At 65.8% G+C, this 57671-nt stretch carries 53 protein-coding genes and 1 pseudogene (2 of these 54 running past the window's edge); 38 read left to right on the forward strand and 16 right to left on the reverse strand.

Annotated elements, in window-relative coordinates; translation table 11 throughout:
* The 6 genes from uvrC to AC5Y39_RS10820 all read left to right on the forward strand — a co-directional run.
* Nucleotides 1–134 carry the 3' portion of an excinuclease ABC subunit UvrC gene (uvrC, locus tag AC5Y39_RS10795; protein ID WP_500017222.1) on the forward strand. Its footprint begins 1864 nt before the window's first position, so 134 of the gene's 1998 nt are visible here — the last part of the coding sequence; its start codon lies off the left edge, out of view; it ends in the stop codon at nt 132–134.
* The gene (gene rapZ / locus AC5Y39_RS10800) at nt 131–1057 is read left to right on the forward strand and encodes an RNase adapter RapZ (protein ID WP_500017221.1); all 927 of its coding nucleotides are present in this window, start codon (nt 131–133) and stop codon (nt 1055–1057) included. Before uvrC ends, rapZ begins: the two co-directional genes overlap by 4 nt.
* Nucleotides 1054–2079 (forward strand): gluconeogenesis factor YvcK family protein, encoded by a 1026-nt coding sequence (locus AC5Y39_RS10805; protein WP_499911876.1) that lies wholly within the window; start codon nt 1054–1056, stop codon nt 2077–2079. Before rapZ ends, AC5Y39_RS10805 begins: the two co-directional genes overlap by 4 nt.
* Nucleotides 2076–3053, forward strand: coding sequence for a DNA-binding protein WhiA (whiA, locus tag AC5Y39_RS10810; protein WP_499912000.1), 978 nt, complete (start codon nt 2076–2078; stop codon nt 3051–3053). Before AC5Y39_RS10805 ends, whiA begins: the two co-directional genes overlap by 4 nt.
* A complete protein-coding gene (locus tag AC5Y39_RS10815; RefSeq protein WP_500017219.1) occupies nt 3053–3898 on the forward strand; it encodes an alpha/beta fold hydrolase in 846 nt (281 codons plus the stop codon). The genes whiA and AC5Y39_RS10815 overlap by 1 nt, the downstream gene beginning before the upstream one ends.
* A gap of 212 nt (nt 3899–4110) precedes the next feature.
* Nucleotides 4111–4815: an 8-oxoguanine DNA glycosylase OGG fold protein gene (locus tag AC5Y39_RS10820; protein WP_500017501.1), complete on the forward strand. Its 705-nt coding sequence runs from the start codon at nt 4111–4113 to the stop codon at nt 4813–4815.
* 147 nt (nt 4816–4962) lie between these two features.
* Here the strand turns inward: AC5Y39_RS10820 and AC5Y39_RS10825 are convergent, their stop codons facing one another.
* Nucleotides 4963–5310 carry a thioesterase family protein gene (locus tag AC5Y39_RS10825; protein ID WP_500017217.1) on the reverse strand — a complete coding sequence of 116 codons (348 nt, stop codon included), beginning with the start codon at nt 5308–5310 and terminating at the stop codon, nt 4963–4965.
* A gap of 103 nt (nt 5311–5413) precedes the next feature.
* Between AC5Y39_RS10825 and gap the strand changes: the two genes are divergently transcribed.
* The 7 genes from gap to AC5Y39_RS10860 are packed head-to-tail and all read left to right on the forward strand — an operon-like array spanning nt 5414 to nt 12862.
* Nucleotides 5414–6436 carry a type I glyceraldehyde-3-phosphate dehydrogenase gene (gene gap / locus AC5Y39_RS10830; RefSeq protein ID WP_500017215.1) on the forward strand — a complete coding sequence of 341 codons (1023 nt, stop codon included), beginning with the start codon at nt 5414–5416 and terminating at the stop codon, nt 6434–6436.
* 2 nt (nt 6437–6438) lie between these two features.
* Complete coding sequence (locus AC5Y39_RS10835; RefSeq protein ID WP_500017213.1) at nt 6439–7656, forward strand: phosphoglycerate kinase; 1218 nt, start codon at nt 6439–6441, stop codon at nt 7654–7656.
* A 13-nt stretch (nt 7657–7669) separates the two neighbouring features.
* Nucleotides 7670–8476 carry a triose-phosphate isomerase gene (tpiA, locus tag AC5Y39_RS10840; protein WP_500017211.1) on the forward strand — a complete coding sequence of 269 codons (807 nt, stop codon included), beginning with the start codon at nt 7670–7672 and terminating at the stop codon, nt 8474–8476.
* Between the two features lie 10 nt (nt 8477–8486).
* Complete coding sequence (gene secG, locus AC5Y39_RS10845; protein WP_500017209.1) at nt 8487–8720, forward strand: preprotein translocase subunit SecG; 234 nt, start codon at nt 8487–8489, stop codon at nt 8718–8720.
* A gap of 48 nt (nt 8721–8768) precedes the next feature.
* Nucleotides 8769–11561, forward strand: coding sequence for a phosphoenolpyruvate carboxylase (gene ppc, locus AC5Y39_RS10850; protein ID WP_500017207.1), 2793 nt, complete (start codon nt 8769–8771; stop codon nt 11559–11561).
* 36 nt (nt 11562–11597) lie between these two features.
* A complete protein-coding gene (locus tag AC5Y39_RS10855; RefSeq protein WP_500017205.1) occupies nt 11598–11915 on the forward strand; it encodes a hypothetical protein in 318 nt (105 codons plus the stop codon).
* Nucleotides 11906–12862, forward strand: coding sequence for a WXG100 family type VII secretion target (locus AC5Y39_RS10860; protein WP_500017203.1), 957 nt, complete (start codon nt 11906–11908; stop codon nt 12860–12862). Before AC5Y39_RS10855 ends, AC5Y39_RS10860 begins: the two co-directional genes overlap by 10 nt.
* A 4-nt stretch (nt 12863–12866) precedes the next feature.
* On the opposite strand, the gene AC5Y39_RS10865 is transcribed toward AC5Y39_RS10860, so the two are convergent.
* The 6 genes from AC5Y39_RS10865 to tkt are packed head-to-tail and all read right to left on the reverse strand — an operon-like array spanning nt 12867 to nt 19658.
* Nucleotides 12867–13211, reverse strand: a complete 345-nt coding sequence (locus AC5Y39_RS10865; protein ID WP_500017201.1) for an ATPase — start codon at nt 13209–13211, stop codon at nt 12867–12869.
* 8 nt (nt 13212–13219) lie between these two features.
* Nucleotides 13220–13969: a 6-phosphogluconolactonase gene (gene pgl / locus AC5Y39_RS10870; RefSeq protein WP_500017199.1), complete on the reverse strand. Its 750-nt coding sequence runs from the start codon at nt 13967–13969 to the stop codon at nt 13220–13222.
* Complete coding sequence (gene opcA, locus AC5Y39_RS10875; protein ID WP_500017499.1) at nt 13966–14877, reverse strand: glucose-6-phosphate dehydrogenase assembly protein OpcA; 912 nt, start codon at nt 14875–14877, stop codon at nt 13966–13968. Before opcA ends, pgl begins: the two co-directional genes overlap by 4 nt.
* A complete protein-coding gene (zwf, locus tag AC5Y39_RS10880) occupies nt 14874–16433 on the reverse strand; it encodes a glucose-6-phosphate dehydrogenase (protein WP_500017197.1) in 1560 nt (519 codons plus the stop codon). Before zwf ends, opcA begins: the two co-directional genes overlap by 4 nt.
* On the reverse strand, nt 16430–17548 hold the full coding sequence (gene tal / locus AC5Y39_RS10885) for a transaldolase (protein ID WP_500017195.1): 1119 nt from the start codon (nt 17546–17548) through the stop codon (nt 16430–16432). The genes zwf and tal overlap by 4 nt, the downstream gene beginning before the upstream one ends.
* A gap of 16 nt (nt 17549–17564) precedes the next feature.
* Nucleotides 17565–19658: a transketolase gene (gene tkt / locus AC5Y39_RS10890; protein WP_500017193.1), complete on the reverse strand. Its 2094-nt coding sequence runs from the start codon at nt 19656–19658 to the stop codon at nt 17565–17567.
* Nucleotides 19659–19831: 173 nt separating this feature from the next.
* Between tkt and AC5Y39_RS10895 the strand changes: the two genes are divergently transcribed.
* The gene (locus AC5Y39_RS10895) at nt 19832–20755 is read left to right on the forward strand and encodes a heme o synthase (RefSeq protein WP_500017191.1); all 924 of its coding nucleotides are present in this window, start codon (nt 19832–19834) and stop codon (nt 20753–20755) included.
* 10 nt (nt 20756–20765) lie between these two features.
* On the opposite strand, the gene AC5Y39_RS10900 is transcribed toward AC5Y39_RS10895, so the two are convergent.
* A complete protein-coding gene (locus tag AC5Y39_RS10900; RefSeq protein ID WP_500017189.1) occupies nt 20766–21740 on the reverse strand; it encodes a quinone oxidoreductase family protein in 975 nt (324 codons plus the stop codon).
* A gap of 19 nt (nt 21741–21759) precedes the next feature.
* On the opposite strand from AC5Y39_RS10900, the gene AC5Y39_RS10905 reads away from it, so the two are divergent.
* Entirely contained in the window at nt 21760–22704 is a 945-nt protein-coding gene (locus AC5Y39_RS10905; protein ID WP_500017187.1) for an ATP-grasp domain-containing protein, read from the forward strand.
* On the opposite strand, the gene AC5Y39_RS10910 is transcribed toward AC5Y39_RS10905, so the two are convergent.
* The 4 genes from AC5Y39_RS10910 to mptB all read right to left on the reverse strand — a co-directional run bounded on the left by AC5Y39_RS10910 (nt 22654) and on the right by mptB (nt 27096).
* Nucleotides 22654–23565 (reverse strand): COX15/CtaA family protein, encoded by a 912-nt coding sequence (locus AC5Y39_RS10910; RefSeq protein WP_500017497.1) that lies wholly within the window; start codon nt 23563–23565, stop codon nt 22654–22656. The genes AC5Y39_RS10905 and AC5Y39_RS10910 overlap by 51 nt on opposite strands.
* 104 nt (nt 23566–23669) lie before the next feature.
* Nucleotides 23670–24446 (reverse strand): ABC transporter permease, encoded by a 777-nt coding sequence (locus AC5Y39_RS10915; protein WP_500017185.1) that lies wholly within the window; start codon nt 24444–24446, stop codon nt 23670–23672.
* Nucleotides 24443–25345, reverse strand: a complete 903-nt coding sequence (locus AC5Y39_RS10920; RefSeq protein ID WP_500017495.1) for an ABC transporter ATP-binding protein — start codon at nt 25343–25345, stop codon at nt 24443–24445. The genes AC5Y39_RS10915 and AC5Y39_RS10920 overlap by 4 nt, the downstream gene beginning before the upstream one ends.
* A gap of 26 nt (nt 25346–25371) precedes the next feature.
* On the reverse strand, nt 25372–27096 hold the full coding sequence (gene mptB, locus AC5Y39_RS10925; protein WP_500017183.1) for a polyprenol phosphomannose-dependent alpha 1,6 mannosyltransferase MptB: 1725 nt from the start codon (nt 27094–27096) through the stop codon (nt 25372–25374).
* Between the two features lie 97 nt (nt 27097–27193).
* Between mptB and AC5Y39_RS10930 the strand changes: the two genes are divergently transcribed.
* Genes AC5Y39_RS10930 through AC5Y39_RS10960 form a run of 7 tightly spaced genes read left to right on the forward strand, consistent with a single transcriptional unit; the run spans nt 27194 to nt 35632 of the window.
* Nucleotides 27194–27898 (forward strand): helix-turn-helix transcriptional regulator, encoded by a 705-nt coding sequence (locus AC5Y39_RS10930; protein ID WP_500017181.1) that lies wholly within the window; start codon nt 27194–27196, stop codon nt 27896–27898.
* Nucleotides 27895–31557: a Fe-S cluster assembly protein SufB gene (gene sufB / locus AC5Y39_RS10935; protein ID WP_500017179.1), complete on the forward strand. Its 3663-nt coding sequence runs from the start codon at nt 27895–27897 to the stop codon at nt 31555–31557. Before AC5Y39_RS10930 ends, sufB begins: the two co-directional genes overlap by 4 nt.
* Nucleotides 31558–32799, forward strand: a complete 1242-nt coding sequence (sufD, locus tag AC5Y39_RS10940; RefSeq protein WP_500017177.1) for a Fe-S cluster assembly protein SufD — start codon at nt 31558–31560, stop codon at nt 32797–32799.
* Nucleotides 32796–33566, forward strand: coding sequence for a Fe-S cluster assembly ATPase SufC (gene sufC / locus AC5Y39_RS10945; RefSeq protein WP_500017175.1), 771 nt, complete (start codon nt 32796–32798; stop codon nt 33564–33566). Before sufD ends, sufC begins: the two co-directional genes overlap by 4 nt.
* Nucleotides 33567–33568: 2 nt before the next feature.
* A complete protein-coding gene (locus tag AC5Y39_RS10950) occupies nt 33569–34807 on the forward strand; it encodes a cysteine desulfurase (protein WP_500017173.1) in 1239 nt (412 codons plus the stop codon).
* Nucleotides 34807–35307 (forward strand): Fe-S cluster assembly sulfur transfer protein SufU, encoded by a 501-nt coding sequence (gene sufU, locus AC5Y39_RS10955; protein ID WP_500017171.1) that lies wholly within the window; start codon nt 34807–34809, stop codon nt 35305–35307. Before AC5Y39_RS10950 ends, sufU begins: the two co-directional genes overlap by 1 nt.
* Nucleotides 35285–35632, forward strand: a complete 348-nt coding sequence (locus AC5Y39_RS10960; protein WP_500017169.1) for a metal-sulfur cluster assembly factor — start codon at nt 35285–35287, stop codon at nt 35630–35632. The genes sufU and AC5Y39_RS10960 overlap by 23 nt, the downstream gene beginning before the upstream one ends.
* 142 nt (nt 35633–35774) lie before the next feature.
* Here AC5Y39_RS10960 and AC5Y39_RS10965 read toward each other — a convergent pair whose 3' ends face one another.
* Nucleotides 35775–36134 carry a hypothetical protein gene (locus AC5Y39_RS10965; protein WP_500017167.1) on the reverse strand — a complete coding sequence of 120 codons (360 nt, stop codon included), beginning with the start codon at nt 36132–36134 and terminating at the stop codon, nt 35775–35777.
* Nucleotides 36085–36408, reverse strand: coding sequence for a transposase (locus tag AC5Y39_RS10970; protein ID WP_500017165.1), 324 nt, complete (start codon nt 36406–36408; stop codon nt 36085–36087). Before AC5Y39_RS10970 ends, AC5Y39_RS10965 begins: the two co-directional genes overlap by 50 nt.
* Nucleotides 36409–37145: 737 nt before the next feature.
* On the opposite strand from AC5Y39_RS10970, the pseudogene AC5Y39_RS10975 reads away from it, so the two are divergent.
* From AC5Y39_RS10975 to AC5Y39_RS11015, 9 genes and pseudogenes are all read left to right on the forward strand, one after another.
* Nucleotides 37146–41998 (forward strand): annotated as a pseudogene (locus tag AC5Y39_RS10975) (DEAD/DEAH box helicase).
* A gap of 319 nt (nt 41999–42317) precedes the next feature.
* Nucleotides 42318–42641, forward strand: a complete 324-nt coding sequence (locus AC5Y39_RS10980) for a DNA-binding protein (RefSeq protein WP_500017163.1) — start codon at nt 42318–42320, stop codon at nt 42639–42641.
* Nucleotides 42642–43043: 402 nt separating this feature from the next.
* Nucleotides 43044–43271 (forward strand): type II toxin-antitoxin system VapB family antitoxin, encoded by a 228-nt coding sequence (locus tag AC5Y39_RS10985; protein WP_500017161.1) that lies wholly within the window; start codon nt 43044–43046, stop codon nt 43269–43271.
* Complete coding sequence (gene vapC, locus AC5Y39_RS10990; RefSeq protein WP_500017160.1) at nt 43272–43670, forward strand: type II toxin-antitoxin system VapC family toxin; 399 nt, start codon at nt 43272–43274, stop codon at nt 43668–43670.
* Between the two features lie 81 nt (nt 43671–43751).
* Nucleotides 43752–43883 carry a hypothetical protein gene (locus tag AC5Y39_RS10995; protein ID WP_500017158.1) on the forward strand — a complete coding sequence of 44 codons (132 nt, stop codon included), beginning with the start codon at nt 43752–43754 and terminating at the stop codon, nt 43881–43883.
* A 39-nt stretch (nt 43884–43922) separates the two neighbouring features.
* Nucleotides 43923–44297, forward strand: a complete 375-nt coding sequence (trxA, locus tag AC5Y39_RS11000; protein ID WP_500017156.1) for a thioredoxin — start codon at nt 43923–43925, stop codon at nt 44295–44297.
* A gap of 18 nt (nt 44298–44315) precedes the next feature.
* Nucleotides 44316–45140 carry an enoyl-CoA hydratase gene (locus tag AC5Y39_RS11005; RefSeq protein ID WP_500017154.1) on the forward strand — a complete coding sequence of 275 codons (825 nt, stop codon included), beginning with the start codon at nt 44316–44318 and terminating at the stop codon, nt 45138–45140.
* A gap of 12 nt (nt 45141–45152) precedes the next feature.
* The gene (locus AC5Y39_RS11010; protein WP_500017152.1) at nt 45153–46790 is read left to right on the forward strand and encodes an ABC-F family ATP-binding cassette domain-containing protein; all 1638 of its coding nucleotides are present in this window, start codon (nt 45153–45155) and stop codon (nt 46788–46790) included.
* A gap of 90 nt (nt 46791–46880) precedes the next feature.
* A complete protein-coding gene (locus AC5Y39_RS11015; RefSeq protein ID WP_500017150.1) occupies nt 46881–47075 on the forward strand; it encodes a helix-turn-helix domain-containing protein in 195 nt (64 codons plus the stop codon).
* On the opposite strand, the gene AC5Y39_RS11020 is transcribed toward AC5Y39_RS11015, so the two are convergent.
* Together AC5Y39_RS11020 and AC5Y39_RS11025 are read right to left on the reverse strand one after the other, a co-directional pair.
* Nucleotides 47072–47635, reverse strand: coding sequence for a TetR/AcrR family transcriptional regulator (locus tag AC5Y39_RS11020; RefSeq protein WP_499911954.1), 564 nt, complete (start codon nt 47633–47635; stop codon nt 47072–47074). The two genes, AC5Y39_RS11015 and AC5Y39_RS11020, sit on opposite strands and share 4 nt — an antisense overlap.
* Before the next feature lie 11 nt (nt 47636–47646).
* On the reverse strand, nt 47647–50457 hold the full coding sequence (locus AC5Y39_RS11025; protein ID WP_500017148.1) for an aconitate hydratase: 2811 nt from the start codon (nt 50455–50457) through the stop codon (nt 47647–47649).
* 214 nt (nt 50458–50671) lie between these two features.
* Here AC5Y39_RS11025 and AC5Y39_RS11030 point away from each other — a divergent pair, with 214 nt between their 5' ends.
* The 7 genes from AC5Y39_RS11030 to fabG1 all read left to right on the forward strand — a co-directional run.
* On the forward strand, nt 50672–51235 hold the full coding sequence (locus tag AC5Y39_RS11030) for an Rv1476 family membrane protein (protein ID WP_500017493.1): 564 nt from the start codon (nt 50672–50674) through the stop codon (nt 51233–51235).
* 223 nt (nt 51236–51458) lie between these two features.
* Nucleotides 51459–52889, forward strand: a complete 1431-nt coding sequence (gene ripA / locus AC5Y39_RS11035) for an NlpC/P60 family peptidoglycan endopeptidase RipA (protein ID WP_500017146.1) — start codon at nt 51459–51461, stop codon at nt 52887–52889.
* Nucleotides 52890–52924: 35 nt separating this feature from the next.
* Nucleotides 52925–53596, forward strand: a complete 672-nt coding sequence (gene ripB, locus AC5Y39_RS11040; protein ID WP_500017491.1) for an NlpC/P60 family peptidoglycan endopeptidase RipB — start codon at nt 52925–52927, stop codon at nt 53594–53596.
* 105 nt (nt 53597–53701) lie between these two features.
* A complete protein-coding gene (moxR1, locus tag AC5Y39_RS11045; protein WP_500017144.1) occupies nt 53702–54859 on the forward strand; it encodes a chaperone MoxR1 in 1158 nt (385 codons plus the stop codon).
* Nucleotides 54856–55806, forward strand: coding sequence for a DUF58 domain-containing protein (locus AC5Y39_RS11050; protein WP_500017142.1), 951 nt, complete (start codon nt 54856–54858; stop codon nt 55804–55806). Before moxR1 ends, AC5Y39_RS11050 begins: the two co-directional genes overlap by 4 nt.
* Before the next feature lie 113 nt (nt 55807–55919).
* Entirely contained in the window at nt 55920–56927 is a 1008-nt protein-coding gene (locus AC5Y39_RS11055) for a VWA domain-containing protein (protein ID WP_500017140.1), read from the forward strand.
* Nucleotides 56928–57084: 157 nt separating this feature from the next.
* A protein-coding gene (gene fabG1 / locus AC5Y39_RS11060) for a 3-oxoacyl-ACP reductase FabG1 (RefSeq protein ID WP_500017138.1) crosses the window boundary here: on the forward strand, nt 57085–57671 show its 5' portion. Its footprint extends 181 nt past the window's final position; 587 of the gene's 768 nt are visible here — the first part of the coding sequence; its start codon is at nt 57085–57087; its stop codon lies off the right edge, out of view.

Below are 57671 nucleotides of genomic sequence, written 5' to 3' on the forward strand. Positions count from 1 at the left end.
TGGCGACGGCACGTGCCGTCCTCGAGGCGCTCGGCGCCGACGACGCGAGGAACGAGACGGCAATCGCAGATTCGCCGGGAACCGACGCGGAGCCCGCCACGATGGGCGATGATCGAACCAGGGCATCCGGATGACAGACCAGGGCACAGGCGAAGAGCTGCGAGACACCTCCCGCGACGAGGCTGCGGCGAAGTCAGGGATCGACGTCGTCCTGGTCACCGGGCTCTCGGGTGCAGGGCGTGGCACGGCCGCCAAGGTGCTCGAGGATCTGGGGTGGTACGTCGCGGACAACCTGCCGCCGGAGCTGATCGCGCAGATGGTCGATCTCGGGCTGGCAGCCGGGTCGCGGATCACCCAGCTCGCGGTGGTGCTCGACGTGCGTTCGCGGGGATTCACCGGCGACTTGGAGTGGGTGCGAAAGGATTTGGCGACCCGAGGCATCTGGCCCCAGGTGTTGTTCTTGGAGGCGTCCGACGACATCCTGGTCCGCCGCTACGAGCAGGTGCGGCGCAGCCATCCGCTGCAGGGCGACCAGACGCTGGCCGAGGGCATCGCCGCCGAACGCAGGATGCTGGCCCCACTGCGGGAAGGAGCCGACCTGATCATCGACACCTCTACGCTGTCGGTGCGCGGGCTGCGTGAGAGCATCGAGCGGGCGTTCGGTGGGGAGGCCGTTGCGCACACCAGCGTCACGGTTGAGTCGTTCGGGTTCAAGTACGGGCTGCCGATGGACGCCGACATGGTGATGGACGTCCGTTTCCTGCCGAATCCGCACTGGGTCGACGAACTGCGCCCCCAAACCGGGCAAGCCCCGGCGGTGCGCGAATACGTGTTGGCTCAACCCGGTGCCGAAGAGTTTCTCGACACCTACGATCGACTGCTATCCCTCGTCGTCGAGGGATACCGACGGGAGGGGAAGCGTTACATGACCGTCGCCATCGGCTGCACTGGCGGCAAACACCGGAGTGTCGCGATGGCTGAGGCGCTGGCCGAACGGTTGCAACCGCACGACGAACTGTCGGTGCGCGTGCTGCACCGGGATCTGGGCCGCGAATGAGTCACCGCATCGTCGCGCTCGGTGGCGGGCACGGGTTGTATGCGACGCTGTCCGCCGCGCGCCGGCTGACCCCGCATGTCACCGCTGTGGTCACTGTCGCCGACGACGGCGGTTCGTCGGGCCGGCTGCGCAGTGAGCTGGACGTCGTACCGCCGGGTGACCTCCGAATGGCGTTGGCGGCCCTGGCTTCCGACAGCCGGTACGGGCGGCTGTGGGCCACGATCCTGCAGCACCGGTTCGGTGGCAGCGGCGCGCTCGCCGGTCATCCGATCGGCAATCTGTTGCTTGCTGGGCTCAACGAGGTGCTGGCCGACCCGGTGGCCGCGCTCGACGAACTCGGGCGCATCTTGGGTGTCAAGGGCCGGGTGCTGCCGATGTGCCCGATCGCCCTGCAGATCGAGGCCGACGTCGCCGGGCTGGAGTCCGACCCGAGGATGAGCCGGGTGATCCGCGGCCAGGTCGCCGTGGCGACGACTCCGGGAAAGGTCCGACGCGTTCGGCTGCTGCCCGGCGATCCGCCGGCCACCCGCCAGGCGGTGGATGCGATCCTGGCCGCGGATCTCGTTGTGCTAGGCCCGGGTTCGTGGTTTACCAGCGTGATTCCGCATGTGCTGGTCCCTGGTCTCGCGGCGGCGTTGCAAGCCACCTCGGCGCGTCGGGCGCTGGTGCTGAACCTGGCCGCCGAGCCGGGTGAGACGGCCGGGTTTTCTGCGGAACGGCATCTTCACGTGCTGTCACAGCATGCGCCCGGCTTCCGCGTCGACGAGATCATCGTCGACGCGGAACGCGTCCCCAGCGACCGCGAGCGGGACCAATTGCGGCGCACGGCCACGCTGCTCAACGCGGAAGTAAAGTTTGCTGACGTGGCGCGGCCGGGTACGTCCCTGCACGATCCGGCGAAGTTGGCTGCGGTGTTGGACAGCGTGCGAGTCCGCGCATCAGCGATGCCGATGGCACCCACGGTGCCGACCCCTGCGGCCGGCCGGTTAGAGGGACCGGGAGGTGACGACGCGTGGCGATGACCGCCGAGGTCAAAGACGAGTTGAGCAGGTTGGTCGTCAATTCGGTGAGCGCGCGGAAGGCGGAAGTTGCGGCGCTGCTGCGCTTTGCCGGCGGCCTGCACATCGTGGGCGGCCGGGTGATCGTCGAGGCCGAGGTCGATCTCGGCATCATCGCGCGGCGGCTCCGGAAGGACATCTTCGACCTGTACGGCTACAACGCCGTCGTACATGTGTTGTCCGCCAGCGGAATTCGTAAGAACACCCGTTACGTGGTGCGAGTGGCCAAAGACGGTGAGGCGCTGGCACGCCAGACCGGACTGCTGGATCTGCGCGGCCGGCCGGTGCGGGGGCTGCCGGCGCATGTGGTCGGCGGCAGTGTCGCCGACGCGGAGGCCGCCTGGCGCGGTGCCTTCTTGGCGCACGGCTCGTTGACCGAGCCGGGACGCTCGTCGGCCTTGGAGGTGAGCTGCCCGGGTCCGGAGGCGGCGCTGGCACTCGTCGGTGCGGCGCGGCGGCTGGGAATCAGCGCCAAGGCGCGCGAGGTGCGGGGCAGTGACCGCGTCGTGGTGCGCGACGGCGAGGCGATCGGGGCGTTGCTGACGCGGATGGGTGCGCAGGACAGCAGGCTCACGTGGGAGGAGCGGCGCATGCGCCGCGAAGTCCGGGCGACCGCCAATCGGCTGGCCAACTTCGACGACGCGAACCTGCGGCGGTCGGCACGCGCGGCGGTGGCGGCGGCGGCACGGGTAGAACGGGCGCTGGAGATTCTGGGCGACACGGTGCCGGACCATCTGGCTGCGGCGGGCAAGCTGCGAGTGGAGCATCGACAGGCGTCGTTGGAAGAGCTCGGCCGGCTCGCCGATCCGCCGATGACGAAAGACGCTGTCGCAGGCCGTATTCGGCGGTTGTTGTCGATGGCCGACAGAAAGGCCAAACAGGACGGCATCCCCGACACCGAGTCGGCGGTGACCCCGGATCTTCTCGAGGACGCATAGTGAAGCAATACCGCCGCGGCGAGCTGACGTTCGACTACCTCGACGAAGGGCCGGCCGACGGTCCGGTGGTGGTGTTGCTGCACGGCTTCCCCCAGTTCAACAGCAGCTGGAACGGGGTGATCGAGCGGCTGACACCGCGCGGCTACCGGTGCATCGCGCCGAACCAGCGTGGCTATTCGCCCGGCGCTCGGCCGCCGCGGCGGCGGGACTATCGCACACCGGAACTGGTCGAGGACGTTCGCGCGCTGATCGACACCGTGGGCGCTAGCCGGGTCCACCTCGTCGGCCACGACTGGGGTGCTCTCGCAGCGTGGGCGACAGCCGCGGAGCACCCTGACCGCCTGGCGTCGCTGTCGATTTTCTCCGTTCCTCATCCGGCCGCCTTCCTGAAGGCATTCGTGACGAGTCGCCAGGGTCTGGCGTCGTGGTACATGTACGTGTTCCAGCTGCCGTGGGCGCCGGAGCGATTGCTGCTCGGCCGCAAGCGTCAGGCCGCCGTGCTGGCGCGGTTCTTGCGACAGGCCGGGCAGACACCCGAAGCAGCTGAGCGGGACGCCAAGGCCATGGCCGAACCCGGCGTGCTTACGGCGGCGCTGAACTGGTATCGGGCGATACCGCTTAACGATTTCCGTGCGACCAATCAGAAGATCTCGGTGCCGACCCTGTACGTCTGGAGCGACGGCGACATCGCTCTCACCGAAAAGCCCGCGCGCGACACCGCCCGATATGTCAGCGGTGATTACCGCTTCGAAGTGCTGAGTGGTGTCTCACATTGGATCCCTGACCAGGAACCGGACAAGGCGGCCGAACTCCTGCTGGAGTGGTTCGAGGCGCATCCCGTCTAGACCGGGGGCTCATTTGGTGATAGTCGGGGCGGCTGCCAATCGGGTGGAGGCGACCGAACCCGGATTGCTTGGACAACTGGTAGCCCGAGGGCTTCCGCACGGATTGCTTATGAGCGCCATTGCCAGGACCTCCGATGCCGGTCACGGGGCGGTACGCGTCGCAATATTGCTCCGAGATGTCGGACGAATCGGGTAGACGTAGTGGCGTGAATATGAACGATCCGACATTGGGAATCGCGTTTCCGCCGGCGAAGCTGCGTTCAGCTGAAACCCAAGCACCGGCGACCGTCAATCCGGGCGTGTGGTCTAAGTACCCCTCAATGTCCGATGTGCGGCTACCCGCAGCAATCCGCCGGTCAGACCTTGCCAAGCTTGCAGCGAAAACGGACTGGCAAAGCGACGATGAGGTTCGACATTTGTTCGTGATGACAATGGCCTGGGGATCGGGCACTACAAACGGTCGGGGTCCGCGATACACCGAAGCGGCCCTCAGTAGTGCGGAAAAACCAGCCCTCGCGGCCCTGCGTGAAGCGCGAATTCGGCTACAGTCCGGCGAGATTGGAGCCGCATACGACTCTGTAGACCGGCTGGAAGGCATCGGGCCAGCATTCCTTACGAAGTGGCTATGGGTTGTCGGCACGACGGTGAAGACTGATCGACACGATGATGTCGTGCCGAAACACAATGGTCGGTATGACTGCACCCCTCTCATTCTCGACAGTCGCGTATGGCGCGGACTTCGTGGCCTCAACTGGGACAGTCGGCGTGCCGCTAACTCAAACCGGTGGAGCGACCGATACGTGGCGTACCTCAAAGCATGTGCAGCATGGGCGTTGCAGCTTAGAGACCAGCTTGGAGGCGAAACGAAGCCCGAAGACATCGAGTACTCACTGTTCATGTGGAACGAATCGAACTGAATCAGGCTGAGCTAGAGCCGTTTTCGAGATCATAACCGGGTGAGTGACTCGTCGAGCTCTGCCGCTACGTCGTCAGGCACGAGCTCCGTTTGATCGATTTGAGGCAACATGCCGACAGCTGCGGTCAGTGCGGCGGCTGCAGGTGCTTCAGCGCGCCAGGAACTTCTCCCGGTCGACGATCGCCCGGTCGATTTCGCCGACAGCAACCTCCTGACCCGAATCGTCGACGGCCCGAACCCGGAAGGTCAGACTCCGGCCGTCAGGCGCGGCAGGCGGCTCGGCGGAGACCTCGATGATCCCGCCCACCTTGGTCGCGCGCCGGTGCTCGACTCGTACCGCGGTCCCGACCGTCGTCTGGGTGGCCGCCGTGAACGGCGCGGACGCCAGGACCGTGGCCGCTTCCAGCCATGCGATCAACCGCGGCGTCGCGAGCACCGGAACGTCGCCGCTACCGACCCGCTCGGCGGTGTCGTCGTCGGTCACTTCGTAGCGCACGTCGACCACGTTAACCAGATCACTGCGGTCACCACCGGCCGCACGGCGAAAAGGCCCTCCCACTAGGCTGGCCGGGAGAAATCATCAGATCAAGGAGACAGACGTGACGGTCCGGATAGGTATCAACGGCTTCGGTCGCATCGGACGCAACTTCTACCGGGCCCTCGAAGCGCAGAAGGCCGAAGGCAAGAGCACCGACCTCGAGGTCGTGGCGGTCAACGACCTCACCGACAACGCCACCTTGGCGCATCTGCTGAAATTCGACTCGATTCTCGGCCGGTTGCCGCAGGACGTCAGCCTCGAAGGCGACGACACGATCGTCGTCGGCTCCAACAAGATCAAGGCCCTCGAGCTCAAGGAAGGCCCGTCCGCGCTGCCGTGGGGTGACCTCGGCGTCGACGTCGTCGTCGAATCCACCGGCTTGTTCACCGACGCCGCCAAGGCCAAGGGTCACCTCGAGGCAGGCGCGAAGAAGGTCATCATCTCCGCGCCCGCCAAGGGCGAAGACCTCACCGTCGTGCTCGGCGTCAACGACGACAAGTACGACGGCAGCCAGAACATCATCAGCAACGCGTCGTGCACCACGAATTGCCTTGGGCCGCTTGCCAAAGTGCTTCACGACGAGTTCGGCATCGTCCGCGGGCTGATGACCACCATCCACGCCTACACCCAGGACCAGAATCTGCAAGACGGCCCGCACAAGGACCTGCGCCGCGCTCGCGCCGCCGCGCTGAACATCGTGCCGACGTCGACCGGCGCCGCTAAGGCCATCGGCCTGGTGCTTCCCGAGCTGAACGGCAAGCTCGACGGCTACGCACTGCGCGTGCCGATTCCCACCGGTTCGGTCACCGACCTGACTGCCGAGATCTCCAAGTCGGCCAGCGCCGAGGACATCAATGCCGCGTTCAAGGCCGCCGCCGAGGGCAAACTCAAGGGCATCCTCAAGTACTACGACGCTCCAATTGTGTCCAGCGACATCGTCACCGACCCGCACTCGTCGATCTTCGACTCCGGGTTGACCAAGGTCATCGAGAACCAGGCCAAGGTGGTGTCCTGGTACGACAACGAATGGGGCTACAGCAACCGGCTCGTCGACCTCGTCGCGCTGGTGGGCAAGTCTCTGTAGACATGGCCGGCTTGCCAACTCTCGAAGATCTTCTGGCACAAGGGGTTTCGGGGCGCGGAGTGCTGGTGCGCTCCGACCTCAACGTCCCGCTCGACGACGACGGCCGTATCACCGATCCGGGCCGGATCACCGCGTCGGTGCCCACGCTGAAGGCGTTGGCCGACGCCGGCGCGAAAATCGTCATCACCGCGCATCTCGGTCGTCCCAAAAGCGGTCCGGACCCGAAGTTCTCGCTGAAACCGGTTGCCACGGCGCTCAGTGACGCGCTGGGCCGGCATGTCCAACTGGCCGGGGACGTCGTCGGCCCGGACGCGCTCGCCCGTGCCGAGGGTCTGACGGACGGCGACGTCCTGCTGCTCGAAAACGTCCGGTTCGACCCGCGGGAGACCAGCAAGAACGACACCGAACGGATGGCGCTGGCTCGTCAGCTCGCCGAACTCGTCGAGCCCGACGGTGCTTTCGTGTCCGACGGTTTCGGCGTGGTGCACCGCAAGCAGGCGTCGGTGTACGACGTCGCCACGCTGTTGCCGCACTATGCCGGCAGGCTCGTCGAGGCGGAAGTCAATGTGCTGCACCAGCTCACCAGTTCCACCGAGCGGCCCTACGCGGTGGTGCTGGGCGGATCCAAGGTCTCCGACAAGCTCGCGGTCATCGAACAGTTGGCCACCAAGGCCGACAGCCTAGTGATCGGCGGCGGCATGTGCTTCACCTTCCTTGCCGCACATGGGGTTTCGGTGGGCAAGTCGCTGGTGCAGCCCGAGATGATCGACACCTGCAAGGAACTTCTGGAAACCCACGCCGACGTCATCCATCTGCCGGTGGACATCGTCGTCGCCGACGAATTCAAGGCCGACTCCCCGTCGCAGACCGTCAGCGCAGGCCAGATCCCCGACGACAAAATGGGTTTGGACATCGGCCCCGAGTCGGTGAAGCGGTTCACCGCGCTGCTGTCGAACGCCAAGACCGTGTTCTGGAACGGTCCGATGGGCGTCTTCGAGTTCCCGGCGTTCGCCGCCGGCACCAAAGGCGTCGCCGAAGCGATCATCGGCGCCACCAGCAAGGGCGCCTTCAGTGTGGTCGGCGGTGGCGACTCGGCCGCGGCCGTGCGAGCGCTCGGCCTGCCCGAGGACGGCTTCTCCCACATTTCCACCGGCGGCGGCGCCTCCCTGGAATACCTTGAGGGCAAGACACTGCCGGGCCTCGCCGTTCTAGAAGAGTGAGAGGTACTCAATCGTGAGCCGTAAGCCGCTGATCGCTGGCAACTGGAAGATGAACCTCAACCACTTCGAAGCGATCGCGCTGGTGCAGAAGATCGCGTTCTCCCTGCCGGAGAAGTACTTCGACAAGGTCGACGTCGCCGTGCTGCCGCCGTTCACCGATTTGCGCTCGGTGCAGACGCTGGTCGACGGTGACAAGCTCAAGCTGACTTACGGCGGTCAGGACATCTCGCAGCATGACCAGGGCGCCTACACCGGAGAGATCAGCGGCGCGTTCCTCAACAAGCTGGGCTGCACTTACGTTGTGGTCGGGCACTCCGAGCGCCGCACCTACCACAACGAGGACGACGAGCTCGTCGCCGCCAAGGCCGCCGCCGCCTTCCGCCACCAACTGATCCCCATCGTCTGCATCGGCGAGCACCTCGAGGTCCGCGAGGCCGGCAACCACGTCGAGCACAACGTCGAGCAGCTGCGCGGATCGCTCGCCGGGCTGTCTGCGGACCAGGTCGCTCAGGTGGTGATCGCCTACGAACCTGTGTGGGCCATCGGCACGGGTCGGGTGGCCAGCGCGGCCGACGCCCAGGAGGTCTGTAAGGCGATCCGCGACGAGCTGGCCAAGCTGACGTCGCCACAGGTCGCCGAAGCGATCCGGGTGCTGTACGGCGGGTCGGTGAACGCCAAGAACATCGGCGACATCGTCGCGCAGGAAGATGTGGACGGCGCGCTGGTCGGCGGTGCATCCCTGGACGGCGAGCAGTTCGCGATCATGTCGGCCATCGCCGCCGGCGGCCCGCTGCCCGATCTGCCCGGTGAGAGACGGTAGGGTAGTGGCCATGGAGTTGACGCTGCAGATCCTGCTGGTGATCACCAGCATCTTGGTGGTGTTGCTCGTGCTGCTGCACCGCGCCAAGGGCGGCGGCCTGTCGACGCTGTTCGGCGGCGGCGTCCAGTCGAGTCTGTCCGGCTCGACGGTGGTGGAGAAGAACCTCGACCGGGTCACGCTGTTCGTGGTCGGAATCTGGCTGGTCTCGATCGTCGGCGTCGGCCTGATGATCAAATACAGCTGACAACAGCCACGGCGTGCGGGGCGCCTGAAGCCCACCGATACTTGGCTCATGGCTGAGGTTCCCGACGCATTGGCGCCCATCGGGGCGGTGCACCGCACGCAGCTGGGACGCGAGGCGACCGAGCCGATGCGCGAAGACATCCGGCTGCTCGGCGGAATCCTCGGCGACACCGTCCGCGAGCAGAACGGCGAGGAAGTGTTCGACCTCGTCGAACGCGCCCGCGTCGAGTCCTTTCGGGTCCGCCGTTCGGAGATCGACCGCACAGAGCTGGCGCGGATGTTCGACGGCATCGACGTCCGCGAGGCGATCCCGGTGATCCGCGCCTTCAGCCATTTCGCGCTGCTGGCAAATGTCGCCGAGGACATCCACCGGGAACGGCGCCGCGCCATCCACGTCGCGGCGGGTGAGCCGCCACAAGACAGCAGCCTGGCCGCCACGTACCGCAAACTCGATGCGGCTCAATTGGATCCGGCGACCATCGCCGAAGCACTCCGGGATGCGCTGGTGTCTCCGGTGATCACCGCCCACCCGACCGAGACGCGGCGCCGCACGGTGTTCGAGACGCAGCACCGCATCACCGAACTGATGAGGCTGCGGCTACACGGCCACCGCGAGACGCCCGACGGGCGCGACATCGAAACGGAGCTGCGCCGTCAAGTGCTGCGGCTCTGGCAAACCGCGCTGATCAGATTGCAGCGCTTGAAGATTCAAGATGAGATCCAAGTCGGCCTGCGCTATTTCCAAGCCTCGTTTCTGCAAGTGATCCCTGAGGTCAACGCGGAGGTTCGCGACGCGCTGCACGCGCGCTGGCCCGATGCCCACTTGCTCGAGGAGCCGATTCTTCGGCCGGGGTCGTGGATCGGCGGCGACCGCGACGGCAATCCCAACGTGACAGCCGACGTCGTGCGGCACGCAACCGACAGCGCTGCCCACACCGCGTTCCAGCACTATCTTTGCGGGCTCGCCGCACTGGAAGAACAGCTTTCGATGTCGGCACGGCTGGTGACGGTCACCGACGAGCTCGCGGCGCTGGCTGACCGCAACGCGGAACAGGCCCGGCTCGACGAGCCGTATCGACGTGCGTTGCGGGTGATTCGGGCGCGGCTCACCGCCACCGCGCAGCAGAAGCTGGACCGCCAGCCCGGCCCGCAACTCGACTTGGGCATGGCGCCCTACCAGTCGCCCGACGAGCTGCTCGCCGATCTCGACGTCGTGGACACGTCGCTACGCGGCCACGGCAGCGGTCGTCTTGCCGACGACCGGCTGGCCCACTTACGAGAATCTGTGCGGGTTTTCGGCTTTCACCTCTCCAGCCTGGATATGCGGCAGAACTCCGACGTGCACGAAGAGGTGGTGGCCGAGCTGCTGGACTGGGCCGGGGTGCATTCCGACTACCGGTCGCTGTCCGAGCCAGAACGCGTCGAGCTGCTGGCTTCGGAGCTGGCCACTCGCCGCCCGCTGACTCGCGAGAACGCCCAACTGTCCGAGCTGGCACGCAAAGAAGTCGACATCGTGAACGCCGCGGCCAGGGCCGTGCGGGTGTTGGGCCCGGAAGCGGTGCCTACCTACATCGTGTCGATGTGCCGCTCGGTGTCGGACATGCTCGAGGCGGCGATCCTGCTGCGCGAGGGCGGGCTGCTGGACGCCGCCGGGGAGGAACCGTGCTCGCCCGTGGGCATCGTCCCGCTGTTCGAGACGATCGACGACCTGCAGCGCGGCGCCTCGATTCTGCAAGCGGCACTTGACCTTCCGGTGTACCGGACACTGGTGCGCGCGCGTGGCGACAGCCAAGAGGTGATGCTCGGGTATTCCGACTCCAACAAAGACGGCGGTTACCTGGCCGCGAACTGGGCGCTGTACCGCGCCGAGCTCGATCTGGTCGAGACCGCGCGCAAGGCCGGTATTCGGTTGCGGCTGTTCCATGGTCGCGGCGGCACCGTCGGTCGCGGAGGCGGTCCGAGCTACGACGCGATCCTCGCCCAACCACCCGGCGCGGTGTCGGGGTCGCTGCGTCTCACCGAACAGGGCGAGGTGATCGCCGCCAAGTACGCCGAACCGCGCGTCGCCCGGCGCAACCTCGAAACGTTGGTTGCCGCCACACTGGAAGCCACACTGCTGGACACGGAAGGCCTCGGAGACGACGCCGAACAGGCGTATCGGGTGCTCGACGAACTCGCCGAACTGGCCCACCGCGCATATGCCGAATTAGTCCACCGCACACCGGGTTTCGTCGACTACTTCACCGCCTCCACTCCGGTCAGTGAGATCGGCGCACTCAATATCGGCAGCCGTCCGACCTCGCGCAAGCAGACCACGTCGATCTCGGATCTGCGGGCGATCCCGTGGGTGCTGGCGTGGAGCCAGTCGCGCGTGATGCTGCCCGGCTGGTACGGGACGGGCAGCGCCATCGAGCAATGGCTCGCCGACCGCGACGGTGGCCTCGAGGTGCTGCAGGACCTCTACCGCCGCTGGCCGTTTTTCTCCACCGTGCTGTCGAACATGGCTCAGGTGCTGGCGAAGTCGGACATGGGGTTGGCCGCCCGATATGCGGAACTGGTACCCGACGAGGCGTTGCGGCGGCGCGTGTTCGACAAGATCGTCACCGAACACGAGCGCACGATCAGAATGCACCAGCTGGTCACGGGTCACGACGATCTCCTGGCCGACAACCCCGCGCTGGCCCGGTCGGTGTTCAACCGCTTCCCGTATCTGGAGCCGCTGAACCACTTGCAGGTGGAGTTGCTTCGCCGGTACCGCGGCGGCGACGACGACGAACTCGTGCAGCGCGGCATCCTTCTCACGATGAACGGCCTCGCGTCGGCCCTGCGCAACAGCGGCTGACGGAACCGTTCGCGCCCGGACGCACGTCGTAGGAACATGGCCGACGTTTACCTCACCCCGGAAGGCGGACCCGACGCGGCGGCGCTGTGTGACGCGGCCGCCGCAGAGCTCACCGCGAAAGCCCGCTCGGTTCAACGACTCGCCGACGGCGTTTACGACGGCTGGCTCGGCGACTGCGAAGAGGGCCGAGGATGGGCGCAGCTGCTGCAGGACAAAGCGGTGGGCGCGAACTCGCTGCGGTGGCTGCTCGACACCCATGCCGCGAACCTCGCCGCCATCGCCGCCCAATTCCACAGCAGCACAAGCGGTTATGGCGACACGGACCGCGCTGCGATAGGGAAGTCGTGGCTGTAACGCCGGACGACTGGACTTGCGGCGTGTGGTCGCACGCCGCGGTGATGGACATGCAGGCCAGGCTCGATCCGGTTCGGATGTCACGCCACGCCGACGACTGGCATGCCGCGATCGACGAAATTCGTGACGTACTGACCGCTCTGTTGCGCGGAGTCTCCGGGCGCCTCGAGCAAGGTTGGCGAGGCCAAGGAGCCGACGCAGCTGCAGAGGCGTTGCGGCGCTACATCACCGGCTCGCTCGACGGCTTGACATCATGCAGATCGCTTGCTGTGCACCTGGCGGAGTTGTCCCGCGCCGCCGGCGATCTGCGGGCGTGCATCACCGCGCCGGGCGAAGGGGATTCGGCGGCATCGCGCCTCGACGAGGCGCTGTCGCAAGTTCGCCAACTCTACAGCGGGCCCGCCGTGGCGGCCGGCAACGCGGTGGCCGATATTCCGTCGCCACCCGAGCCGTTCTCGCTGGGCAGTACCGAAGACACAAGGCCGCTGCCGGCCATACCGGTGTCGGGAAACTCGCCCACCGGTCCGGTTTCCGGAGCGGTGCCGTCCGATGTCGGACCGGCCCCGGCTCCTGCGCTGCCCTTCGACCCAGTGAGAGGTGCCACGCATCCGGCTGGCGTCACCGATCCGCTGCCGGCGTGGCACTCGCCGCCAAATAACGCTGCGGTGGCGCCATCGCTCAGCGGCGCACCGTCGGCTCACTTCGAACCGGCAGCCACGGCGACGCCGCCACCGACCGGTGTGCCGACCGTCGGGCAGAGCACCCCACCGAACTCCGTACGGCCGACGTCGTCGGTCACACCGTTCCTTGGGACGGCCTATCCAGGCGGGCTGTGGCGCGACGACACCCAGCAGCACCGTTCGCGGCGATATCTGGTGTCGGCCGGCAACACCAACGAACTGGTCGGTGAACTGCCGCTGGTCGCACCCCCGGTGATCGGCGAATAACCGCTTACAGGTGCGTGCGGTCGCGAATCTTCTTCACCACCTGGCGGACTGCGGTCTCCGTCACTGCAAACGGAGCGACCGCAGCCTCACCGATGCCGACGATGCGTTCGACGCGGTCGACGATTCCCTCCAGACGGTTGAGCGTGTCGTTGAGGTAATCCAAGCTGCTGTTGAAGGTGACCAGCGACCCGTCCAGGCCTTCGATCGACTTGTCGAGCGCCGACAGGGATTTCATCAGGTTGTTCAGCACGGTGTCGACCTGCTCGACGGTGAGGTCGGCATTGAGCGCTGCCTGAGCCAGCGTCTTGATACGTTCCCGGCCGGTGCGCGCGCCACCCTTGTCTGCCATGCCGGTCATTATGACCCGTCGCCGAGCTTTCCCGCTGCCGCCTTGTCGAGGAACCAGACGGTGGCGTCTCGCCCGACGGCGCCGGCCGCGGGCACCGACACCGGATCTGCGCCGTCTAGCGCCGCGGCCACCGCATCCGCCTTGCCCGCACCCGAGACGATCAGCCAGACCTCGCGCGAACGTTGAATTGCCGGCAGTGTCAACGTGATTCGCCGCGGCGGCGGCTTGGGCGAATTCTCGACGCTCATTACCAAGCGCTGCTTTTCGCGCACCGCCTCCGAGTGCGGAAACAGCGAGTTCACGTGGCCTTCCGGACCCATGCCCAGCAGGTGCACGTCGAATTGCGGAGCCGGCTGACCGGGGTCGGCCTGAGCGGCGAGTTCGCGTTCGTAGGCCTGGGCCGCGGCCTCGATGTCGTCACCGAATTCGCCGTCACTGGCGGCCATGGGATGCACGTTCTCGGTGGGGATGTCGATCTTGTCCAGCAGCGCGGCGCGGGCCTGCCGGAAGTTGCGTTCGTCGTCGTCCTCAGGCACGAACCGGTCGTCACCCCAGAACAGATGCACCCGCGACCAGTCGATGCCACCGCCGTGCTCGCCGAGATGCTGCAACACCCCGATGCCGGTGCCACCGCCGGTCAACACGACCATCGCCCGGCCACGGAACCGCACCACCGACGCGATCTCCTCGGCAAGCCGCTCGCCCACGCCGGCCACCAATGTCGCGCTGTCGGGGTATGTGTGAACCGAAGTACTCATACGTACTGCACCTTGTCGATTCCGCGGAGCGCTTCTTCGTAGATCTGGTCGGGGTCGAGCCGGCGCAAATCCTCAGCCAGGCATTCACGAGTTGTCCTGCGCGCCAACGGAAGTAAAGCGTCGGGCCGGGCTGTGCGGCTGAGCGTCGCCGTCGACCCGGTTTGTGGACGACTGAGCGTGACCGTTTCCGTCGGCCGCGTCAGCTCGACCTTGAGGTCGCCGACGGCGCGGTGCACCGGACCGTCGATCCGCGACGCCAGCCAGCCGGCCAGAATGTCGAGCGCTGGTTCGTTCTTCAGCCCGGAAACAAGCACGGAGCTCACCGGCTCGAACGGCGGCTGATCGAGCGCCGACGCCAGCAGCGCGCGCCAGTACGTGATGCGGCTCCACGCCAAATCGGTGTCGCCTGGCATGTACCCGGGCAGCCGGCTCTTGATCGCCTCGAGCGGGTCCTCGGCGCCGGTCGCATCGGTGATCCGCCGAATCGCCAACCGGCCCAGTTGGTCCTGGGCCGGAACGGCTGGTGCGACGCCTGGCCACCACGCCACCACCGGGGTGTCCGGCAGTAGGAACGGCAGCACCACGCTGTGGGCGTGCGCAGCCAGCGGACCGGAGATGCGCAGTACCACGACTTCTCCGGCCCCGGCGTCACCGCCGACGCGAAGCTGAGCGTCCAACCGCGGTTTCTCCGCGAACGGATCGTCGGGCACCACCGCGATGATCCGGCAAGGGTGCTCACGGCTGGCCGACGTGGCCGCCTCGATGGCGTCTTCGTTCAGATTGCCGATGTCCAAGGCGATCACAAGTGTCAGCACGCGGCCCAGCGTGATCGCGCCGCCCTCTTCGCGCAGTACCGTGATCCGCTTGGCGATGTCGTTGGTGGTGGTGTCGGGCATCTCGACGATCACGGCCGCCGCCATTCCCGGCCCGTGCGCCGCAGCATCTCGAACGACGACTCCGGACCCCACGTGCCGGCCTCGTACGGGTCGGGCCGGCCGTGCGTCGCCCAGTAATCCAAGACGGGATCGAGGATCTCCCAGGAAAGTTCGACTTCCTGGTTGACGGGGAACAACGACGGCTCGCCCAGCAGCACGTCGAGGATCAGCCGCTCGTAGGCCTCTGGTGAGTCTTCGGCGAAAGCCGCGCCGTACGAGAAGTCCATGTTGACGTCGCGGACCTCCATGGCGCTGCCCGGAACTTTGGAGCCGAACCGCATGGTGATGCCCTCGTCCGGCTGCACCCGGATGACGAGCGCGTTCTGGCCGAGCTCCTCGGTCATCGTCTGGTCGAACGGCAGATGCGGGGCCCGCTTGAAGATCATCGCGATCTCAGTCACCCTGCGGCCCAACCGCTTTCCGGTCCGCAGGTAAAACGGCACGCCGGCCCAGCGACGGGTGTCGATGTCGAGCGTGATCGCGGCGAACGTTTCGGTCTTGGAGTCCTTGGAGAACCCCTCCTCGTCGAGCAGTCCGACCACCTTCGAGCTGCCCTGCCAGCCGGCTGTGTACTGCCCCCGCGAGGTCGTCTCCGACAACGGCTGGGCCAGCCGTACCGCCGAAAGGACCTTGACCTTCTCCTCTTTCAGTTCGCGGGGATGGAAGTTGATGGGCTCTTCCATCGCGGTCAGCGCGAGCAGTTGCAGTAGGTGGTTCTGGATCACGTCGCGGGCGGCGCCGATCCCGTCGTAGTAGCCGGCTCGCCCGCCCAGTCCGATGTCCTCGGCCATCGTGATCTGCACGCTGTCGACGTAGTGGTTATTCCAGATCGGTTCGAACAGTTCGTTGGCGAAGCGCAGCGCCAAGATGTTCTGCACCGTCTCCTTACCCAGGTAGTGGTCGATCCGGAACACAGTGTCTTCCGGGAAGACGCTGTTCACCACGGCGTTCAGTTCGCGTGCGCTCTGCAGATCATGGCCGAACGGCTTCTCGATCACCACCCGGCTCCACTTGCCCTCTTGCTGACGTGCCAGCCCCGATTTGGACAGCTGCTCGCAGACAAGCGGGAACGCCTTGGGCGGGATCGCAAGGTAGAACGCGTGATTGCCGCCGGTGCCGCGCTCAGCGTCGAGCTTGTCCAGCGTTTCGGCCAGCCGCGCGAACGCGGCGTCGTCGTCGAATGTGCCCTGCACGAACCGGAATCCCTCAGCGAGCCGGTCCCAGACCTCCTTGCGGAACGGAGTGCGGGCGTGCTGCTTGACCGCGTCATAGACGACCTTGCCGAAGTCCTCGTCGGCCCAGTCGCGGCGGGCGAATCCGACGAGCGCAAACGTCGGTGGCAGCAGCCCGCGGTTGGCCAGGTCGTAAATCGCGGGCATCAGCTTTTTGCGAGCGAGGTCGCCCGTGACACCGAAGATCACCACACCGCACGGTCCCGCGATGCGCGGCATGCGCTTGTCGCGCTTGTCGCGCAACGGATTACGCCACTGCGCCGCAGTCGCCGCGGATTTGGTCTCCGCCTCTGTCATTTCTTGGCGGCGTCGAGCTGTTCCCGCGTGGCGTCCAGAAGCTCGTGCCAGGATTTCTCGAACTTCTCGACGCCTTCGTTTTCGAGCACGAGGAACACGTCGCGCAGGTCGACGCCCAACGCGTCGAGTTTGTCGAACACCTCCTGCGCTTCGCCGGCGCGCCCGGTGACGGTGTCGCCGGTGATGACACCGTGGTCGGCGACCGCCTCGATGGTTTTTTCGGGCATGGTGTTGACGGTGTTGGGGGCGACGAGCTCGGTGACGTAGAGGGTGTCGGAGTACTCCGGGTTCTTCACGCCCGTCGACGCCCACAGCGGCCGCTGCACGCGCGCGCCGTCGGCCTTCAGAGCCTCGTAGCGGTCACCGCCGACGAACACTTCCTCGTATGCGGCGTAGGCCAGGCGCGCGTTGGCCACACCGGCCTGCCCGCGCAGCGCGAGCGCCTCGTCGCTGCCGATCTTCTCCAGCCGCTTGTCGATCTCCGTGTCGACGCGGGACACGAAAAACGATGCGACGGAATGGATTTTGGAGATGTTGTGGCCGGCCTTCTTAGCGGCCTCCAGTCCGGCGAGGTAGGCGTCCATCACGGCGCGGTGGCGTTCCACCGAGAAGATCAGCGTCACGTTGACTGAAATGCCTTCGGCCAGAGTGTTTGTGATGGCCGGCAGGCCGGCTTTGGTGGCGGGAATCTTGATCAGCAGGTTGGGCCGGTCGACGATCTTCCACAGTTCGATCGCCTGCTGGACCGTCTTGTCGGTGTCATGGGCGAGCCGCGGGTCCACCTCGATGGACACCCGGCCGTCGACGCCGTCGGAGGCCTCCCACTGCGGGCGCAGCACGTCGCATGCTTCCCGGACGTCGTCGGTGGTCACGGTGCGGATGGCCGCGTCCACGTCGGCGCCGCGCTCGGCCAGTTCGGCGATCTGCTCGTCGTAGGCCTGCCCCTTGGACAACGCGGTCTGGAAGATCGTCGGGTTGGTGGTGACACCCACCACGGATCGGGTGTCGATGAGGTTCTGCAGGTTGCCGGTCCGCAACCGGTCCCGGGACAGGTCGTCCAGCCACACCGATACACCGGCCGCCGACAGCGCGGCGAGATTCGGATTCTGGGTCATCGCAGAGCCTTTCGCTTCAGTTGTCGATTGCTCGTTCCGCGGCGGCGACGACGGCTTCTGCGGTGAAACCGAACTCGCGGAACAACGTCTTGTAGTCGGCCGACTCGCCGTAGTGCTCGATCGACACGATTTCCCCGGTGTCGCCGACGAACTTGTACCAGCTCTGGGCGACGCCCGCTTCGACTGCGACGCGCGCCGGCACGTCCGGCGGCAGCACGCTGTCGCGGTACTCCTGCGGCTGCGACTCGAACCATTCCACGCACGGCATCGAGACGACGTAAGCGTTGATGTCGCGCTCGGCCAACAACTTTCTGGCCTCCACCGCCAGCTGTACTTCCGAACCGGTGGCGATGATGATCACGTCGGCGTCGTCGGACGGGTTGCCTCCGCCGAGCACATAACCGCCGCGCGCGACACCGTCGCGGCTGGTGCCCTCCAAGACCGGCACGCCCTGGCGGGTCAGGATCAACCCGACCGGACCGCTGCCGGCGCCGCGACACAGGATGGTGTGCCAGGCGTAAGCCGTTTCGTTCGGGTCGGCGGGCCGCACCACCGACAGCTGCGGGATCGCGCGCAGTGCGGCGAGGTGCTCGATCGGCTGGTGGGTCGGCCCGTCCTCGCCCAGCCCGATCGAGTCGTGCGTCCAGACGTAGATGGTGTCGATGTCCATCAGCGAGGCCAGCCGCACCGCCGGCCGCATGTAGTCGGAGAACTGCAGGAACGTTCCGCCGTACGCGCGGGTGGGGCCGTGCAGCACGATGCCGGACAGGATCGCGCCCATCGCGTGCTCGCGAACACCGAAGTGCAACGTGCGACCGTACCAGTGGGCGGTGTACTCCTTGGTCGAAATCGACGGCGGCCCAAACGAATCCGCGCCCTTGATCGTGGTGTTGTTGCTGCCGGCCAAGTCGGCCGACCCGCCCCACAGCTCGGGCAGCTTGGGCCCCACCGCCGAGAGGACCTCGCCGGAGGCCGCCCGGGTGGCCACCGCCTTGGAGCCCGGCTCCCAGTAGGGCAGGTCGTCGTCCCACCCGTCGGGCATCTCCTGGGCGATCAGCCGGTCCAGCAGCGCCTTGCGCTCGGGTTCACGCTCGGCCCAGGCGTCGAAGTCGGCCTGCCACTTCTCGTGCGCCTCGCGGCCGCGGTCCACCAGCTTGCGGGTGTGTGCCAGCACTTCGTCGCGGACCTCGAACTTCTTGTCCGGGTCGAAGCCGAGGATCTTCTTGACCTCCGCGACTTCCTCGTCGCCCAGCGCGGCACCGTGCGCCTTTCCGGTGTTCATCAAATTCGGTGCGGGATAACCGATCACGGTCCGCAATGCGATGAACGACGGCTTGTCCGTGACGGCCTTGGCCGCGGCAATCGCCTGTTCGATGCCGACGACGTTCTCGCCGCCCTCGACGATCTGCACGTGCCAGCCGTAGGCGGCATAGCGCGCCGGGGTGTCCTCGGACAGCGCGATCTTCGTATCGTCCTCGATGGAGATCTGGTTGTTGTCGTAGAAGACGATCAGGTTGCCCAACTGCTGAGTGCCCGCGAGCGAGGACGCCTCTGACGTCACACCCTCTTCGATGTCGCCGTCGGAGGCGATCACGTAGATGTAGTGGTCGAACGGGCTGGTGCCGGGCGCGGCGTCGGGGTCGAACAGGCCTCGCTCGTAGCGTGCGGCCATGGCCATACCGACCGCGGAGGCGAGTCCCTGGCCCAGCGGGCCGGTGGTGATCTCCACGCCCTTGGTGTGGCGGAACTCGGGGTGGCCGGGAGTCTTGGAGCCCCAGGTGCGCAGCGACTGGATGTCGGACAGCTCCAAACCGAAGCCGCCGAGGAACAGCTGAAGATACAGGGTCAGGCTGCTGTGGCCGGCCGACAGGATGAACCGATCGCGGCCGAGCCAGTGGGTGTCGCTGGGATCGTGGCGCATGGTGCGCTGAAAGAGCGTGTAGGCCAGCGGCGCCAGGCTCATCGCCGTGCCGGGATGGCCGTTGCCTACCTTCTGGACCGCATCCGCCGCGAGCACCCGGATCGTGTCGACGGCTTGCGAGTCGAGCTCCGTCCAGTCGTCGGGATGGTTTGGGAGGGTGAGAACGGAGATCTCCTCAAGCGTGGTCACAAACGTGCTCCTCGGGTCGGTAGGCAGCCCGGCCGGTCAAGTACAAGGTCAACCCTAGTGCGGCCGGGCCGGGATGGTCGATTGCTCCGGCAGTTCGACCCTGCGCTGTGGGTCGTGTGAGCCTGCGGTCTACCATCGCCTGTAGTAGAAGCCCACCCGCCGAGGAGTCTTGCGTGAGCATTCGCGAGCGGGTCCACGTGTCGTGGTCCCACCGCATCCGCACCACGCTGCTCGGTTATCTGGCTCTCACCAAGCCCCGGGTCATCGAGTTGCTGGTGGTCACCGCGATTCCCGCCATGCTGCTCGCGCAGCGGGGGACCGTGGCGCCACTGCTGATGCTCAACACCTTGATCGGCGGCATGCTCGCGGCCGCTGGGGCCAACACGCTGAACTGTGTCGCCGACGCCGATATTGACAAGGTGATGAAGCGCACGTCGCGCCGGCCGCTTGCCCGCGCGGCGGTGCCCACCAGCCATGCGCTGGTATTCGGGGTCGCACTGTCGGTGGCGTCGTTCTTCTGGCTGTGGTGGACGACGAACCTGCTGTCGGCGCATCTCGCCGGCGCGACCATAGGGTTCTACGTCTTCGTCTACACGTTGCTGCTCAAGCGGCGGACGTCGCAGAACGTGGTGTGGGGCGGTGCGGCCGGCTGTATGCCGGTGATGATCGGGTGGTCCGCGGTCACCGGCACCATCAGCTGGCCGGCGTTGGCGATGTTCGCGATCATCTTCTTCTGGACGCCGCCGCACACCTGGGCCTTGGCGATGCGCTACAAGGACGACTACCGGGCGGCCGGCGTGCCGATGCTGCCCGCGGTGGCAAGTGAACGCCATGTGACCAAGCAGATCCTGGTGTACACCTGGCTGACGGTGGCTGCGACGCTGGCGCTTGCGCTGGCTGCGGGCTGGTTGTACGCCGTGGTCGCGGTGCTGGCCGGTGCGTGGTTCTTGACCATGGCACATCAGCTGTACGCCGGAGTGCGCCGCGGCGAGCCGGTCAAGCCGCTGCGGCTCTTCCTGCAGTCCAACAACTACCTGGCCGTCGTGTTCTGTGCGCTGGCCGTCGACTCCGTGCTGGCGCTGCCGACGCTCCTGTAGGGCGCCGCGCTCACGGCACCAGAACTACCGAGCCTGTCGTCTTGCGGCCCTGCAGGTCGGCGTGCGCACGAGCAGCCTCGGCCAGCGGATAGCGCTCACTGACCGTCACGGTGATCGACCCGGCGGCGATCGCATCGAGCACTTCGCCTGCTCGCCAAGAAAATTCGTCAGGCGTGCGGGTGAAGTGCACCAGCGACGGCCGGGTCAAATACACCGACCCGGCCGCATTCAGCCGTTGCGGGTCCACCGGCGGCACCGGACCGCTCGCGGCCCCGAACAACGCCAGCGTGCCGCGGACGGCCAGGCTGGCCAGGCTCGCGTCGAACGTGGTTTTGCCCACGCCGTCGTAAACCGCGGCCACCCCGTTTCCGTCGGTCAGGTCACGAATCCGCGCGCCGAACTCGCTGGGGTCCGAGGGGTAGTCGAGCACCTCCACGGCGCCGGCTTGCCGGGACAGCTCTGCTTTCTCGGGTGTGGACACGGTGGTGATCACCTTCGCCGGCAGGCTGGTCAACCACTGTGTCAGCAGCAGCCCCACACCGCCGGCCCCCGCGTGCACCAGCACGGTGTCGCCCTGTTGCACGGGATAGACCGACTTGATCAGGTAGTGGGCCGTCATGCCTTTCAGCAGCGCTGAGGCAGCCACCTCCGGTGCCACCCCGTCGGGCACGTACGCGACGAAATCGGCTGGGGCGACGCTGTATTCGGCGTACGCGCCGCTGGCTGCGACCGTGACAACGCGGTCGCCCTCGCGCAGCGCCGCCACGCCGTCGCCCAGCGCTGCGATCCTGCCGCAGACCTCCTGGCCCACGATGAACGGCAGCTCACGGGGGTAGGAGCCCGAGCGGAAGTAGGTATCGATGTAGTTGACGCCGATCGCCTCCGCCTCGATCAGCACCTGACCCGGGCCAGGAGAAGGCTGTGGCTTTTCGACGTAACGCAGGACCTCTGGACCGCCGTGTTCGGCGACTTCGATTGCGTGCATCGCACTATCATCCCCGGCAATGAAGCTCGCGCGGCCGAACGTGTTCCATCCGCGGATCGTGCTGGCCGGATGCCAGGCGCTGCCAGACGGTGACGGCGACGACGCCGGCCTGGTGGACGCGCTGCGCCGCCGCGGCCTGCACGCGAAATGGCGCCCATGGGACGACCGCGACACGCTGCGCGCCGACGTCGTGATCCTGCGGGCGACGTGGGACTACGCTGAGCGGCTCGACGAATTCCTGCAGTGGACGACCTCGGTGCCGCATCTGCTCAACGCACCCGAGGTGGTTGCCTGGAACGCCGACAAACGCTATCTGCTCGACCTCGCGGCAAGAGGAGTGCCGATTGTGCCGACGGAGGTTTTCGGGGCCGCTGACGACGTGCGCCTTCCCGGTGCCGACGAAATCGTGGTCAAGCCGTCGACCGGCGCCGGATCGCTTGCCGCGCAACGATTTACGGACCCTGCGGCGGCACGCGCGCATGCCGCCGACTTGCAAGCGCGCGGCCGCAGCGTGGTGGTGCAGCCGTATGACCGTCGGGTGGAGCACGCGGGGGAGACCGCGTTGGTGTTTCTCGGCGGCAAGCAATCGCACGCGTTCAGCAAAGCCGCGATGCTGCCACCCCAAGGTCAGCGCATCGAGCTGGATGTCACCGGGACGTACGCGGTGGAGACGTTGACGTCGGCCGACCCCGACTTCGAGATATGGGACCTGGGCTTCGCGGCGCTCGACGCCGCCGCAGGCCGGCTCAACATGTCGATCCGGGACTTCCTTTACGCGCGTGTTGACGTCATCGGAGGGATCGACGATCCCCGACTGCTCGAACTGGAGCTCATCGAGCCGTCGCTGGGTTGGATGCAGCTCGACGACCAGACTCGCGATCTGCAACAGCGGGAGTTCGCGCGATGCGTCGGTTCAGCCTTGGAGCGGCTCGGCCTTGGTCCGCTGTCGCATCGCCGCCCATAGCGCCGCGGTGCCGCCCGTCACGGCGGCGGCCCCCGCCACGTGAACGGCCACCAACGCGGCGGGTACACCGGTGAAGTACTGCACCGTTCCGACCGCGCCCTGAGCTACCACCAGCACGGTCAGCACGCCGAGCCGGACAAGCACGGCCCGCGGGGCAGCGACGGCGAGCAGACCGAAGCCCAGCCCGACCAGCAATGCGAGGTAGCCGATCAGCAGCGTCGAATGGACGTGCACGAGTGTGGTGATCTCGATCTGGAGCCGCGGCACCGTGCGTGTCGGGCTGGTGTCGCCGGCGTGCGGTCCGGCGGCAGTCACCAGAGTGCCCGTGACGAGCACGGCGGCGAGTACGACGGCGCTCAGGAACACCAAGCCGCGCAATGGTTTTGGCACCGTCCGCTGTGGCACCCCGTCGTCGGGCTCGGTGACTTTCATGAACAGCAAAACCGCCAGCCACACCATGGTCATCGACGCGAGCAGGTGCAGCGCGACCGTCCACCACAGGAGCCCGGTGAGCACGGTGATGCCGCCGATGACGGCTTGCGCCACCGTCGACGCCGGCATCAGCCATGCGTACACCTGCACCTCTGCACGACGGCGCGCGCGGGTGACGGCAAGCACGGCCAGCGCGGCCGTCAGCACCACCAGGAATGTCACCATCCGGTTGCCGAACTCCACCGCCTGGTGCACGCGGGGTACTTCCGACACGGCGATCGGCGTGAAGCTGCCCGGGAAACACTGCGGCCAGGTGGGGCAGCCGAGTCCGGATGCGGTGACCCGCACGATTGCGCCGGTCACCGCAATACCGCCCTGAGTCAGCACCACTGCGGCGGCGATCAGGCGCTGGACGCGCAGGCTGGGCATCGGCAACAGGTCGACCAGCCGCAGCAGGAACCGTCCGACACCCATAGCCGAATCTTAACTACAGCTTGTAGTAGGGCAGTTTCCGCGCCGCATGAGACGCGGCTTTACGTGAACCGAAACAGCCGCAGCGCTGCCAGCCCGGACAGCGTGCCCCACACCGCAAGCACACATACTCCAAACCAGTCCACCGACACCGTCATCGCCTGCGTCAACGCCTCGGTGAGCGCTCCCGACGGGGTCAGCCGCGCCACCCACTCGACGCCGTGCGGCACCAGTCCGCCACCCAGCGTCAGCGCGCCGAACCCGGCGAACACGAACCACATCAGGTTGGCTACCGCCAGCACGACCTCGGCCTTCAGCGTGCCGCCCAGCAGCAGCCCGAGTGCTGCGAACGCGGCGGTGCCCAAGGCGATCACCGCCGCGCCCAGCACGAGGCCGGTAGGCGACGGTCGCCAGCCGAGCCCAAAACCTATGGCGCCCAACAGGATTGACTGCAAGATGACCACGGTGACCACAGCCAGCGACTTGCCTGCGATGATGCCCCAGACCGGAAGCGGTGTGGCGCCGAGTCGTTTAAGGGCGCCGTAGCGCCGGTCGAACGCCACCGCGATCGCCTGCCCGGTGAACGCGGTCGAGATCACGGCGAGCGCCATGATCGCCGGCACGAAGGTGGCCGCGCGGTTGTCGCCGAACGAACCCAGCGGCAGCAGCGTCAGTCCGACCAGCAGAGTCACCGGAATGAACAACGTCAGCAGCAGTTGCTCGCCGTTGCGCAGCAGCAGCCGAAGCTCCAAACCGTATTGCGCGGCGAGCATCCGCTGGATGCCGCTGGGGCGGGGATCGGGTGCGAAAGTGCCTGGCGCAAAACGGGATTCGCTCATCGCCGCACCTCCTTACCGGTGAGCTCCATAAACACGTCCTCAAGGCTGCGCTGCTCGACGCGCATGTCGGTGGCCAGCACGTCGAGCCGCGCGCACCACGCCGTCACCGTGGCCACCACCTGCGGGTTGATCGTCCCTTCCACCAGATACTGGCCCGCGGACACCTCGGTGGCCCTGTATCCCTGCGGCAGCGCGGCCGACAGCAGCGACAAATCGAGCATCGGTGGTGCGGTGAAGCGCAGCTGGTTCTGGGCGCCGCTGCGCATCACCTCGGCCGGCGTACCGGCCGCGACGGCCGTGCCGTGGTCGATGATCACCAGGCGGTCGGCCAACTGCTCGGCCTCCGCGAGCTGATGCGTCGTCAACACCACGGTCACCCCGTCGCGCCGCAGCGCGTCGATCAATTCCCACACCACCAGCCGGGCGTGGGCGTCCAGGCCGGCGGTCGGTTCGTCGAGGAACACCAACTCCGGACGCCCGACGAGCGCGCACGCGAGTGCGAGCCGTTGTTGCTGCCCGCCGGAGAGTCGGCGGTACGTCGTGCGTGCGACGTCGGTCAGGCCGAGAGTGTCCATCAGCCATTTCGGGTCGAGCGGATTCGCCGCATAGGCCGCGACAAGATTGAGCATCTCCGCGGCGCGGGCCGCGGGATAGCCGCCGCCGCCCTGCAGCATCACGCCGATTCGTTCCCGGACACGCGCGTTGTCGGTGACCGGATTCATGCCCAGCACTTCGATGGTGCCGGCGTCGGGCCGCACGAACCCTTCGCACATCTCGACGGTGGTGGTCTTGCCGGCGCCGTTAGGGCCGAGCAGCGCGAACACTTCGGCGCGTTCGACGTCCAGGTCGAGGTCCGACACGGCGGTCAGGGACCCGTACCGTTTGCGCACCCCGCGCATCCGCACGGGGATCGGTGGCGTCGGGTTCACGGAGACTCAGCGTATGCGCCGCGCACGGGGGTCGGTTCGGGCGCCAGCGGGACCGGCTCCTGCGGCGGCGCCGGCTCGCTGGCTTCTTCGCTGCTGGCTACGGGGTGCGGCACGGCGCGCCAGGGCAGCATCGAGTAGGTGGCCGCGATGAGAATCAGCACGATCAGGGTGCTGGCGACGGTCGCGTCGACGATCTGGAACAACGCGAACCTGTCACCGTTGGCGGTCGGGCCGAAGATGCCGACCACGAGCGTGACCAGGATCGTCGCGATCCGGAATCGCGGCCGGGTGGCCCAGGCAGCCAACGGGATGATCGCCCACAGCAGATACCAGGGCTGCACGACGGGGAAGAGCAGCACCGTCGCGCCCAATGCCACGCCGAGGCCGCCGACCGGATGCAAACGTCCGCGCAGCACGGCGATCAGCAGCCAGGAGACGATGACCGCGATGATCAACACGCCGATGCCGCGCGTCAACGACAGCACTGCGGTGGTGTGGTCGCCCAGGCCCAACAGAATTCCGACCTGACCGGTGCCCAGCGCCAGCAGCGTCGGCGGTGACATCCAGCTGCGCACCACGTTCGCGGTTCCCAGCGTGTTCACCCAGCCGAAGCCGAGTCCGCTGGCCGAGCCGATCGCCGCCATCACGGCCAGCGACAGCATGCCGAGCAGTCCACCCGCGGCGACCACCGCGCGAACGTTGGCACCCCAGCGGCGGGCCAGCGCCATCGTCACGAAACCCAGTGCAAGCAGGGAGGGAAGCTTCACTTGCGACGACAGGGTGATCAAGACCGCGCCCAGCACGAGCATGGCCAGCGGCGACCAGTGGGCCCATTCGCTGCGCTCGCGGGGCCAGCGCAGCGGCCGAGGTGTCAGCGGCTCGGCGGAATCGACGCCGCGCAACGCGAACTCCGTGCCGGTCAGCATCAAGCCCAGCATCAGAGCCTCGTTGTGGATGCCTGCGACCAGGTGCATGAGCAGCAGCGGGTTGGCTGCCCCCAGCCACAGCGCGCTCACTTCTGCCACGCCGCAGCGCCGGGCCAGCCGCGGCGTCGCCCAGACGATCATCCCGACGCCGATCAGCACGACCAGCCGGTGGCACAGCACGGCAGCGACGATGTTCTCGCCCGTGAGCGACGAGATGCCCCGACCGATCCACAGAAAGAGCGGCCCATAGGGCGCTGGAGTGTCGCGCCAGAGGCTCGGCACCGACAGCGTGAAAACGTGGTCGAGGCCGAGCGCCGGCGCCGGGCCGACCTTGTAGGGGTCCAGGCCCAGCGCAGAGATTTGGCTCTGCGCCAGGTAGGAGTAGACATCCTTGCTGTACATCGGCGGCGCGATGAGCAACGGCAGCATCCACAGCATCAGGGTGTGGTCGAGCTGACTTCGTGACATCCGGCGGTCGCCGAGCGCGAAGCGGCCCAGCATGAGCCACGCCAGCGCCATCATCACGGCACCGGTGGTGGTCATCGTCAACGAGACGGTCTGGATGCGTGACGGCAGGTTGAGCAGCCGGACGCCGAATGTCGGATCCTGGACGACGGGCCGCGCGCCGGCGCCCAGCGACCCGATGGCCATCAGGACGGTCCCGGTGGCGCCGAAGAGCCGGGTGCGCCGTAGCGCGACGACTTCGGCATCGTTGAGCGGCGAGCCGACAGTTCGCTCATCGCCGTGCAAGCGGGCAATCGACGAGCTCAGGGAGCCATGGCGGCGAACTGCCATCTGTGCAGCGTAACGAGTTGGGTCAGTGGCTCATCTCACCGTGGCGGTTAGGGTGCCCTTCGTAGAATGTGTCGGGTAATTCCGTCACAATGGTGTTGTGAAAATCCGTCCGGCAATTGACCGTCACACGCGTGGCGAGATCGTCCAGCTGCTGCTGGAGTCCGGACCCATCACCGCAGGTGAGATCGGGGAGCGTCTTGGCATCTCCGCCGCGGGCGTACGCAGGCACTTGGATGCGTTGCTGGAAGCGGGGGAGGCGCAGGCCAGCCCGGCGGCGTCGTGGCAGCAGCACGGCCGGGGGCGCCCCGCGAAGCGATACCGGCTGACCGCGGCCGGCCGGGCCAAGCTGGGCCACACGTACGACGACCTTGCCGCCGCGGCCATGCGCCAGCTGCGGGAAATCGGCGGGGAAGAGGCGGTTCAGACGTTCGCCCGACGCCGCATCGACACCATCCTGGCCGAAGTCAGCGATGGTCCCGACGACGTGGAGGCCACTGCCGAGCGCGTCGCCGCGGCATTGACCAAGGCCGGGTACGCGACCACCACCACGCGGGTGCGCGGCGCGGTCGAAGGCATCCAGATCTGTCAGCACCACTGCCCCGTCTCCCATGTCGCCGAAGAGTTCCCGGAGCTGTGCCAGGCCGAGCGCGACGCGTTCGCGGAGATCCTCGGCAGGCACGTCCAAAGGCTCGCCACGATCGTCAACGGCGACTGCGCCTGCACCACCCACGTACCACTGAATGACGCTGCGGGCGCCTGCCCGCCCCGAAGCCACACAACCCTCGAAGGAGCTTCGATATGACCGCGACGCCGGACACCTCGTCCCACAAGGTGGGCGAACCGCTCAGTCAGGAAGAGGCCATCGCCTCGCTGAGCCGGTACGGCTACGGCTGGGTGGACACCGACGTCGCGGGCGCCAGCGCCAGGCGTGGGCTGTCCGAAGACGTCGTGCGCGACATCTCGGCGAAGAAGAACGAGCCCGAGTGGATGCTGCAGCAGCGGCTGAAGGCCCTGCGGATCTTCCAGCGCAAGCCGATGCCGACGTGGGGGTCCAACCTCGAGGGCATCGACTTCGACAACATCAAGTACTTCGTGCGCTCCACCGAAAAGCAAGCTGCCTCTTGGGACGATCTGCCCGAGGACATTCGCAATACCTACGACAGGCTGGGCATCCCGGAGGCGGAAAAGCAGCGACTGATCGCCGGTGTAGCGGCTCAGTACGAATGCTTGGCGGGCGAGACGCTGGTGTGGACAGCCAACCGCGGCGAGGTTCCGATCAAGGACATCGCTTATGGTGACCGGGTTTTCGCCTACGACGAAGCGGCTGAGCGCTTCGTGGTTGCGCCGGTCAGGGCGGCGGCGCAGACAGACACCCGCCAGACGTACGAAGTCAAGACCACCCGTCGCAGCGTCCGTGCCACGGACAACCACCCCATGCTGGTGCTGCGCGACGAGCGTGAGCCGGGGCGTCAGCGAGCTCGGTATCACCGGCGTTGGGTCACGGTGGGCGAGTTGAAGCCGGGCGACTTCATTGCGGTGCCGCGGCAGCTTCCGGAATTCGGCGTCGAGGCGGCGCTTCCCACCATTGCGGGACTCACAACTCCGGCCGCCACCAATGTCGATCTCATGTGGCTGCTCGGCCTCTACATCGGCGACGGCAATCTGCATCTTTCGTCGAAGACGTACCGGGTCCAGTTCGGGATTCCCGCTACGGATGTCGAGTTGCGCGCTGAACTGGCTCGCGTGCTCAAGGATCAGTTTGGTCTGCGGTGCATCGAGGCCGACGAATATCGCGTTGTCGTGAACTCGAAGGCGCTGACGGAGTGGATCACTGAAATCGGTTTTGCGGGCCTGTCACTGACCAAGCACGTTCCGGATTGGGTGTACGGGCTGCCGGTCGATCAGCGGCTCGCATTCCTGGGTGGCTGGGTCGACGCCGACGGGTACGTGGGCCCCGATAAGAGCGGTTCGATCGCACTGACGTGTGCCAACGAGCCGTTGATCCGTCAAGCGCGGGAGTTGGCCGAACTCTGCGGGCTGAGGGCAAGCGGCCCGTGGTCGTTCACGCAGCCATACCGCCATGCCCCGGATCGCATGCGGACTGCCTGGCGGCTTGGCATTTCCGGCGACTTCGAACGTCTCGGGTGCCGAAACATCAAGCGAGCCAAACGTTTCGGGCGACGCGCCTACTTCCACTCCTCGAACGGCGCGCACGGCACCACGATCCGCGCGCACTGCAACGACTGGCTCGGTTTCGAGCGGGTCACGTCGATCGAGCCCTACGCGGTTGAGCCGGTGTACGACATCGAGGTCGACGGTCCGCACAACTTCGTCGCCGAAGGCCTCGTGGTGCACAACTCGGAGGTGGTTTACCACCAGATCCGCGAAGACCTCGAGGCGCAAGGCGTTATCTTCCTCGACACGGACACGGGTCTGAAGGAACACGAAGACATCTTCAAGCAGTACTTCGGCACCGTGATTCCGGCCGGGGACAACAAGTTTTCCGCTCTGAACACCGCAGTATGGTCCGGCGGTTCGTTCATCTACGTGCCGCCAGGCGTGCACGTTGACATCCCGTTGCAGGCCTACTTCCGGATCAACACCGAGAACATGGGCCAGTTCGAGCGGACGTTGATCATCGCCGACGAGGGTGCCTATGTGCACTATGTGGAGGGATGCCTGCCGGCTGGCGAACTCATCACGACGGCCGACGGTGATCTTCGGAAGATCGAAGAGGTCAAGGTCGGCGATTACGTTCTCGGCCACGACGGTCGGGCTCATCGTGTGACCGCGGTGCAGATGCGTGATCTCAACGGCGAGCTGTTCAAGTTCACCCCCATGTCGCCTGCGAATGCTTTCGAGGTGACGGCCGAGCATCCGGTGCTTGCCGTCCCGCGCAGTGAGGTTCTGGTCAAACGTCAGCCGCGTAACGGTTGGAAGCCGGAAGTCGACTCGAAGAAGTTGACGTGCGCCGAGCCGCGGTGGATCGCGGCCAAGGACGTGGCAGAAGGTGACTTCTTGGTCTATCCGAAGCCGAAGCCTGTGCCGCACAAGACGGTTCTGCCGCTGGAGTTCGCGCGGCTGGCCGGCTATTACCTCGCCGAGGGACACGCCACTCTCACCAACGGCTGCGAGTCGCTGATCTTCTCCTTCCACAGCGACGAGTTCGACTACGTCGAGGAAGTGCGGCAGGCATGCAAGTCGCTCTACGAGACGGCTGGCTCCGTTCTGGTTGAGGAACACAAGCACTCCGCGCGCGTCACCGTCTACACGAAGGCCGGCTACGCGGCGATGCGGGACAACGTCGGCGTCGGATCTGCGAACAAGAAACTGTCGGATCTGCTGATGCGTCAGGACGAGATCTTCCTGCGCGAGCTCGTCGACGCCTATGTCAACGGCGACGGCAACATCACCAAGCGTGGTGGCGCGGCATGGAAGCGCGTACACACAACGTCCCGGATTTGGGCGTTCCAACTGCAGTCGATCCTTGCTCGTCTCGGCCACTACGCCACTGTGGAGTTGCGTCGACCGGGTGGGCCAGGCGTCATTCAAGGTCGGAACATCATGCGCAAGGACATTTATCAGGTCCAGTGGACCGAAGGTGGCCACGGCCCGAAACAGGCGCGGGACTGCGGTGATTACTTCCTCGTTCCGATCAAGAAGCGGTCCGTCCGTGAGGCCCATGAGCCGGTGTTCAATCTCGATGTCGCGGCACCGGACAGCTACCTCGCTTACGGGTTCGCAGTGCATAACTGCACGGCACCGATCTACAAGTCGGATTCGCTTCACTCCGCTGTTGTCGAGATCATCGTCAAACCGCATGCGCGCGTTCGTTATACGACCATTCAAAACTGGTCGAATAATGTCTACAACCTGGTCACCAAGCGTGCCCGCGCTGAAGCGGGTGCGACGATGGAGTGGATCGACGGCAACATCGGCTCCAAGGTGACGATGAAGTACCCGGCGGTCTGGATGACCGGCGAGCATGCCAAGGGCGAAGTGCTGTCAGTGGCTTTCGCCGGCGAAGGCCAGCACCAGGACACCGGCGCGAAAATGCTTCACCTGGCGCCGAACACGTCGAGCAACATCGTGTCCAAGTCGGTGGCTCGCGGCGGCGGCCGCGCGTCCTACCGTGGCCTGGTTCAGGTCAACAAGGGCGCGCACGGCAGCAAGTCAAGCGTGAAATGCGATGCGTTGCTTGTCGATACGGTCAGCCGCAGCGACACCTACCCGTACGTCGACATCCGCGAGGACGACGTCACGATGGGTCATGAGGCCACCGTCTCGAAGGTCAGCGAAGATCAGCTGTTCTATCTGATGAGCCGCGGCCTCACCGAGGACGAGGCGATGGCGATGGTGGTGCGCGGCTTCGTCGAGCCGATCGCCAAGGAGCTGCCCATGGAGTACGCGCTGGAGCTCAACCGGCTGATCGAGCTGCAGATGGAAGGTGCGGTCGGCTAGATGACGAACCTGACAGAGGCGGTAGAGGGTTCGGCCCTCACTGCCGCCAACACCGGTTCAACGTTGGCTGCCGCCAACACCGGTTCAACGTTGGCTGCCGCCAACAAGGGCGAGGTCTACACCTCCTTCGACGTCGACGCGTTCGAGGTGCCCAGCGGCCGCGACGAGATCTGGCGGTTCACACCGCTGAAGCGGCTCAGGGGCCTGCACGACGGATCGGCACCCGCCACGGGCGCCGCCACCGTCGATGTCAGCGAGCAGCCAGGTGTCACCGTCGAACGCGTCACGCGCGGCGACGAACGCCTCGGCCAGGGCGGTGTGCCCGCGGATCGGGTTGCTGCGCAAGCATTCTCGTCGTTCGACGAGGCCACCATCCTCACCGTCGCGCGCGACACCGAGGTGGCCAAGCCGATCGAGGTCGTCGTCACCGGACCAGGCGAGGACGCGGTGGCCTACGGGCACTTGCAGATTCGCGTCGAGGAACTCGCCCGCGCCATCGTCGTCGTCGACCTGCGCGGCAGCGGAACCTACGCCGACAACGTCGAGATCATCGTCGGTGACTCGGCCGCGCTCGGGGTGATCTGGATCGCCGACTGGGCCGACGACATGGTGCATGTCAGTGCCCATCACGCGCGACTGGGCAAAGACGCCGTGCTGGGGCACGTCAATGTGACGCTCGGCGGCGACGTCGTCCGCACCGCGGTCACCGTGCGTTTCGGCGCACCGGGCGGCAACGCGCAACTGCTCGGCACGTATTTCGCCGACGACGGCCAGCACTTCGAGTCGCGACTGCTCGTCGACCACGCTCAGCCGAACTGCCGCTCCGATGTGCTGTACAAGGGTGCGCTGCAAGGCGATCCGCACTCGCACAAGCCGGACGCCCACACCGTCTGGGTTGGCGACGTATTGATTCGCGCCAACGCCACCGGCACTGACACGTTCGAGACAAACCGCAATCTGATCCTGACCGACGGTGCTCGCGCCGACTCGGTGCCTAACCTCGAGATCGAGACCGGCGAGATTGTGGGCGCCGGGCACGCAAGTGCCACTGGGCGATTCGACGACGAGCAGATGTTCTACCTCCAGGCCCGCGGCATCCCGCAGGACCAAGCGCGCCGGCTCATCGTCCGCGGTTTCTTCAACGAGATCATCAACAAGATCGCCGTGCGTGCAGTGCGTGAGCGACTCACGGAAGCCATCGAAAAAGAACTAGCGATCACGGAATCGAGAGCCTCGCAATGACCACACTCGAGATCAAAGACCTGCACGTCAGCGTCACTCCCAATGAGAACGAGGAAATCCCCATCCTCAAAGGCGTCGATCTGACCGTGAAGTCGGGCGAAACGCATGCGCTCATGGGCCCCAACGGGTCCGGAAAATCGACGCTGTCGTATGCGATCGCCGGACATCCGAAGTACACGGTGACGTCAGGATCGATCACGCTCGACGGCGAGGACGTGCTGGCGATGACCGTTGACGAGCGCGCTCGCGCAGGCCTTTTCCTCGCGATGCAGTACCCCGTCGAGGTGCCGGGCGTGTCGATGTCGAACTTCCTGCGCACCGCCGCGACCGCTGTCAGGGGCGAGGCGCCGAAGCTGAGGCACTGGGTCAAGGAGGTCAAGGCCGCGATGGCCGACCTCGATATCGACCCGTCGTTCTCCGAACGCAGTGTCAACGAAGGCTTTTCGGGCGGAGAGAAGAAGCGCCACGAGATCCTGCAGCTCGACCTGCTGAAACCCAAGATCGCGATCCTCGACGAGACCGACTCCGGTCTCGACGTCGACGCGCTGCGCGTGGTCAGCGAAGGGGTCAACCGCTACGCGGAGAAAACTCACGGCGGCATCCTTCTGATCACCCACTACACCCGGATCCTGCGCTACATCCAGCCGCAGTTCGTGCACGTGTTCGTCGGCGGGCGCATCGTCGAGTCCGGCGGCCCGGAACTGGCCGACGAGCTGGACGCGAACGGCTACGTCCGGTTCACCGAGAAAGCCGCCGCGGGGGCATAACCATGGCGACGTCGTTGGATGTCGATGCGATCAGGGCCGATTTCCCGATCCTCAAGAGAGTGATGCGCGGCGGAAAGCAGTTGGCTTACCTCGATTCCGGCGCGACGTCGCAACGGCCGGTGCAGGTGCTCGACGCCGAACGCGACTTCCTGACGACGTCGAACGGGGCCGTGCACCGCGGTGCCCACCAGTTGATGGAAGAGGCCACCGACGCCTACGAGCAGGGCCGCGCGGACATCGCGGCGTTCGTCGGCGCCGACCCCGATGAGCTGGTGTTCACCAAGAACGCCACCGAAGCGCTGAACCTCGTCGCATATGTGTTGGGGGACAAGCGGTTCGACCGCGCGGTCGGGCCGGGCGACGTGATCGTCACCACCGAGCTCGAGCACCACGCGAACCTGGTTCCGTGGCAGGAGCTGGCGCTTCGCACGGGTGCGACCCTGCATTGGTACGGCGTCACGGACGACGGCCGCATCGATCCGGATTCTCTCCAGCTCGACGAACGCGTGAAAGTGGTGACGTTCAGCCACCATTCGAACGTGACCGGTGCATTGGCGCCGGTCGCCGAGCTGGTCTCGCGGGCTCGGGATGTCGGGGCGCTGACGGTGCTGGACGCGTGCCAGTCGGTGCCGCATCAGCCGGTCGACTTCCACAAGCTCGACGTCGACTATGCGGCCTTCTCCGGCCACAAGATGTTGGGACCCAACGGGATCGGCGTGCTCTACGGCCGCCGCGAGCTGCTGAACGCGATGCCGCCGTTCATCACTGGCGGGTCGATGATCGAAACCGTGACGATGGAGGCCACCACCTATGCGCCCGCGCCGCAGCGGTTCGAGGCCGGTACACCGATGACCTCGCAGGTGGTCGGATTGGCCGCGGCTGCAAGGTATTTGCGGGCCATCGGAATGTACAACGTCGAGGCGCACGAGCGTGAGCTGGTCGCCGCGGCGCTGGACGGGCTGTCGAGCATCAAGGGCGTGCGGATCATCGGCCCGCCAACGCTGGAAAACCGCGGCTCGCCAGTGAGCTTCGTCCTCGACGGCGTGCACGCCCACGACGTCGGCCAGGTGCTCGACGACGACGGCGTGGCGGTGCGCGTCGGGCACCACTGCGCATGGCCGCTGCACCGCCGCTTCGGCATCGCCGCGACCGCACGTGCGTCGTTCGCGCTGTACAACACGCTCGACGAGGTCGACCGGCTGGTCGCCGGCGTGCGCCGCGCTGTGGAGTTCTTCGCCTGATGCGCTTGGAGCAGATCTATCAGGAAGTGATCCTCGATCACTACAAGCACCCGCACAACCGCGGCCTCCGTGAGCCCTATGACGCGCAGTCGTTCCAGGTGAACCCGACGTGCGGGGACGAGGTGACCCTGCGGGTGACGCTGTCCGACGACGGCGAGAGGGTTGTCGACGTTTCCTACGACGGGCAGGGTTGTTCGATCAGCCAGGCGTCGACGTCTGTGCTCACCGATCAGGTGATCGGCCAGAGCGTCGGCGACGCGCTGAAGACCGTTGCCGCGTTTACCGAGATGGTGTCGTCACGGGGCGCCGTCGAGGGCGACGAGGACGTGATCGGGGACGGCATCGCGTTCGCCGGTGTCGCGAAGTATCCGGCGCGGGTGAAATGCGCGCTACTGGGCTGGATGGCCTTCAAGGATGCGCTCTCCCAAGCGAGCGCGTTGAGCGGAGTATTGGCTGCAACCAATGAGGAGACGTCAGATGAGCGACACCGCAGTGCCTGATGACGAACTGCTGGCCGACGTGGAAGAGGCGATGCACGACGTCGTCGACCCGGAGCTGGGCATCAACGTCGTCGACCTGGGGCTTGTCTACGGGTTGAACGTCGAGCGTGGCGAACAGGGCACCGTGGCGCTGATCGACATGACCCTCACCTCGGCGGCGTGTCCGCTGACCGATGTCATCGAGGATCAGTCGCGCACGGCTCTCGTCGGCGCCGGGCTTGTCAACGAGATCAAGATCAACTGGGTGTGGAACCCGCCGTGGGGTCCGGACAAGATCACCGACGAGGGCCGAGAACAATTGCGCGCCTTGGGCTTTACCGTCTGAGACGTAAATCGGTTACCCCGGCAAGCCCCCGATGAGGCGGGCTGGCCTGCCGTAGCGCATGTAAAATGCATGCTGAGCGCCACGCAGAGCAGCAACCCGTTCACCGGTGACTGCACGGCCAGGCCCCAGGTCGGCGCCCGAGTTAGCGCCGGCCGCTCACCTCCGCATCCGGTACAGCACGTATCCGCGCAACCAGCTCCTTGATGTGATCGGCAGCAGCAGCGAGCTGCGCACCAACATCGGTGACTGCAGCTTCCTCCTGAATCATCTGCAACAGCCGCTCACGCGCCACCGTCGATGCCGGCAACCCACGTCGCGCAGCGAGCGACTCGAGCGCCTCGAACTCCTCCGGATTCAGCCGCACCTGCAGCACCCTGCTACGCGCAAGATTCGGCCGCGACACCTTCACATGCTTCGGCAACGGCCGCTCCGACTGATCCGCCTCCGCAGCCTCAGCCTCCTCGCCGACACGCGCCAGACGATCCTCCAGCGTTTCCTTCATCAGTAACCTCCTGCGCGTAGCAGCGGCGATCACGGCTGTTGGCCTTCCATGCGTTCACCCCGTACACCACGCCCTCGTGCTCGATGGTGATGACGGTCAGGATGTCGCCGTAGCTAGGCGAGTTGCCAATGGTGCGCACGCTGTCACCCGACTTGCTGTTGTAGTCGGGGTCGAACATGACTGCTTGCGGGTCGGCGAGTGCTTCGTCGGCCTGCGCCGGGGTGACGCCGTGCTTGGCGATGTATTCGCCTCGCTTGCTCCAGTCGACCGCCACACCAGACTGTACTATATGTGTATTACAAAACGCAATGCCGGGGAACCGGTGCTTAGGACACCCGAAGTCAGGCGACGCCATTCCTCTCGGCCTCAGCCGCCCCGCAACACCCGATACACGTGTCCCGACCAACCGAAACGACTTAGCGATCACCACCACCCGCTCGCCCGCAGCCGCCGACTGGGGTTACTGCACACACGGCGCGCTCGGGAAATGGTCAAGCGCAATGCCGGGTACTTCGCCGCTGGGTAGACGATCGTTCCGGTGCCGATGTCCCTGATCAGTGGGGGGAAGTCGCGGTAGTCGAGGTTCAACCACTGGTTGTATGGGCGAAGACCCTTCTAGATCACGTCGATGATTTCCCGCGAGACTTGATAGAACTGGTCGTAGAGCGGGTGGTCCATTTCGATGTCGAGCTCGCCGCCGTTCTCGGTTTGGTAACCGGTGTCGTAGACGCAGACGTAACTCTCTCCGTCGGGGAACTCGACGAGGTAGCGAGTGCCGGGGTGCTCATTTTCGTAGCCCTCAAGCGCCCATACCTAAAGCTCTTCCTCGGGGTGAAACCGGCTCGTGAGGTGCGGCCCTTCTTCGAGGAATTGGGATCGGCTGGTTCTAGTGTCCTGAATCTCTATTCGCGGTGCAGTGGACCGAAGATTTCCGGCGGACTTGCCCGTGACGTGTCATCCGCCGCCAGTATGGTCATGACACTTTCGTCAGCAAGAGGGGAAACACGCGTTATGGGTTCCGTGCACGAGGTCATCGAGGCGTTTCGCAAAGCGCCGTCGAACTCCGAGCGGGGAACGAAGTTCGAGCAGCTCATGGTCCGCTACTTCCAGTTGGACCCCATGCTGTCGCAGCAGTACGACGCCGTGTGGCGGTGGGTCGACTGGCCGGATCGCAAGGGCAAAACTGACACCGGCATCGATCTCGTGGCGCGCGACCGCGACACCGGGGAGTACACCGCGATCCAGTGCAAGTTCTACGAGCCGACGCACACCCTGTCGAAGGGTGACATCGACTCGTTCTTCACCGCGTCGGGCAAGGCACCGTTCAAGAACCGGCTGATCATCTCCACCACCGACCGGTGGGGGAAGAACGCAGAGGATGCGCTGGAGGACCAGACGATTCCTGTTCACCGCATCGGTTTGGCGGACATTGCGGAGTCGCCGATCGACTGGGACATCGCGTGGCCACAGGGCGATCTCGTCGTTGACCTGGCTCCCGCGAAGCGGCTGACTCCGAAGCCGCACCAGGAGCAGGCGATCCAGGCGGTGCTGCGTGGCTTCGATGTCGGCAACCCGCGCGGCAAGCTCATCATGGCCTGCGGCACCGGAAAAACTTTCACCGTTTTGAAGATTGCCGAACGGATCGCCGACGGCAGGGGCCGCAGCGCGCGCATCCTCTTCTTGGTGCCGTCGATCTCTCTGCTGAGTCAGACCCTGCGGGAGTGGACCGCCCAGTGTGAGCTGGACCTGCGTGCGTTCGCCGTCTGCTCCGATACCAAGGTGTCGCGCTCGGCCGAGGACTACAACGTCCACGACGTGCCGATTCCGGTGACCACCGATCCGCAGCTGCTGCTGCACGAGATGCAGCACCGCAAGCGGGCACAGGGTCTGACGGTCGTGTTCTGTACCTATCAGTCGCTTCCGGTGGTCGCGCAGGCGCAGGGCTTGGGGGTCGACGAGTTCGACCTGGTGGTCTGCGACGAAGCGCACCGCACCACCGGAGTCACGATGGCCGGCGAAGACCCGTCGAACTTCGTGCGGATTCACGACGCCGACTATCTGAAGGCCGCGCGCCGTCTCTACATGACCGCCACCCCGCGCATTTTCGACGAGAGCGTCAAGGACAAGGCCGACCAGCACTCCGCCGAGCTGGTGTCGATGGACGACGAGCTCACCTACGGTCCGGAGTTCCATCGTCTTACGTTCGGTGAGGCCGTGGAGCGCGGGCTGCTCACCGACTACAAGGTGATGGTGCTGACCATCGACGAGTCGGTGATCGCCCCGCGACTGCAGCAGGAGTTGGCGGGCCACGCCGCCGAACTCATGCTCGACGACGCCTCGAAGATCGTCGGTTGTTGGAACGGTCTGGCGAAGCGAGCCGGAACATCGCCCGACGGAACGGGATTCGATCCCGGTGAGCCGCCGATGCGGCGGGCGGTCGCGTTCGCCAAGGACATCGCCACGTCGAAGCAGGTCGCCGAGCTCTTCCCCAAAGTCGTTGTGGCGTACCAAGATCTGCTGGACGAGCAAGAGAACGAAGGTCACCCCGTCGCTGCGACCAACCGGGATCTCGCGTGCGTCACACGTCACGTGGACGGGACTTTCAACGCGCTGGAGCGCAATGCGCAGCTGTCGTGGCTGAAAGCGCCCGTACCGGAGAACGAATGCCGGATCCTCACCAACGCCCGGTGTCTTTCCGAGGGTGTCGACGTGCCGGCGCTGGATGCCGTGCTGTTTCTGCATCCCCGCAACTCGATCGTGGACGTGGTGCAGTCGGTCGGGCGAGTTATGCGAAAGTCGCCGGAGAAGGATTACGGCTACGTGATCCTGCCGGTAGCGGTGCCGGCAGGTGTCGAGCCCTCGGTGGCGCTCGCCGACAACCGGCGCTTCAAAGTGGTGTGGCAGGTACTGAACGCACTGCGCTCGCACGACGAGCGGTTCGACGCGATGGTCAACAGCATTGCGCTGAACGCGGCTTCGGCGAAGAAGGGCGGCCTGGGTACCGACAAGCTGCTCGGCGGACATATCGGGCCCACCACTGAGGACCCATGGTCGGAATCCGGCGAAGCGAAGAAGGACGGAGAGGGCGTCGCCACCCAGATGGCGTTGTTCTCGCTGTCGAAGTGGCAGGAGGCGGTCTACGCCCGGATCGTCGACAAGGTCGGCACCCGGACGTATTGGGAGCAGTGGGCCGCGGACGTCGCCGACATCGCCGGTAGGCTCACCACGCGGATCGAGGCGTTACTTGGCGGCGCCAATCCGAAAATCGCCTCGGCGTTCGACCAGTTCGTCGCCGGTCTGCGCGACAACCTCAACAATTCGATCACCGAAGCCGACGCGGTGAGCATGCTGGCCCAGCATCTGATCACCAAGCCGGTTTTCGACGCGCTGTTCGAGGGCCATGACTTCGCGTCGCACAACCCGGTGTCGCAGGTGATGCAGAAGATGGTCGACATCCTCGGCGACGCGGGGCTCGAGGCGGAGACCCAGAAGTTGGAGGGCTTTTACGCGTCCGTGCGGCGGCGGGCCGGTGAAGTCACCAGTGCCGAGGGCAAGCAGCAGGTGATCGCGGAGCTGTACGAGAAGTTCTTCCGCATCGGCTTCAAGAAGCAGGCCGAGGCACTCGGAATCGTCTACACCCCAGTGCAAATCGTCGACTTCATCTTGCGGGCCGCCGACCATGCGATGCGCGAGCACTTCGGCAAGGGCCTGACGGACGACGGCGTGCACATCCTGGACGGCTTCGCCGGCACTGGGACGTTCATCACTCGACTGATGCAGTCAGGTCTGATCACGGCGGCCGACTTGGCGCGCAAGTATGCACATGAGTTGCACGCCAACGAGATCATGCTGCTGGCGTACTACATCGCGGCGGTCAACATCGAGACGACGTATCACGCGCTGACCGGCAAGACGGCCGATGCTGATGCGTACGAGCCGTTCGAGGGCATGGTGCTCGCCGACACGTTCCAGATTCACGAGGCCGGCGACTCGATGGACGCGATCATGTTCCCGCAGAACAACGATCGCATTCTCAAGCAGCTGAACACGCCGATCAATGTGATCGTCGGGAACCCGCCGTACTCGGTGGGGCAGTCGAGCGCAAACGATCTGAACGCGAACGTGAAATATCCAACGTTGGACAAGCGGATCGAGGAGACGTACGCGAAACGGTCGACCGGCGGCCGCAAGTCCCAGCTTTACGACTCCTATATCCGAGCATTTCGGTGGGCCACCGACCGGATCGGCGACAGCGGGTAGTGGCGTTCGTCTCGAACGGTGGCTGGATCGACGCAAATACGGCTGATGGCATGCGGCTATCGCTTGCCGACGACTACTCGGTGATCTACGTCTACAACTTGCGGGGAAATCAGCGGACTGCGGGTGAGCTGTCGCGCAAAGAAGGCGGCAAGGTGTTCGGCGGCGGCAGCCGCAATACCGTTGCCATCTTCATCGGCATTAAGGTTCCTCAGCGCACGAACCCGTGCCAGATTTTCTATCGCGATATCGGTGACTACCTGAGCCGGGAACAGAAGCTGCGCATCATCGCCGACAACACTCTGTCGTCGCTTGAGTGGCAAGCTGTCACACCAAATGCACACGGCGACTGGGTAAGTCAACGTAGTGACGAGTTCCTCTCATGGCCGGTGATCGGAGACAAGTCCGGGGGGCACTGCGTCTTCACAAGATATTCGCTCGGGCTTGGAACCAATCGCGACACCTGGTGTTACAACTTCTCGCGCCGTGCGCTCGAGTCGAACATGCGTCGCATGATCGATTTCTACAATCGCCAGGTCGACGGATACGCCGCGTACTGCGTCGAACGAGGTATTAACGACCCTAAGGGCCACGTCGACGAGTTCATCGATACTGATCCAACAAAGATCAGCTGGGGTGGCACGCTCAAGCTGGATGCAGCCGTAGGCAAGCGAATTTCGTTCGTCGCCGAGTCGGTTGTGGACGGCTGTTATCGGCCGTTCCTCCGGCAACATGTGTACTTCAACCGAGATCTCAATAATCGCGTATACCAGCTGCCGTGTATGTTCCCGACGCCGCATCACCCGAATGTCGGAATCTACGTTCCTAATGCAGGCAGCTCCGCTCCGCCGTTCATGTGCTTGATGACTGATCGCGTTCCCGACCTTGGGGCCGCTGGCGTAAGTGGTGTTCAGTTCTTTCCGCGCTGGACATACGAGAAGGTGGAACCCGCTGACGGCACTTTGAATTTCGGCACCGCCGACGTCGACGCGCACGGCTACCGACGCGTCGACAACATCACCGACGGGATTCTCAAGCTCTATCGCGAGGCCATCGGCGACGTCACCAAGGACGACATCTTCTACTACGTCTACGGCCAACTTCACGATCCGCAGTACCGCCAGAAGTACGCCGCTGACCTGAAGAAGATGCTGCCGCACATTCCGACACCACAGACCCGCGAACGGTTCCAGCAGCTCACCGACGCCGGCCGCAAGCTGGCCGATCTGCACGTGAACTACGAGTCCGTCGAACCGTATCCGCTTGACGTGCAACTGAAACCGGGCGCAGACCCGGATGATCGTGAGACCTGGCGCGTGCAGAAGCTGAAGTGGCGCAGCAAGACTGACCACTCCGCGATCATCTACAACTCCAAGGTGACCATCGAAGGTATCCCGGAGGAGGCCGAGCGCTACATGCTCGGATCGCGCTCAGCGCTCGGCTGGATCATCGACCGCTACCAGGTCACCACCGACAAAGCCTCCGGCATCGTCAACGACCCCAACGACTGGTGCGACGAACACGACGACCCCACCTACATCGTCGACCTCATCAAGAAAGTGACCACCGTCAGCCTCGAGACCATGAACATCGTGGACCGCATATGAGAGCCCGGCATGTGAATGTGTCTCGGGCTCATCACCTCTCGAACGGTGATGACTTCCTCGATTCCGGTCCGATCAGGTGGGTTCCCTGTATAGCGCCAATCACGTTGCTGCTCTGGCGGATGCGATGAGGTTGGCGATCTCGCGGCTCTGGCGCTGTGGCCGCTGTGGGCATCGAGCCCAGTCCGGCTCGATACCTGCGCCGCCTCCTGCATGGGCCGCGACACCAAAGGCCGTCTGCTGCACGTCGGCGATTGCGAGGCTCGTGAGCACGACCATCTGGTGATTGTTTTCGACACACTACTCAGGGAGCGGGTGGGGCATGGATCCCGAAGACTGCGAACTCGACTCGGCCGATGACATAGACCTGGACGCGGCCGACCTTCACACCGTCACCGGTGAAAACATCACTGAGGCGCGAGCTGCGCAGGTGGTTGAACAAGCCGAGAAGAAGGCGCGGGGGGCCAACTTGATTCCGGGCGGTAAGTCCTTGTCTGGTGACGGCAAGCACTCGCCGATCGTGCAAACACGGGTTTCAGAAACCACACGCGACAAGCTGCAGAAGATCGCCGCTGGGCGGAAGGTGAGCGTGTCAAAGTTACTGCGAAACATCATCGAGGAGTGGGTCGACGTTAACGGGTACTAAGCAGGCCTATGAATCAGCCGGGCGGTCGTCCTGCAAGGGGGAACCATGTGGCAGAGGCGGTGTGCGCCCGTAACGGGAATAACGGGGTGTCGCGGCTAGGCTGCGCAGACCGATTCAAGTCCGTTGAGTGATCGGCTCGCGTGGCGTCGTCCTCTTCGTAGTCCATCCAGGCGTTGACAACCTCGGGGCGCGTACGAACTGGTGGATCTATTCATAGGGATCCGTTACGTGTCGCCGCGGCGGCAGGGTCGCCGGCGGAACTCGCGCGTGACGACGAGTTACCTACCGGACCGCGCGAGGTCCCTGCAACTTCCGCCCGCCAGCAGCCGCACCGCCGCACACCAGACTGGCACGAGCATATCGTCGTACACTTCTATACACATTGAGGTGTATAGTGCGGACGTGTCGCGCACCAACATCGACATCGATGACGCGCTTGTCGCGGCCGCGCAGCGCATATACCGGCTGGATTCCAAGAAAAGCGCCGTGGACCTTGCGTTGCGCAGGCTCGTGGGCGAGCCATTGGGTCTGGACGAGGCTTTAGCTCTGCAGGGCAGCGGATTCGACTACACGAACGATGAGATCGAGGCGTTCTCAGCCGAAGAAAACCATCCCGGCGCTGACCGGTAGATGATCGTCGACACCTCAGTTTGGATCGAGTACCTCAGCACCACAGACTCGGCCGCCAGCCGGTGGCTGGCGGACCGAATACGCGCGGATGACCGAATCGTTGTTCCCGATGTGGTGTTGATGGAGCTGATGATCGGCACCACCGACGAGGCAACGGCCGCGCTGCGTCGGCGCCTTCTGCTGCGTTTCCAGATCGAGTCGCTCGCGCCCGTCCGAGACGCCGAAGATGCGGCGGCTATCCACCGTCGCTGCCGTCGCGGCGGCGACACCGTGCGCAGCCTGATCGACTGTCAGGTCGCAGCGATGGCACTGCGTCTCGGTGTGGCCGTCGCGCATCGAGACCGGGATTACGAGGTGATCCGAAAGCACTGCGGCCTGCAGACCAAGCCGCTGTTCTGACATCTACGCTGGCACGCACGTTTGCCGAATTCGCGCCGTGGCTACCCGAACGGCTAGCCACGAACAAAGGAGGCGCAAATCATGGCTGTGCCGGCGATAGCCCACCAGGGGCACCCGAAAAGTCGGGACGTGAGCCAATGGGTGATTCCGGTGATCCTCGCCGCATGGGTGGTTGTCCTGCTCTGCGGCTTGCTGGTCAGTGGCGTCGCGTGACTTCGGAACATATCCCGAGCTGAGGACGTTGGGCTGACCATGGCAACCAGAAACCTCACCGCCGCGGAATTCAACGAAACGATCAACGGCAACGAAATCGTGCTGCTCGACTTTTGGGCGTCGTGGTGTGGCCCGTGCAAGCAATTCGCGCCCACGTTCGAGGCGTCGTCGGAAAAGCATCCGAACATCGTGTACGCGAAGGTCGACACGGAAGCCGAACAAGAACTCGCAACGCAGGCGCAAATCCGTGCAATTCCCACGCTCATGGCCTTCAAGAAAGGCACGCTGGTGTTCAACCAGGCCGGCGCGCTGAGCCCGGCCATGCTCGAGGAACTGGTCCAGAAGGTAGAGGCGCTCGACGTAGACGCCGCGCTCGCCGCACAGCGCGCACAAGGCGACGGCGAACAGGTCTGACCGCCCGCACGCGATAGCGTGCAATCCGTGAACAACGACTTCGTCCTGGTCGACCGCCCGCGTCCGCATGTCGCGCTTGTCACACTGAACCGGCCGGAACGCATGAACTCCATGGCGTTCGACGTGATGGTTCCGCTCAAGGCGGTGATCGAGGACATCACCTACGACAACGACGTGCGCGTGGTCGTGCTCACCGGTGCCGGCCGCGGCTTCTCCTCGGGCGCCGACCACAAGTCCGCCGGCTCAGTCCCTAACGTCGCCGGCCTGACCCGGCCCACCTATGCGCTTCGCTCGATGGAAATTCTCGACGACGTCATTCTCGGCCTGCGGCGCATGCACCAACCCGTCATCGCGGCGGTCAACGGCGCCGCGATCGGCGGTGGACTGTGCCTTGCCCTGGCCACCGACATCCGCATCGCCTCGACGGCCGCCTACTTCCGGGCCGCCGGCATCAACAACGGCCTGACCGCCAGCGAACTGGGCCTGAGCTACCTGCTGCCACGTGCGATCGGATCGTCGCGCGCGTTCGAGGTCATGCTGACGGGCCGCGATATCCACGCCGACGAAGCCGAACGCATCGGTCTGGTGTCGCGCACAGTGCCCGGCGACGAACTGCTCGAGACGTGCTATCAGATCGCCGATCAGATCGCCGCGTTCTCCCGGCCCGGAATCGAGTTGACCAAGCGCACGCTGTGGACTGGACTGGACGCCAGTACCCTGGAGGGACACATGCAGGCCGAAGGCCTCGGGCAGCTGTTCGTGCGTCTGCTCACTTCCAACTTCGAAGAGGCCGTCGCCGCGCGTGCCGAGAAGCGCGCACCGGTCTTCACTGACGACAAGTAAGGGACATCCGCCATGATCACCGCAACGGACCTCGAGGTCCGCGCCGGCGCGCGGATCTTGCTGTCCGCGGCGGGTTCGGCGTTGCGGGTGCAGCCCGGCGACCGCATCGGCCTGGTCGGCCGAAACGGTGCCGGCAAGACCACCACTATGCGGATCCTCGCCGGAGAGGCGGAGCCCTACGCCGGCACCATCCATCGCAAAGGCGAGATCGGCTATTTGCCACAGGATCCGAAGGAAGGCAACCTCAGCGTCATCGCCCGCGACCGGGTGCTGTCGGCCCGCGGCCTCGACACGCTCATGACCGAGCTCGAAAAGCAGCAGGCCGTCATGGCGGAGGTTGTCGACGAAACCGAACGCGACAAAGCTGTCCGCCGCTACGGCCAACTCGAGGAGCGGTTCGCCGCGCTCGGCGGATACGTCGCCGAAAGCGAAGCTGCGCGGATCTGCGCGAGCCTCGGCCTGCCCGATCGCGTTCTGATGCAGCCACTTCACACCCTTTCCGGCGGACAGCGTCGCCGCGTCGAGCTCGCCCGGATTCTGTTCGCCGCGAGTGAGGGCGGAGCCGGCGCCTCCGGCTCTACGACCACGCTCTTACTCGACGAGCCCACCAACCACCTCGACGCCGACTCGGTTGGCTGGCTGCGCGACTTTCTGCAGAGCCACACCGGCGGTCTGGTGGTGATCAGCCACAACGTCGAGCTGCTCGCCGACGTCGTCAACAAAGTCTGGTTCCTCGACGCGGTCCGCGGCGAGGTCGACGTGTACAACATGGGCTGGCACAAGTACCTCGACGCCCGGGCCACCGACGAGCAGCGCCGCCGCCGCGAACGCGCCAACGCCGAACGCAAGGCGACGGCCCTGCGGGCACAAGCCGCGAAGCTCGGCGCCAAAGCCACGAAAGCCGTTGCGGCACAGAACATGCTGCGTCGCGCCGACCGGATGATGGCCGGCCTGGACGAGGAACGCGTCGCCGACAAGGTGGCGCGCATCAAGTTCCCCACGCCGGCGCCGTGCGGGCGGACACCGCTGACAGCCACGGGGCTGACCAAGACATACGGCTCGCTGGAGGTGTTCAGCGGCGTGGACCTGGCGATCGACCGCGGCTCGCGCGTCGTCGTGCTCGGCCTCAACGGCGCCGGCAAGACCACGCTGCTGCGGCTTCTGGCCGGCGTCGAAACTCCCGACACCGGCGTCGTCGAACCCGGACACGGCTGCAAGATCGGATATTTCGCGCAGGAGCACGACACGCTCGACAACGGAGCAACGGTGTGGGAGAACATCCGGCACGCGGCACCCGACTCCGGTGACCAGGAGTTGCGAGGTCTGTTGGGCGCGTTCATGTTCAGCGGCCCACAGCTGGAACAACTCGCGGGCACGCTATCCGGAGGCGAGAAGACGCGGCTTGCGCTGGCCGGGCTGGTGGCCTCGACCGCGAACGTGCTCTTGCTCGACGAGCCCACCAACAACCTCGACCCCGCCTCGCGCGAGCAAGTGCTCGACGCGCTGCGCAGCTACGTCGGCGCGGTGGTTCTGGTCACCCACGATCCCGGCGCCGCCGAGGCGCTCGACCCCCAGCGGGTGGTGCTGCTGCCCGACGGCACCGAAGACTTCTGGTCCGAGGACTACCGCGATCTCATCGAGCTGGCCTGAAACACCAACGATTTCGGTCAATCGCCTCCATCGCCGCGTCGTTGCCCCTACCCTGCAAAATGCGGATGCTTTCACAGCGGGGAGATGGCGATGAGAAAGCCGGACAAGCAACGCGCGGAGTTGCTACACGAGCTTCGCAACGAATACGAACACGGGGCGAGCATCAGGAAGCTGGTCGCATCGACTGGCCGCTCATACGGTTCCATTCACAGCATGTTGCGTGAATCGGGCACCACGATGCGCGGCCGCGGCGGCCCCAACCACACCCGCAGACGCGCCAGCTAGCGGCTCCGCACTGACTCCTCGACGAGATCGAGGACCGCGGAGAGCCGTTTGGGATCCTCTCCTGACGCCAGCCGCGCCACGAGTCCGTCGAGCACCAGATCCAGATAGCACTGCAGCACGTCGCCGGGTACGTCGTCGCGCAGGCGCCCGGCTTTGCGCTGCCGACGTAGCCGCGCCGACGTCGCCGCCGACAGCTCCGCGGACCGCTGCATCCAGCCGCGGTGAAACGCCGGGTCGTTGCGCAGCTTGCGGGCGATCTCCAATCGCGTTGCGAGCCAGTCGAATTGCTCCGGCGCGGCCAGCATGTCGCGCATCACCTGGATCAGGCCCTCGCGTGACGCGACGTCGGCCATCCGCTCGGCGTCCTCGCGGGCCAGTTCGAAGAACAGCGCGTCCTTGTCCCTGAAGTGATGGAAGATCGCCCCCCGCGACATCCCGATCGTCTCTTCGAGCCGACGCACGGTCGCCCGGTCATAGCCGTATTGGGCGAAGCAACGTCGAGCACCGTCAAGGATCTGACGTCGACGAGCCGCCAAGTGCTCCTCGCTGACTCGGGGCATGTGGCGGCCGGTCAGGACCTCAGCATGCTGCGCAAGACGTACTGCAGGATGCCGCCGTTGCGGTAGTAGTCGGCCTCGCCGGGCGTGTCGATGCGCACCACCGCGTCGAATTCGACGTCGTCGCCGCCTTCCTTGGATGCCTTGACGTGCACGGTCTTCGGCGTCTTGCCGTCGTTGAGTTCCTCGATCCCGGTGATGTCGTAGGTCTCGGTGCCGTCAAGACCCAGATCCTTCGCCGACTTGCCCTCGGGGAACTGCAACGGGATCACGCCCATGCCGATCAAGTTGGAGCGGTGGATGCGTTCGAAGGACTCGGCGATCACCGCGCGAACGCCCAGCAGCCGCGTGCCCTTGGCCGCCCAGTCGCGCGACGACCCGGACCCGTACTCCTTGCCGCCGAGCACCACCAGCGGAATGTCTTGCTCCGCATAGTGTTGCGCCGCGTCGTAGATGAACGCCTGCTCGCCACCCTTGGTGAAGTCGCGCGTGTACCCGCCCGACACGTCGTCGAGCAGCAGGTTGCGCAGCCGGATGTTGGCGAACGTCCCGCGAATCATCACCTCGTGGTTGCCGCGCCGCGAACCGTAGGAGTTGTAGTCCTTCTTCTCCACGCCGTGCTCGTCGAGGTACTGAGCCGCCGGGGTGCCGGGTTTGATGCTGCCGGCCGGCGAAATGTGGTCGGTGGTCACCGAATCGCCGAGAAGCGCGAGCACCCGCGCACCCTTGATGTCGCTGACTGGTTCCGGATCGGCCGGCATGCCGTCGAAGTACGGCGGCTTGCGCACATACGTCGACTCCGGGTCCCACTCGAACGTCTTGCCTTCGGGCGTCGGCAGGTTGCGCCACCGCTCGTCGCCCTTGAACACGTCCGCGTAGTTCTTGGTGAACATCTCCTGATTGATGGAATCGTTGATGGCGGCGTAGATGTCCTCGCGCGCCGGCCAGATGTCGCGCAGGAACACATCGTTGCCGTCCTTGTCCAGGCCCAGCGAGTCGTTCTCGAAGTCGAAATCCATGGTCCCCGCGAGCGCGTAGGCGATGACCAGCGGGGGAGACGCCAGGTAATTCATCTTGACGTCGGGATTGATGCGGCCCTCGAAGTTGCGGTTGCCGGACAGCACCGCGGTGACGGCCAGGTCGTTGTCGTTGACGGCCTGCGAGACCTCGTCGGGCAGCGGCCCCGAGTTGCCGATGCACGTGGTACAGCCGTAACCCACCAGATAAAAGCCCAGCTTCTCCAAATACGGTGTCAGACCGGCCTTTTCGTAGTAGTCGGTGACCACCTGCGAGCCGGGGGCCAGTGACGTCTTCACCCACGGCTTGGAGGTCAGGCCCTTGTCCACCGCGTTCTTGGCCAGCAATGCGGCACCCAGCATCACCTCGGGATTAGAGGTGTTGGTGCAGGAGGTGATCGCCGCGATCACCACCGCGCCGTGGTCGAGCGTGAATTCGCCGCGGTCCTCGGAGCTCACCTTGACCGGGTTGGACGGACGACCCTCCGACTTGTTGGCCGCCGAGCGAAGGTCTGCCTCGCCGTCGTCCGAGTAGCAGATCGCGGCCGGGTCGCTGGCCGGGAACGTCTCGTCAACGGCCTCGTCGACCCTGCTGTACTCCTTCTTTTCGGGGTCGTCGCCGACGTAGTTCTTGATGTCGCGGCGGAAGGCGGCCTTCGCGTTGGACAGCGGGATCCGGTCCTGCGGGCGCTTCGGCCCGGCGATCGACGGCTCCACCGACGCGAGGTCGAGCTCCAGGTATTCGGAGAACTCCGGCTCTTTGTCGGGCTCGTGCCACATGCCCTGTTCCTTCATGTACGCCTCGACCAGCTCGCACTGCTCGTCGCTGCGCCCGGTGAACTTCAGGTAGTCGATGGTCACCTGGTCGACCGGGAAAATGGCTGCGGTGGAACCGAATTCGGGGCTCATATTGCCGAGGGTGGCGCGGTTGGCCAGCGGCACTTCCGCCACGCCCTCGCCGTAGAACTCGACGAACTTGCCGACGACACCGTGCTCGCGCAGCATCTGCGTGACGGTAAGGACGACGTCGGTGGCGGTGACACCGGGCTTGATTTCGCCGGTCAGCTTGAAACCGACCACCCGCGGAATCAGCATCGACACGGGCTGACCCAGCATTGCGGCCTCGGCCTCGATGCCGCCGACGCCCCAGCCCAGCACGCCGAGTCCGTTGACCATGGTGGTGTGCGAGTCGGTGCCCACGCAGGTATCGGGATAGGCGACGCCGTCGCGGTCCATCACCACCCGGGCCAGGTACTCGATGTTGACCTGGTGCACGATGCCGGTGCCCGGCGGCACCACCTTGAAGTCGCTGAAAGCGCCCTGGCCCCAACGCAAGAACTGGTAGCGCTCACCGTTGCGCTCGTATTCCAGCTCGACGTTGCGCTCGAACGCGTCTTCGCGCCCGAACAGGTCGGCGATCACGGAGTGGTCGATGACCAGATCCGCCGGCGCGAGCGGATTGACCTTGTCGGGATCGCCGCCCAGCTCGCCGATGGCCTCGCGCATGGTTGCGAGGTCCACGATGCACGGGACGCCCGTGAAGTCCTGCATGATCACCCGGGCCGGGGTGTACTGGATCTCGACGCTGGGCACGGCCTTGGGATCCCAATTCGCGATGGCCTCGATGTGCTCCTTGGTGATGTTCGACCCGTCTTCGTTACGAAGCAGGTTCTCGGCCAACACCTTCAAGCTGTAGGGGAGTTTCTCGGTTCCTTTGACGGCGTCCAGGCGATAGATGTCGTAACTCTTGTCGCCGACCTTCAGGGTGTCGCGGGCATCAAACGAGTTGGCCGATTCTGCGCTGCTCACATTCACTCCCAGTTAAGTTGTCGGCCGGCGGCGGGCTGTTGTCGCCGGCACCTGCGATCCTAGCAGTACGCTTGTCCTGTTTCACCGGGGCGGCGGGCCGATTCTCCGTCCGCCCGGGCGAAGCCGCACCCGCAGGGTGTACCCACTTTGTAGGTGCGCTCCTCGCTCTTCGCGCAAGCGCTCGAGCGCCCGCGGTACGGTCATCACCGTGACGATGCCGCAGATTCCTCTCTATATCCCGGTAGAGGTGTGCGCGACCGTCGGAGCGTCCCCGGCGACACCACCCGGCGAGTGCCTGAGCCAAGTCCTGGTCGACGTCCGCGACGACGGTGTCAGTGCGCCCAAGGACGTCGACGTCGCCGGCCTGCGCCAGGTGGTCTCCGATGCCAAGCAGAAGGGCATCGACCTCAAAGTCGTCTGGCTGCCGAAGAACCCGCCGATCGACACCCCGCTTCGCGACATCGCCACCGAAGTCGGCCATGCCTATCCGGGTTCGACGGTCCTCGTCATCAGTCCCGGGTGGGCCGGCACGTACAGCACCACCTATGACCGGGTGACGTTGGAAGCCGGACAAGACGTCGCCAAAACGGCCGGAAATCCGGTACAGGCCGCAAAGAATTTCGTCAGCCAGCTGCAGACGCCGACCTTTTCGTGGACTGCGCTCACCATTGTTCTGATGGTCGTGGTGACGGTTGCGACCGTGCTCACCCGGGTACTGCAGGTGCGTAGCAGGCGCGCAGCGCAGCGTGCCGAGGTGCCGTCCGAGCCCACCGGCTGACCTGCGCTTTCCACCGACGCCGGCCGCAGTGGCTGCTGCCCGGATAACTAATTGGTCACAGCATTCTCAATTACAAGTTTGTAGTTTGTGACCAAAGTTTCTTCAGTGTCAAATGTGACGTACGGTTCCTATGTCCACTTCTGTTATTGAAGTGATTCGAGTGTCGACTCGGCACTGACGAGCGCTTGCGCGAAGAGGCACGGACATAGGAGACCGAAGTCGCATGACATGCATCCGCCACTCGGTATGCGCGACAGCAGTGGTCGTCGGGCTGTTGGTGTCGACTCCGGGGCTGGCGGCCGCGGATCCCGCCCCGGCTGCTCCCGGCGAGATGGCATCGCTGATCGCAGCGGTGGCCGACGCCAATCAGAAGCTCCAGGACATCGGCGCGGCAGTGCAGAGCCGCCAAGAGGCGGTGAACAAGGCGATCGTCGACGTGCAGACGGCCCGCGAGCGGGCTGACGCAGCGAAGGCCGATGTGGCGGGCAGCCAGCGCGCGATCGAGGACGCGAACACCGCGATTGCGGCCGCCCAACAGCGCTTCGACACGTTCGCCGCCGCCGCTTACGTCAACGGCCCGTCGTCGTCGTATTTCTCGGCGACCAATCCCGAAGACTTCATCGCGACCGCGTCGGCGGGGGAGGCGCTCGCGATCAGCGCCAAGCAGACCCTCACCGATTTGCAGCGCGCCCGCACTGAGCAGGTGAACAAGGAATCGGCGGCAAGGGCGGCCCAGCAGAAGGCGGATCAGGCTGCTGCCGACGCGAAGCGCGCCCAAGACGACGCAGTGGCCGCACTGACCGACGCGCAGAAGCAGTTCGGCGCCCAGAAGGCCGAAGTCGACAAGCTGGCCGCCGAGCGCAACGCTGCCCAGGCCAAGCTCGACGCGGCCCGGGCCGTGTGGTCGACGTCGGCCGGCCGGGCCCCGCAAACGGCGCCGGCCGCTCCCGCCGCGGCACCGCCAACCGGCCCAAGGGATCGCTGGGACGCGCCGGGCTCGACTACCCCTGCGCCGCAAGCGAATACGCGTAATTGGGACGCGACGGCGTGGGATCCGACGCTGCCCGCGATCCCGAGCGCGTTCGTCAGCGGTGATCCGATCGCGATCATCAACGCGGTGCTCGGCATCTCGGCAACGTCGTCGCAGGTCACGGCGAATCTAGGCCGGAACTTCCTGATCAAGATGGGCATCATCAAGCCCAATCAGCCCGATCCCGGCATCACCAACGGACGAATCCCGCGGGTGTACGGCCAGCAGGCCTCCGAGTACGTGATCCGCCGCGGCATGTCGCAGATCGGGGTGCCGTACTCGTGGGGCGGAGGCAATGCGGCCGGACCCAGCCCCGGCATCGACGGCGACGAGAACATCACAGGCTTCGACTGCTCGGGTCTGGTGCTGTACTCGTTCGCCGGCGTCGGTATCAAACTGCCGCACTACTCCGGCGCCCAATACGACATGGGCCGCAAGATCCCCGCGGCTCAGATGCGCCGCGGCGACGTCATCTTCTACGGCCCGGGCGGCAGCCAGCACGTGACCATCTATCTGGGCAACGGCCAGATGCTCGAGGCCCAGCAAAGCGGCGTGCCGGTCAAGGTCTCGCCGGTGCGCACCAGCGGCATGACGCCGTACGTCGTCCGCTACATCGAATACTGACCAGGAGGGAAGAGTTCTTGCGTCCAACACGACGGCTGCGGATCGTCGGCGTCATCCTGGCGCCGTTGCTGATCGCGTTCGCAGCACCGGCGGCCGCCGAACCCGACGCCTGGGATCCCACGCTGCCGCAGGCCATCAGCGCCGGAGCGCCCGGTGACCCGGTCGCGATCGCCAACGCGTCACTGCAGGCCAGTGCCCAGGCCGCGCAGACCACCATGGACCTCGGCCGCAAATTCCTCGGCAGCCTGGGCCTGCTGCCCAACAATCCGGCCGCCGCGACTTCGCCGTCCGGGCGCGTGTACGGGCCGCAGGCGGTCGAGTACGTGATCCGGCGCGCCGGCTCGCAGATCGGAGTGCCGTACTCGTGGGGTGGCGGCAGCCTCACCGGCCCCAGTACCGGGGTCGAGGACGGCGCGGGCACCGTCGGGTTCGACTGCTCCGGGCTGATGCGCTATGCCTTCGCGGGCGTGGGCGTGTTGATTCCAAGATTCTCCGGCGACCAGTACAACGCCGGGCGGCACATCCCGCCGTCACAGGCCAAGCGTGGCGACTTGATCTTCTACGGGCCCGGCGGCGGGCAGCACGTGACGATGTACCTCGGCAACGGCCAGATGCTCGAAGCGTCATCGGTGGCCGGCAAGGTGACGATCAGCCCGGTACGCACAGCGGGAATGACGCCGTTTGTCACCCGAATCATCGAGAGCTGACCTGACACACCCAGCCGGTTGGCAGGCAACCTACGTCGACGGATGTCGGCACGCCTGGAATAGTTGACGTGGACATCGGTCTATCGACAGCTCGGGAGGATCTTGATGACGTCACCAGGTGGGCCGCCACAGGGCGCCGGAAGCTTTTCCGGGCCGGGTGCGTCGGGACCGGGCTACCCGGGTGCGCAGCCGGCTGCCGCGGGTGGACCGCCGCCCGAGCGCAACGGCGGGCTCTCCTCGGAGGTGCACACCCTGGAGCGGGCCGTTTACGAAGTCAAGCGAATCATCGTCGGCCAAGACCAGCTCGTCGAGCGGATGCTGGTGGGCCTGCTGGCCAAGGGCCACGTGCTGCTCGAAGGTGTGCCCGGTGTTGCCAAGACGCTGGCCGTGGAGACGTTCGCCCGGGTGGTCGGCGGCACCTTCGCCCGTATCCAGTTCACCCCCGACCTGGTGCCCACCGACATCGTCGGCACCCGCATCTACCGGCAGGGCAAGGAGGAGTTCGACATCGAGCTCGGCCCGGTGGTGGTGAACTTCCTGCTGGCCGACGAGATCAACCGCGCCCCGGCCAAGGTCCAGTCCGCGCTGCTGGAGGTGATGGCCGAGCGAAAGATCTCGATCGGCGGCAAGACGTTCCCCATGCCCAACCCGTTCTTGGTCATGGCTACCCAGAACCCGATCGAGCAGGAAGGCGTGTACGCGCTGCCCGAGGCGCAGCGGGACCGCTTCCTGTTCAAGATCAACATCGACTACCCGTCGCCCGAGGAAGAGCGCGAGATTATCTACCGGATGGGCGTCAAGCCGCCGGAGCCCAAGCAGATCCTGGCGCCCGGTGATCTGTTGCGGCTGCAGGACGTCGCGGCCAACACGTTCGTCCACCACGCGCTCGTCGACTACGTCGTGCGCGTCGTCACCGCCACCCGGCGCCCCGATCAGTTCGGCATGCCCGACGCCAAGGCCTGGATCGCCTATGGCGCCTCGCCGCGCGCGTCGCTGGGGATCATCGCCGGCGCCCGCGCGCTGGCGTTGGTGCGTGGCCGCGACTACGTGATCCCGCAAGATGTCATCGAGATCATTCCCGACGTGCTGCGGCACCGGCTGGTGCTCACCTACGACGCCCTCGCCGACGAGATCTCGCCGGAGACGGTGATCACCCGGATCCTGCAAACGGTCGCCCTGCCGCAGGTGAATGCTGTTCCGCAGCAAGGACATTCAGTGCACCCGGTGGTGCCGGCCGCGGCGGCAGCGGCTAGCGGTCGGTGAGTCCGTCCGCCGGTCGGACCGTCGACCTGCCGTCCTTGCAGCGTGGGCAGATTCGTGACCCGGAGCTGTCGGCGGCGCTACGCAAGCTCGAGCTCACCGTCAGGCGAAAGCTCGACGGCGTGCTGCATGGAGATCACCTCGGCCTGATTCCTGGGCCGGGCAGCGAGCCGGGCGAGTCGCGGCTCTACCAGCCCGGCGACGACGTACGCCGGATGGACTGGTCGGTGACAGCGCGCACCACCCAGCCCCATGTGCGCGAGATGATCGCCGACCGCGAGCTGGAAACCTGGCTGGTTGTCGACATGTCGGCCAGCCTGGACTTCGGCACCACCGGATGCGAGAAGCGTGACCTGGCGGTGGCCGCCGCCGCGGCGATCGCGTTCCTCAACAGCGGGGGCGGTAACCGGCTCGGCGCGCTGATTGCCAACGGGCAGGACATCATTCGGGTGCCAGCGCTGTCGGGCCGGATGCACGAGCAGAACGTGCTGCGGGCGATCGCCACCTCACCGCAGGCCCCGGTCGGGGTGCGTGGCGATCTGGCCGGCGCCATCGACGACCTGCGCCGTCCCGAGCGGCGCCGGGGGATGGCGGTGATCATCAGCGACTTCCTCGGACCGATCAACTGGATGCGGCCGCTGCGCGCGATCGCCGGCCGCCACGAAGTGCTGGGCATCGAGGTGCTCGACCCCCGCGACGTCGAACTGCCCGACGTCGGCGACGTGGTCTTGCAGGATGCCGAAACCGGGGTGGTGCGGGAATTCACCATCGACGCCAAGTTGCGTGAGGACTTCGAGAAAGCCGCAGCGGCGCACCGCGCCGAAGTGGCCCGCACGCTGCGCCGCTGCGGCGCACCGTTGCTGTCGCTGCGCACGGACCGCGACTGGATTGCCGACGTGGTGCGGTTCGTCACCAATCGGCGCAGGGGCGCCCTGGCAGGACGGTCGTAGCGCGACCGAACCACACGACTGAAATGACACAGCTGAAATGACAGACCTGAAATGACACTGCGTACTGACATCGGTGTAATGACACGCTGGGAACTGACCCGAAGCGGATCCGCATGAACGTTCCGCTGCTAGGTCCGATGACGCTGAGCGGATTCGAGCACAAGTGGTGGTTTCTGTTCCTGCTCGTCGTCGTGGCGCTGGTCGCGCTCTACGTCGTGGCGCAGTTGGCCCGCAAACGCCGGGTCTTGCGTTTCGCCAACATGGAGCTGCTGGAAAGCGTTGCGCCTCAACGCCCTAACCGGTGGCGGCACTTACCGGCGATCCTCTTGGTCACCTCGCTGCTGCTGTTCACGATCGCGATGGCCGGACCCACCCAGGATGTGCGCATTCCCCGCAACCGCGCAGTGGTGATGCTGGTGATCGACGTGTCACAGTCCATGCGGGCCACCGACGTTCCGCCCAGTCGACTGGCCGCCGCACAGGATGCCGCCAAGCAGTTCGCCGACGAACTGACCCCCGGCATCAACCTCGGGCTGATCGCCTATGCCGGCACCGCGACGGTGCTGGTGTCGCCGACAACCAACCGCGACTCCACCAAACGCGCGATCGACAAGCTGCAGCTCGCCGACCGCACCGCCACGGGTGAAGGCATCTTCACCGCGCTGCAAGCGATCGCCACCGTCGGCGCGGTGATCGGTGGGGGGGACACGCCACCGCCGGCGCGGATCGTGCTGCTGTCCGACGGCAAGGAGACGGTGCCGTCCAACCCGGACAACCCGAAAGGCGCCTACACCGCGGCCCGCACGGCCAAGGACCAGGGTGTGCCGATCTCCACGATTTCGTTCGGCACCCCGTACGGCTATGTCGAGATCAACGACCAGCGCCAGCCCGTGCCCGTCGACGACGAGACGCTGCGCAAGATCGCCGAATTGTCCGGCGGCGAGTCGTACAACGCGGGCAGCCTGTCGGAGCTGAAGAACGTGTACTCGACGCTGCAGCAGCAGATCGGCTACGAAACCATCAAGGGTGACGCCAGCACCGGCTGGCTGCGGCTCGGCTCGCTGGTTCTGGCCTGTGCTGCGATCGCGGCTCTGCTGATCAACCGTCGGCTGCCCACCTGAGCGGCTCCCTCGCAGCGCCCTCGCCACGCGCCCGCGCTGCGCGCCGAAACGGTATTCCGCGTGGCCTGCACTCGAACTTTCCCGCGGCAGTTACCGTCTGGGCGTCTTTGCAACGGCGATTTCTGGCTGAAGCGGCCGACACGTTAAGTTGACGGGCATGACGGACACTGCTGTTGCCGACAACGCGGCCGCTGCGACTGGCGGGCGGCCGCCGTTCGTGTCCCGCTCCGTGCTGGTGACCGGCGGAAACCGGGGGATCGGGCTGGCTGTCGCGCGGCGGCTCGCCGCCGACGGGCACAAAGTCGCCGTCACCCATCGCGGCTCCGGTGTGCCCGACGCGGACCTGTTCGCCGTCGAATGTGACGTCACCGACAACGACGCCGTCGACCGCGCCTTCAAAGAGGTCGAGGAGCATCAGGGCGCCGTCGAGGTGCTCGTCGCGAACGCCGGCATCGCCGCGGACGCATTTCTCATGCGGATGACGGTCGAGAAGTTCCAGAAGGTGATCGACGCGAACCTCACGGGGGCGTTTCGGGTGGCTCAGCGTGCCTCGCGCAGCATGCAGCGCAAGCGGTTCGGGCGGATGATCTTCATGGGTTCGGTCTCGGGCACCTGGGGCATCGGCAACCAGGCCAACTATGCGGCGTCCAAGGCCGGCCTGATCGGGATGGCCCGCTCGATCTCCCGTGAGCTGTCGAAGGCCAACGTCACCGCGAATGTCGTCGCCCCGGGATACATCGACAC

This window comes from Mycobacterium sp. NGS39 (genome assembly GCF_059812765.1).

Bases quoted from the DNA above. Each gene is read 5' to 3' on its own strand.
- vapC (WP_500017160.1), top strand. From the start codon at position 43,272: ATGATCGTCGACACCTCAGTTTGGATCGAGTACCTCAGCACCACAGAC.
- rapZ (WP_500017221.1), top strand. From the start codon at position 131: ATGACAGACCAGGGCACAGGCGAAGAGCTGCGAGACACCTCCCGCGAC.
- AC5Y39_RS10900 (WP_500017189.1), bottom strand. From the start codon at position 21,740: ATGCACGCAATCGAAGTCGCCGAACACGGCGGTCCAGAGGTCCTGCGT.
- AC5Y39_RS10995 (WP_500017158.1), top strand. From the start codon at position 43,752: ATGGCTGTGCCGGCGATAGCCCACCAGGGGCACCCGAAAAGTCGGGAC.
- whiA (WP_499912000.1), top strand. From the start codon at position 2,076: ATGACCGCCGAGGTCAAAGACGAGTTGAGCAGGTTGGTCGTCAATTCG.
- AC5Y39_RS10905 (WP_500017187.1), top strand. From the start codon at position 21,760: ATGAAGCTCGCGCGGCCGAACGTGTTCCATCCGCGGATCGTGCTGGCC.
- AC5Y39_RS10960 (WP_500017169.1), top strand. From the start codon at position 35,285: ATGAGCGACACCGCAGTGCCTGATGACGAACTGCTGGCCGACGTGGAA.
- zwf (WP_500017197.1), bottom strand. From the start codon at position 16,433: ATGACAGAGGCGGAGACCAAATCCGCGGCGACTGCGGCGCAGTGGCGT.
- sufC (WP_500017175.1), top strand. From the start codon at position 32,796: ATGACCACACTCGAGATCAAAGACCTGCACGTCAGCGTCACTCCCAAT.
- secG (WP_500017209.1), top strand. From the start codon at position 8,487: ATGGAGTTGACGCTGCAGATCCTGCTGGTGATCACCAGCATCTTGGTG.
- AC5Y39_RS10980 (WP_500017163.1), top strand. From the start codon at position 42,318: ATGGATCCCGAAGACTGCGAACTCGACTCGGCCGATGACATAGACCTG.
- AC5Y39_RS10805 (WP_499911876.1), top strand. From the start codon at position 1,054: ATGAGTCACCGCATCGTCGCGCTCGGTGGCGGGCACGGGTTGTATGCG.
- ripA (WP_500017146.1), top strand. From the start codon at position 51,459: ATGACATGCATCCGCCACTCGGTATGCGCGACAGCAGTGGTCGTCGGG.
- AC5Y39_RS10950 (WP_500017173.1), top strand. From the start codon at position 33,569: ATGGCGACGTCGTTGGATGTCGATGCGATCAGGGCCGATTTCCCGATC.
- pgl (WP_500017199.1), bottom strand. From the start codon at position 13,969: ATGAGTACTTCGGTTCACACATACCCCGACAGCGCGACATTGGTGGCC.
- tal (WP_500017195.1), bottom strand. From the start codon at position 17,548: ATGACCCAGAATCCGAATCTCGCCGCGCTGTCGGCGGCCGGTGTATCG.
- AC5Y39_RS11055 (WP_500017140.1), top strand. From the start codon at position 55,920: ATGAACGTTCCGCTGCTAGGTCCGATGACGCTGAGCGGATTCGAGCAC.
- sufU (WP_500017171.1), top strand. From the start codon at position 34,807: ATGCGCTTGGAGCAGATCTATCAGGAAGTGATCCTCGATCACTACAAG.
- moxR1 (WP_500017144.1), top strand. From the start codon at position 53,702: ATGACGTCACCAGGTGGGCCGCCACAGGGCGCCGGAAGCTTTTCCGGG.
- AC5Y39_RS10915 (WP_500017185.1), bottom strand. From the start codon at position 24,446: ATGAGCGAATCCCGTTTTGCGCCAGGCACTTTCGCACCCGATCCCCGC.
- AC5Y39_RS11030 (WP_500017493.1), top strand. From the start codon at position 50,672: ATGCCGCAGATTCCTCTCTATATCCCGGTAGAGGTGTGCGCGACCGTC.
- sufB (WP_500017179.1), top strand. From the start codon at position 27,895: ATGACCGCGACGCCGGACACCTCGTCCCACAAGGTGGGCGAACCGCTC.
- AC5Y39_RS10965 (WP_500017167.1), bottom strand. From the start codon at position 36,134: ATGAAGGAAACGCTGGAGGATCGTCTGGCGCGTGTCGGCGAGGAGGCT.
- AC5Y39_RS11010 (WP_500017152.1), top strand. From the start codon at position 45,153: ATGATCACCGCAACGGACCTCGAGGTCCGCGCCGGCGCGCGGATCTTG.
- AC5Y39_RS10835 (WP_500017213.1), top strand. From the start codon at position 6,439: ATGGCCGGCTTGCCAACTCTCGAAGATCTTCTGGCACAAGGGGTTTCG.
- trxA (WP_500017156.1), top strand. From the start codon at position 43,923: ATGGCAACCAGAAACCTCACCGCCGCGGAATTCAACGAAACGATCAAC.
- AC5Y39_RS11015 (WP_500017150.1), top strand. From the start codon at position 46,881: ATGAGAAAGCCGGACAAGCAACGCGCGGAGTTGCTACACGAGCTTCGC.
- AC5Y39_RS10910 (WP_500017497.1), bottom strand. From the start codon at position 23,565: ATGCCCAGCCTGCGCGTCCAGCGCCTGATCGCCGCCGCAGTGGTGCTG.
- AC5Y39_RS11020 (WP_499911954.1), bottom strand. From the start codon at position 47,635: ATGCCCCGAGTCAGCGAGGAGCACTTGGCGGCTCGTCGACGTCAGATC.
- ppc (WP_500017207.1), top strand. From the start codon at position 8,769: ATGGCTGAGGTTCCCGACGCATTGGCGCCCATCGGGGCGGTGCACCGC.
- AC5Y39_RS10920 (WP_500017495.1), bottom strand. From the start codon at position 25,345: ATGCGCGGGGTGCGCAAACGGTACGGGTCCCTGACCGCCGTGTCGGAC.
- AC5Y39_RS10820 (WP_500017501.1), top strand. From the start codon at position 4,111: ATGAACGATCCGACATTGGGAATCGCGTTTCCGCCGGCGAAGCTGCGT.
- AC5Y39_RS10865 (WP_500017201.1), bottom strand. From the start codon at position 13,211: ATGGCAGACAAGGGTGGCGCGCGCACCGGCCGGGAACGTATCAAGACG.
- AC5Y39_RS10855 (WP_500017205.1), top strand. From the start codon at position 11,598: ATGGCCGACGTTTACCTCACCCCGGAAGGCGGACCCGACGCGGCGGCG.
- sufD (WP_500017177.1), top strand. From the start codon at position 31,558: ATGACGAACCTGACAGAGGCGGTAGAGGGTTCGGCCCTCACTGCCGCC.
- mptB (WP_500017183.1), bottom strand. From the start codon at position 27,096: ATGGCAGTTCGCCGCCATGGCTCCCTGAGCTCGTCGATTGCCCGCTTG.